Origin of the sequence: Chitinophaga sp., assembly GCF_017745275.1 — a bacterium.
Lineage (GTDB): Bacteria > Bacteroidota > Bacteroidia > Chitinophagales > Chitinophagaceae > Chitinophaga.
Genome location: NZ_JAGHZS010000009.1, coordinates 115,344 through 173,014, shown reverse-complemented (window position 1 = coordinate 173,014; position 57,671 = coordinate 115,344). Strand labels below are relative to the sequence as shown.

The 57,671-nt window shown below is 45.3% G+C and carries 47 protein-coding genes and 1 tRNA gene (1 of these 48 only partly in view); 32 read left to right on the top strand and 16 right to left on the bottom strand.

Annotated features, from left to right (window positions below; genetic code table 11):
* A protein-coding gene (locus J7623_RS25840) for a LysE family translocator (RefSeq protein ID WP_291926218.1) crosses the window boundary here: on the bottom strand, positions 1–267 show its 5' portion. The gene continues 369 nt to the left of window position 1, outside the view; only the first 267 of its 636 coding nucleotides appear in the window; the start codon lies at positions 265–267; its stop codon lies beyond the left edge, outside the window.
* Between the two features lie 88 nt (positions 268–355).
* Here J7623_RS25840 and J7623_RS25835 point away from each other — a divergent pair, with 88 nt between their 5' ends.
* Entirely contained in the window at positions 356–1,282 is a 927-nt protein-coding gene (locus tag J7623_RS25835; protein WP_291926213.1) for an alpha/beta hydrolase, read from the top strand.
* Here J7623_RS25835 and J7623_RS25830 read toward each other — a convergent pair.
* The gene (locus J7623_RS25830) at positions 1,269–3,176 is read right to left on the bottom strand and encodes an AAA domain-containing protein (RefSeq protein WP_291926209.1); all 1,908 of its coding nucleotides are present in this window, start codon (positions 3,174–3,176) and stop codon (positions 1,269–1,271) included. The two genes, J7623_RS25835 and J7623_RS25830, sit on opposite strands and share 14 nt — an antisense overlap.
* A 127-nt stretch (positions 3,177–3,303) precedes the next feature.
* Here J7623_RS25830 and J7623_RS25825 point away from each other — a divergent pair, with 127 nt between their 5' ends.
* The 6 genes from J7623_RS25825 (at position 3,304) to J7623_RS25800 (ending at position 7,246) form a co-directional block, all read left to right on the top strand.
* Positions 3,304–3,708: a DoxX family protein gene (locus tag J7623_RS25825; RefSeq protein WP_291926207.1), complete on the top strand. Its 405-nt coding sequence runs from the start codon at positions 3,304–3,306 to the stop codon at positions 3,706–3,708.
* Positions 3,709–3,943: 235 nt separating this feature from the next.
* A complete protein-coding gene (locus J7623_RS25820; RefSeq protein WP_291926204.1) occupies positions 3,944–4,342 on the top strand; it encodes a hypothetical protein in 399 nt (132 codons plus the stop codon).
* A 2-nt stretch (positions 4,343–4,344) separates the two neighbouring features.
* Positions 4,345–5,526, top strand: a complete 1,182-nt coding sequence (locus J7623_RS25815; protein WP_291926200.1) for a hypothetical protein — start codon at positions 4,345–4,347, stop codon at positions 5,524–5,526.
* A 101-nt stretch (positions 5,527–5,627) separates the two neighbouring features.
* The gene (locus tag J7623_RS25810; RefSeq protein WP_291926197.1) at positions 5,628–6,467 is read left to right on the top strand and encodes an AraC family transcriptional regulator; all 840 of its coding nucleotides are present in this window, start codon (positions 5,628–5,630) and stop codon (positions 6,465–6,467) included.
* A 67-nt stretch (positions 6,468–6,534) separates the two neighbouring features.
* Positions 6,535–6,942: a DinB family protein gene (locus J7623_RS25805; protein WP_291926194.1), complete on the top strand. Its 408-nt coding sequence runs from the start codon at positions 6,535–6,537 to the stop codon at positions 6,940–6,942.
* 10 nt (positions 6,943–6,952) lie between these two features.
* Positions 6,953–7,246, top strand: coding sequence for a DUF1330 domain-containing protein (locus tag J7623_RS25800; RefSeq protein WP_291926191.1), 294 nt, complete (start codon positions 6,953–6,955; stop codon positions 7,244–7,246).
* A 50-nt stretch (positions 7,247–7,296) separates the two neighbouring features.
* Here the strand turns inward: J7623_RS25800 and tsaA are convergent, their stop codons facing one another.
* The 4 genes from tsaA to J7623_RS25780 form a co-directional block, all read right to left on the bottom strand.
* Entirely contained in the window at positions 7,297–7,695 is a 399-nt protein-coding gene (gene tsaA, locus J7623_RS25795; protein ID WP_291926187.1) for a tRNA (N6-threonylcarbamoyladenosine(37)-N6)-methyltransferase TrmO, read from the bottom strand.
* 10 nt (positions 7,696–7,705) lie between these two features.
* On the bottom strand, positions 7,706–8,944 hold the full coding sequence (locus J7623_RS25790) for a DUF6596 domain-containing protein (protein ID WP_291926184.1): 1,239 nt from the start codon (positions 8,942–8,944) through the stop codon (positions 7,706–7,708).
* A 115-nt stretch (positions 8,945–9,059) separates the two neighbouring features.
* Positions 9,060–9,398 (bottom strand): YciI family protein, encoded by a 339-nt coding sequence (locus tag J7623_RS25785; protein WP_291926181.1) that lies wholly within the window; start codon positions 9,396–9,398, stop codon positions 9,060–9,062.
* A gap of 37 nt (positions 9,399–9,435) precedes the next feature.
* Positions 9,436–9,900 carry a carboxymuconolactone decarboxylase family protein gene (locus tag J7623_RS25780; protein WP_291926178.1) on the bottom strand — a complete coding sequence of 155 codons (465 nt, stop codon included), beginning with the start codon at positions 9,898–9,900 and terminating at the stop codon, positions 9,436–9,438.
* A gap of 232 nt (positions 9,901–10,132) precedes the next feature.
* Between J7623_RS25780 and J7623_RS25775 the strand changes: the two genes are divergently transcribed.
* The 3 genes from J7623_RS25775 to J7623_RS25765 are packed head-to-tail and all read left to right on the top strand — an operon-like array spanning position 10,133 to position 13,117.
* Positions 10,133–11,353, top strand: a complete 1,221-nt coding sequence (locus J7623_RS25775; RefSeq protein WP_291926175.1) for an acyltransferase family protein — start codon at positions 10,133–10,135, stop codon at positions 11,351–11,353.
* A 19-nt stretch (positions 11,354–11,372) separates the two neighbouring features.
* Positions 11,373–12,404, top strand: a complete 1,032-nt coding sequence (locus J7623_RS25770) for a sensor histidine kinase (RefSeq protein ID WP_291926173.1) — start codon at positions 11,373–11,375, stop codon at positions 12,402–12,404.
* On the top strand, positions 12,404–13,117 hold the full coding sequence (locus J7623_RS25765) for a LytTR family DNA-binding domain-containing protein (protein ID WP_291926171.1): 714 nt from the start codon (positions 12,404–12,406) through the stop codon (positions 13,115–13,117). The genes J7623_RS25770 and J7623_RS25765 overlap by 1 nt, the downstream gene beginning before the upstream one ends.
* 25 nt (positions 13,118–13,142) lie before the next feature.
* Here the strand turns inward: J7623_RS25765 and J7623_RS25760 are convergent, their stop codons facing one another.
* Complete coding sequence (locus J7623_RS25760) at positions 13,143–14,111, bottom strand: DUF5996 family protein (RefSeq protein WP_291926168.1); 969 nt, start codon at positions 14,109–14,111, stop codon at positions 13,143–13,145.
* A gap of 970 nt (positions 14,112–15,081) precedes the next feature.
* Here J7623_RS25760 and J7623_RS25755 point away from each other — a divergent pair.
* Both J7623_RS25755 and J7623_RS25750 read left to right on the top strand, forming a co-directional pair.
* Complete coding sequence (locus tag J7623_RS25755) at positions 15,082–18,093, top strand: TonB-dependent receptor (protein WP_291926167.1); 3,012 nt, start codon at positions 15,082–15,084, stop codon at positions 18,091–18,093.
* Between the two features lie 27 nt (positions 18,094–18,120).
* Complete coding sequence (locus J7623_RS25750; protein WP_291926163.1) at positions 18,121–19,770, top strand: RagB/SusD family nutrient uptake outer membrane protein; 1,650 nt, start codon at positions 18,121–18,123, stop codon at positions 19,768–19,770.
* A 63-nt stretch (positions 19,771–19,833) separates the two neighbouring features.
* On the opposite strand, the gene J7623_RS25745 is transcribed toward J7623_RS25750, so the two are convergent.
* A complete protein-coding gene (locus J7623_RS25745) occupies positions 19,834–20,385 on the bottom strand; it encodes a YbaK/EbsC family protein (RefSeq protein ID WP_291926160.1) in 552 nt (183 codons plus the stop codon).
* 160 nt (positions 20,386–20,545) lie between these two features.
* On the opposite strand from J7623_RS25745, the gene J7623_RS25740 reads away from it, so the two are divergent.
* The 6 genes from J7623_RS25740 (at position 20,546) to J7623_RS25715 (ending at position 31,604) form a co-directional block, all read left to right on the top strand.
* Entirely contained in the window at positions 20,546–22,813 is a 2,268-nt protein-coding gene (locus tag J7623_RS25740; protein ID WP_291926157.1) for a hypothetical protein, read from the top strand.
* Between the two features lie 218 nt (positions 22,814–23,031).
* The gene (locus J7623_RS25735; RefSeq protein WP_291926154.1) at positions 23,032–26,160 is read left to right on the top strand and encodes a TonB-dependent receptor; all 3,129 of its coding nucleotides are present in this window, start codon (positions 23,032–23,034) and stop codon (positions 26,158–26,160) included.
* A 30-nt stretch (positions 26,161–26,190) separates the two neighbouring features.
* Positions 26,191–27,933 (top strand): RagB/SusD family nutrient uptake outer membrane protein, encoded by a 1,743-nt coding sequence (locus tag J7623_RS25730; RefSeq protein ID WP_291926151.1) that lies wholly within the window; start codon positions 26,191–26,193, stop codon positions 27,931–27,933.
* Positions 27,934–28,040: 107 nt separating this feature from the next.
* On the top strand, positions 28,041–28,847 hold the full coding sequence (locus J7623_RS25725; protein WP_291926148.1) for an AraC family transcriptional regulator: 807 nt from the start codon (positions 28,041–28,043) through the stop codon (positions 28,845–28,847).
* 83 nt (positions 28,848–28,930) lie between these two features.
* A complete protein-coding gene (locus J7623_RS25720; protein WP_291926146.1) occupies positions 28,931–30,715 on the top strand; it encodes a DUF885 family protein in 1,785 nt (594 codons plus the stop codon).
* Positions 30,716–30,803: 88 nt separating this feature from the next.
* Entirely contained in the window at positions 30,804–31,604 is an 801-nt protein-coding gene (locus J7623_RS25715) for a DUF4382 domain-containing protein (RefSeq protein WP_291926143.1), read from the top strand.
* A gap of 84 nt (positions 31,605–31,688) precedes the next feature.
* On the opposite strand, the gene J7623_RS25710 is transcribed toward J7623_RS25715, so the two are convergent.
* Complete coding sequence (locus J7623_RS25710) at positions 31,689–32,717, bottom strand: hypothetical protein (RefSeq protein ID WP_291926137.1); 1,029 nt, start codon at positions 32,715–32,717, stop codon at positions 31,689–31,691.
* A 208-nt stretch (positions 32,718–32,925) separates the two neighbouring features.
* Between J7623_RS25710 and J7623_RS25705 the strand changes: the two genes are divergently transcribed.
* Together J7623_RS25705 and J7623_RS25700 are read left to right on the top strand one after the other, a co-directional pair.
* Positions 32,926–33,225, top strand: a complete 300-nt coding sequence (locus tag J7623_RS25705; protein WP_291926134.1) for a hypothetical protein — start codon at positions 32,926–32,928, stop codon at positions 33,223–33,225.
* A 208-nt stretch (positions 33,226–33,433) separates the two neighbouring features.
* Entirely contained in the window at positions 33,434–33,952 is a 519-nt protein-coding gene (locus J7623_RS25700) for a hypothetical protein (protein WP_291926131.1), read from the top strand.
* 69 nt (positions 33,953–34,021) lie between these two features.
* Here the strand turns inward: J7623_RS25700 and J7623_RS25695 are convergent, their stop codons facing one another.
* Both J7623_RS25695 and J7623_RS25690 read right to left on the bottom strand, forming a co-directional pair.
* Positions 34,022–34,537, bottom strand: coding sequence for a hypothetical protein (locus J7623_RS25695; protein WP_291926128.1), 516 nt, complete (start codon positions 34,535–34,537; stop codon positions 34,022–34,024).
* A gap of 32 nt (positions 34,538–34,569) precedes the next feature.
* Positions 34,570–34,905 carry a hypothetical protein gene (locus tag J7623_RS25690; protein ID WP_291926125.1) on the bottom strand — a complete coding sequence of 112 codons (336 nt, stop codon included), beginning with the start codon at positions 34,903–34,905 and terminating at the stop codon, positions 34,570–34,572.
* Between the two features lie 363 nt (positions 34,906–35,268).
* Between J7623_RS25690 and J7623_RS25685 the strand changes: the two genes are divergently transcribed.
* The 3 genes from J7623_RS25685 (at position 35,269) to J7623_RS25675 (ending at position 37,950) form a co-directional block, all read left to right on the top strand.
* On the top strand, positions 35,269–36,030 hold the full coding sequence (locus J7623_RS25685) for a hypothetical protein (RefSeq protein WP_291926122.1): 762 nt from the start codon (positions 35,269–35,271) through the stop codon (positions 36,028–36,030).
* 124 nt (positions 36,031–36,154) lie between these two features.
* Entirely contained in the window at positions 36,155–37,228 is a 1,074-nt protein-coding gene (locus J7623_RS25680; protein ID WP_291926120.1) for a histidine kinase, read from the top strand.
* Positions 37,225–37,950, top strand: coding sequence for a LytTR family transcriptional regulator DNA-binding domain-containing protein (locus J7623_RS25675; RefSeq protein ID WP_291926118.1), 726 nt, complete (start codon positions 37,225–37,227; stop codon positions 37,948–37,950). The genes J7623_RS25680 and J7623_RS25675 overlap by 4 nt, the downstream gene beginning before the upstream one ends.
* Before the next feature lie 384 nt (positions 37,951–38,334).
* Here the strand turns inward: J7623_RS25675 and J7623_RS25670 are convergent.
* Positions 38,335–38,418, bottom strand: a tRNA-Leu gene (locus tag J7623_RS25670).
* Between the two features lie 131 nt (positions 38,419–38,549).
* On the bottom strand, positions 38,550–39,362 hold the full coding sequence (locus J7623_RS25665; RefSeq protein ID WP_291926116.1) for a 2,3,4,5-tetrahydropyridine-2,6-dicarboxylate N-succinyltransferase: 813 nt from the start codon (positions 39,360–39,362) through the stop codon (positions 38,550–38,552).
* 139 nt (positions 39,363–39,501) lie between these two features.
* On the opposite strand from J7623_RS25665, the gene J7623_RS25660 reads away from it, so the two are divergent.
* The 6 genes from J7623_RS25660 to J7623_RS25635 all read left to right on the top strand — a co-directional run bounded on the left by J7623_RS25660 (position 39,502) and on the right by J7623_RS25635 (position 47,007).
* Positions 39,502–40,632 carry a glycosyltransferase family 1 protein gene (locus tag J7623_RS25660; RefSeq protein WP_291926113.1) on the top strand — a complete coding sequence of 377 codons (1,131 nt, stop codon included), beginning with the start codon at positions 39,502–39,504 and terminating at the stop codon, positions 40,630–40,632.
* A 12-nt stretch (positions 40,633–40,644) separates the two neighbouring features.
* Positions 40,645–41,211, top strand: a complete 567-nt coding sequence (locus tag J7623_RS25655) for an L-threonylcarbamoyladenylate synthase (protein WP_291926111.1) — start codon at positions 40,645–40,647, stop codon at positions 41,209–41,211.
* A 69-nt stretch (positions 41,212–41,280) separates the two neighbouring features.
* Positions 41,281–42,717: an HD domain-containing protein gene (locus J7623_RS25650; protein ID WP_291926109.1), complete on the top strand. Its 1,437-nt coding sequence runs from the start codon at positions 41,281–41,283 to the stop codon at positions 42,715–42,717.
* A 102-nt stretch (positions 42,718–42,819) separates the two neighbouring features.
* Positions 42,820–43,398 carry a hypothetical protein gene (locus J7623_RS25645; protein ID WP_291926106.1) on the top strand — a complete coding sequence of 193 codons (579 nt, stop codon included), beginning with the start codon at positions 42,820–42,822 and terminating at the stop codon, positions 43,396–43,398.
* 131 nt (positions 43,399–43,529) lie between these two features.
* A complete protein-coding gene (gene miaA, locus J7623_RS25640; protein ID WP_291926104.1) occupies positions 43,530–44,450 on the top strand; it encodes a tRNA (adenosine(37)-N6)-dimethylallyltransferase MiaA in 921 nt (306 codons plus the stop codon).
* 187 nt (positions 44,451–44,637) lie between these two features.
* Complete coding sequence (locus J7623_RS25635) at positions 44,638–47,007, top strand: ABC transporter permease (protein ID WP_291926101.1); 2,370 nt, start codon at positions 44,638–44,640, stop codon at positions 47,005–47,007.
* 70 nt (positions 47,008–47,077) lie between these two features.
* Here J7623_RS25635 and J7623_RS25630 read toward each other — a convergent pair whose 3' ends face one another.
* Complete coding sequence (locus tag J7623_RS25630; RefSeq protein ID WP_291926098.1) at positions 47,078–48,643, bottom strand: hypothetical protein; 1,566 nt, start codon at positions 48,641–48,643, stop codon at positions 47,078–47,080.
* A gap of 155 nt (positions 48,644–48,798) precedes the next feature.
* Positions 48,799–49,857, bottom strand: a complete 1,059-nt coding sequence (locus J7623_RS25625) for a hypothetical protein (RefSeq protein ID WP_291926095.1) — start codon at positions 49,855–49,857, stop codon at positions 48,799–48,801.
* Between the two features lie 287 nt (positions 49,858–50,144).
* On the opposite strand from J7623_RS25625, the gene proS reads away from it, so the two are divergent.
* The 3 genes from proS to J7623_RS25610 all read left to right on the top strand — a co-directional run bounded on the left by proS (position 50,145) and on the right by J7623_RS25610 (position 55,462).
* A complete protein-coding gene (gene proS, locus J7623_RS25620) occupies positions 50,145–51,620 on the top strand; it encodes a proline--tRNA ligase (RefSeq protein WP_291926093.1) in 1,476 nt (491 codons plus the stop codon).
* A 153-nt stretch (positions 51,621–51,773) separates the two neighbouring features.
* Complete coding sequence (locus J7623_RS25615; RefSeq protein WP_291926090.1) at positions 51,774–54,704, top strand: two-component regulator propeller domain-containing protein; 2,931 nt, start codon at positions 51,774–51,776, stop codon at positions 54,702–54,704.
* On the top strand, positions 54,701–55,462 hold the full coding sequence (locus J7623_RS25610) for a LytTR family DNA-binding domain-containing protein (protein ID WP_078672331.1): 762 nt from the start codon (positions 54,701–54,703) through the stop codon (positions 55,460–55,462). Before J7623_RS25615 ends, J7623_RS25610 begins: the two co-directional genes overlap by 4 nt.
* Positions 55,463–55,822: 360 nt before the next feature.
* Here J7623_RS25610 and J7623_RS25605 read toward each other — a convergent pair whose 3' ends face one another.
* On the bottom strand, positions 55,823–57,397 hold the full coding sequence (locus J7623_RS25605; RefSeq protein ID WP_291926062.1) for a trypsin-like peptidase domain-containing protein: 1,575 nt from the start codon (positions 57,395–57,397) through the stop codon (positions 55,823–55,825).
* Between the last annotated feature and the right edge of the window lie 274 nt (positions 57,398–57,671).

Genomic DNA, 57,671 nt, shown 5'->3' with positions numbered 1-57,671 from the left:
CCAGGCAAGGTACAGCAGATACGCGCTACCGGTTAATTTGAGCACCGTATAAGCGTAAGGAACGGCCATTAATACCGCCGTTAACCCAAATGATACCAGGGTAATGTGAAACAGGAAGCCACAAGCCACCCCGCAAAGTGAAATAAACCCCGCTTTCCGCCCCTGCGTGACCGAACGGGAAATCAGGTAAATCATATTAGGGCCTGGTACTAACACCATGAGCAAGGCGGTGAAAGCGAAAAGGAGCAACTGGCTGATCGGTATCATATTGTTGGAGGATTAAGCGAAAGAAAACACAAGATACCGTTTTCTGGATTTTTAGTACATTAATAGTAAATTTTTCAACCTGCTTTTTATGAGAATACCCGTGTTGTTAACCATGCTGTTGTTATGCGCATCATACGGCTATAGCCAGCAACTGGACTCTATCAATTATCCCAACGGTTACCTTTATTTTCATACTTATGGTAGTGGTACCCCCGTTATCATATTATCCGGCGGCCCTGGTAATTCCTGCCTGCAACAGGAGGAGGTAGCCCTTACCCTCAGTAAAAAATACCGCAGCATTTTGCTGGAGCAAAGAGGTACAGGGTTATCCATTCCTGTGCCTTTTGATTCTACCACTATCAATCTCGGAGAAGCGATGAAAGATTTGCGCCGCCTCCTGGAACATCTGCACCTGAAGAAGGCCGTGTTTTATGGACATTCCTGGGGTGCTATACTGGCAATGAGTTTTGCTGCTAATTACCCGGATAAGGTAAGCGCACTCGTATTGGTGGATCCTGGATATTATAAATATTCACCGGAATGGATGACTACACATATGAATAACCTGCGTAGCCGTCTTTCCACAGCAGAGGTGAGCTTAACAGATTCGCTCGAAAAAGTGATGAACGCCGGAAAAGCCACAGACGAGCAAATGAAGCGTTATTTCAACACCATACGACTAAGTTATATCTATAACAAATCACAGATTGATAGCATGCTGAAAAAAATAAATGTGGCAAAATCCAACCTGGTAATGCAACAGCTGATGGTCAGTGATCTCAGAAGAATACATTTCGACCTGACTAAAAAGCTGGATCAATATAAAGGCCCTGTTACCATTATTGCCGGCAAACAGGATGCCCTGGCTTTTTATACCTATGAACTGAAAATCCTGCGCCCGGGTATTAAACTACGATGGATAGAAGGCGCCGGCCATTTCCCGATGTTTGAACAAACACCGGAATTTAATAAACAACTATTGGAAGAAATGAGTATCGCTACTACATATCCATAAATTCCCACGCACTCTGGTAAGCGTTTTTATTTTCCGCGTAGCTGATAAACCCGGCGTAAAAGGCCAGCTGGGAGAGGGTACCGCTGTCGCCAATTACTACCAGCTTTTTACGTGCCCTGGTCATCGCCACGTTCATGCGCCGCGTATCAGATAGGAACCCAATCTTGTTTTCGGTATTGCTGCGTGTCATGCTGATATACACAATATCGCGTTCCTGTCCCTGGAAACTATCAATGGTATTTACCGAAATTTTATCTGCATAGGGCTGTAAGGCAGGTGTATGCAGCAGTTGTTCTTTTAAGAGTTGTATTTGTTGTTTATAGGGAGATATAACTGCTACTGTGGGAAAATCTTTCGGCTGGTAATGTGTACTCAGTTCAGTCACCAGCATTGTCAGGTGCCTGAATAAAAACACGGCTTCTTCCGGGTTAGTGGTACTGGTTCCTTCTGATTTCTCATCAAATCCGCAACCGGCGGTATCTACAAAAGATAAAGGATTATCGTTGTTGAATAACAAATGGTGTGCTACAGAAGCATGCGCTTTTAGTTTATCGCCATAAAAAATACCGGAAGAATAACCCATAATGGTTTCGTGCATGCGATATTGTTCTTCCAGTAGCGTCACAGTTTCCGGATATAACAGGGTACACTTTTCCAGCAGGGTAGTGCTGAATCCTTTCCTGGCGGCTTCCTCCGATTTAATAGTGGGCGATAGCTGGCAATGATCTCCCGCCAGCACTACTTTCTGTGCTTTCAGGATAGGGATCCAGCAGGCGGGTTCCAGGGCCTGTCCTGCTTCATCTATCACAACGGTATGGTATTGCAGATTTTTGACGGTGTAATGATTGGCGCCAACAAGCGTAGCAGTGATCACCTGTGCTTTGGCAATGACATCATCTATGATATATTGCTCGGTGTTACCCACTTCTTTCATGATTTTGCGGGCTTCGTCAAACAGCGCTTTGCGTTGTTCTCTTTCTGCTTTACCGAAATTGCGTTTGTACTTATGCGCCATATCGCGGAATTCATTGGCTTGTTTCTTCAGCCGTTTAATTTCTTTGATACTGCTATGTTCTGATACTTTGCTGTCGAGTGTCAGCGCAGTGAGTCGTTCCGAAACGCGTGCCGGGTTCCCTACCCGGAGTACATTTAATCCTTCATCCGACAGCTTTTCACTGAGCAGGTCTACAGCTGTGTTGCTCGGTGCTACCACCAGTATCTGTTGACGATCCTGTTGTATCAACGCTTTAATAGCCTGTACCAGCGTAGTGGTTTTACCGGTGCCGGGAGGACCATGCACAATGGCCAGGTCGTTGGCACGTAGTATATTTGTTACGGCGGCTTGCTGGGAGGCATTTAGCCGGGGATTAACGTAAGGGGCTAGTTCTTCATGAAACGACGGCTTTTGCGTGCCGGTCAGTATTTTAATCAGCTTACCTTCAGGTGATTTATCCTGTAGTGCGTCTGCCTGTTTGAGGGCATTCTGCATTTCATCGTAGCTGTTATCATCAAACAACACATCGATACCGAGCTTGCCGTCATTGGCCCATTCGGGTAGCTCATCGGTGCGCAGGGTTATTTTCAGGCGATTACCACCCTGGTAGGAGATGGTGCCTTCCAGGTGATCTTCTTTGGGATCATGATTGGAAAATAACATGGCGGAGGCGCCAAAGCGCAGCTGATGGGGGATATCCTGGTGCGTGGTACGTTCTACTTCTACGGTCAGATAGTCGCCCCGGCTCATTTCAGAACCCCGGATAGCAATGGGATACCAGGTTAACCCGTTGGCACGGCGCTCTGCCACAGAGGAGGTGGTGGTCATTTGCTGATACGATTGCCGGTCTGTTTCGCGTTCTAATTTGAGTAAATCAAGCTGCTTTTTGAAATAATCCATGGCGCAAAGGTAAGGTGTTCTGCATTTGTCGCAATCGGCCATTAAGAATGTCGTATTCGCCCTCGACCTAAAACCCGGAATCAGCCTAAGTTTGTATCATCAATCACACAAAGAAAAATCACACTTTATGGAAACACAAACAATTTATATGAAGCCCGCAACTCCTTCTAAAAGCGCTAACATCACCGGCTGGGTGATCACTATTCTCTGCTTGCTTTTTCTCCTGGTAGACGGAGGCATGAAAGCAATTAATGCGGAAGTATCTGTAAAAGGTAGTGTAGCATTAGGTTGGCCGGAATCCCAGGTACAAGGATTAGGTATTGTACTGCTGCTTTGCACCCTGTTATATGCCATACCCCGTACGGCCGTGCTGGGCGCTGTTTTCCTGAGCTGTTACCTCGGTGGTGCCGTGGCAATTATGTCACGCGTAAATGCCCCTTATTATTTCCCGATCGTTTTTGGTATCCTCATATGGGTGAGCCTTTATCTGCGTATCCCTGCGTTGCGTGCGGTTTTTCCGCAGAAGGCGTAACGCTGGAAGTGAGCGCAAAAAGCTATTGTAGCGATTGAACATTGCGGACTTATACGCACAACGTTTAATCGCTACAATAGCTTTTTACTTTCTGCTTTGTCCCCTTTTTTATTTGAGTTTCCTTTGTTATTTTGCATCAGCATTAACCTATACTCCCGGCACATATTAACCTATGCGAAATGCCACCGGGCGTATGTCTTACCGGAATTTAAATCATGCTTTAATCAACAATCCTATGACTCACTATGTAGCCGGAAATGGCGATCAGCAGATTAAGCTGATGGTTGATATTACCACAAATGGATTTGCATGGACCAGGGTATTTATGTTACTTCCTGATGGTACCAAATTCCCGGTGCCTGCCGGCGTATCCGATGCTACCGGCGATATCCGTCCCCTGGCATTGGGACAGGCATCTGCATTACAGGGAAAGAGCGTTCATGTAGTCACCAAAATCGAATTATTCTGGGAAGACCTGGCCACCCGAAAAATAGAATTTGGGAAGATAGGCGCCCGCTATGTGTTCGACAACGGTGCAGATGGCCACAAGGAGGTCACCGCCCCGGACCAGGTGATCAATGCCAGCGGCGATTTTACCACCATTTATTTATTGACTACCGTAAAACTGGACTAACCATGCAATCATTGACCCGTTTGTTGTCCCTCCTGTTACTATTGCTGATCAGCCAGCACTTACTGGCACAGGAAGTACCCGCCGAAAAATTAAGTGTGCCTGCCTCCAGCGCCTTCAAGCTGGTGGATATCTCTCCAACGTTGATAGAATCACCCGCTACCCCTAAAGCTTTTGGAATAAGTGTACTGCAAAATTTCAATGGCGATGGCTGGCCACAGAATTATGCTGCGCAGTTTACGCCCTACTGGTGGGCACTCCCAAAGAACCGGGATGTTTTCCGCTTTATCGGGATCACCCGTCAGCAAACAGGTACCACAAAAGAAGTATGGAAAACGCAGCCGTTTTCTGCGCTCAAGTTTTCGTCTGTGTCAGTGGCTTTCATCAAAAAAGATATGATTCCGGATACTATCAGCACATCACAGAAAGTGTTCTCGATAGGTTTCCGTAGTACCGTGCTCCGTGCTTACCGCCGTGGCTACGCTGCCCGCCTCCAGGAAACGGTTGATACCCTCACGCAGCAACAGCAAGCCGATATCCTGAACGCCGTTAACGCAGACCCGGCTTATAACCGCGCCGTACAACAGGAAGATACCGCCACTATTGCCCGCATCTTCAGAGAATACACCGCCCGGAAAAATGAAACTTTATCCGGGCTAATGAGCCGGGTAAAAAATCAACTTACTGAAAAGCCACTTTTTCAATGGGAAGTAGCCGGAGCCTATGCTACCTATGGCATTGGCGATACTACCTGGAAAGCCGGCAGGGCGGGTATCTGGAGTACCGTGGCGCTCAATACACCGCTGAACAGTCATCGTGCAGGGGCTGTCAATACCAATTATTTCAGCATCGCTGCCTATACCCGGTATATGTATGATGCCTATGCCCTGGCCAATGGCAGCATTACGTCCGCAAACAGTGTGGATGTAGGTGGCCGTTTATCTTTCGAATTCGATCCCATAAGTCTCGGCATGGAAGCTATTTACCGTAATTATACGGTAGGCGATCACCTGAAATCCCAGCGCGTAGTAGGCTTTGTGAATTACCGTGTGGCGAAAGACCTGTACATCAACGGCGCATTTGGCAACGACTTTGGGCTTGATAAATCACGTATACTGGCCATGTTCGGGGTAACGTTAGGTTTTGGAAAAGAGAAGATAGACATGAGTAAGTTACCGGCGATGTAGCAGAAAAAAATCAGTTAATGAAGTATCCCTCCTGACATAAGGTTGTCATCACCCCCTGCTAAATTTGGTCTTTATTTAACTACAAATACTACCTTTACATTATGCAGGCGGATATCCAAACCCTCTATCAGTCACCTATCTGCACCGTACATAATTTTTTATGTCAGTGCCGGGAATGCAAGGTTTCTGCAAAAGAATACCAGGCTACTTTTTCTATGGCTTACATCCGCAAAGGCAACTTCCGCTTTAAGGTGTTCCGAAATGATTTAGATGCTTACAGTGGCTTATTCCTGCTTTGTAAACCCGGTTACGAACACCAGGTTGCGCATGTACATGATATCCCGGATCAATGTACCATTTTTTCTTTTGCAGCTGAAAGTGTTGCCAGCCTGATGCCTTATGCCCAAACGTTTTCCTGGTTTTTTGATAACCCCGATCTGCAGTCTATTCTCGTAAAGGCTACGCCGGAAATGGAACTGCTGCATCAGCGTATCTTTACGCTATTACAACAACCCCGTTATAGCCAGTTAAATGCGGAGCAATTAATGACCTCGCTCTTTCTGTCGATATTGAGTGCCGGTAGCCCACTTCAGCCCTTGCCCGTACTGAATGATAAACAAAAACGCAACTACCTGCCGGTGATCGAAGGCGTAAAGGCGTTTATCAATGATCATTATGCGGATGATATCAGCTTATCACAATTGGCAGCTATCGGTCATATGAGTCCCTTTCATTTCAACCGCTTGTTTAAACAGGTCACAGCGGCATCTCCGTATAACTATATGCTTCAGGTGCGACTTAAAGAAGCCCAACTGCAACTTTCCGATACCCGGCTACCGGTGACCGATATTGCTTTCGCTACCGGCTTTAATAGTCTTGAACATTTTTCTGCAGCGTACAAAAAGCAGTTCGGAAAATCGCCTTCTGCCATGCGTTCCTAAAAACAGCAATATTCCTTAAATACAAGGAGAGGAGGCACGTTAATTTTGGCTCATCAAAACAAATCAGATGAAAGCACAATTATTAGCCACCCTGAACAATGCGAAAGACTATACGCTTCGCGTAGCCGCAGCAATGCCGGCAGAAAAATTTGACTTTAAACCTGTTCCGGAAGTATGGACATTCGGTGAGTTATTACACCATATTGGCTATGGTATTGGCTGGTGGGAGGAGAATTATATCCGGCAACAATCGGCCGACTGGAATCCACCTGCACCCACTACTGGTAAAAAGGCCACCATAGCATATGTAGAGCAAGCCTTTGATGCGCTGCAAAAAAGTATCGACGGTATTACCTTGTCTGAACCCGTGATAGCAGGCTTCTACGCCACTATTGATCACGTAACCCATCACCGCGGACAGGCTACGGTATACCTGCGCAGCAATGGAATCACACCACCGGAATACATCTACTAAAAAATAATTTATGCCAGTATATTACGTCAACAGCTACGACATTACAGATATGGAGGCTTATAGTCAGTATGCTCCACCAGTTATTCTCTTACTCAAACAATATGGCGCCGTGGTATTGGCTGCCGACTTGGAAGCCATCCCCGTAGAAGGAGGAATGAAAAGAATGAATGCCATTATTCAATTTCCGTCGGAAGCAGCGGCATTGCAGTGTTACAATGATCCTGCGTATCAACCGTTAAAGGCGATACGATGGGGAAGTACCGATAATTGTACTATGACATTAGTACATGGATTGGAGTTATAAGACTTAGCTACTCCGGTTGTTGCTTTCCAGCAACGACCGGATATTTCATACTACCTTCGGATAACTGGTTTAATATCAATCACAGGTGTTTGATCCAATGCTTCGAGGCCGGATACTGCAATCACACCATCAGGAGAAACGGCCAATACTTTCACTTCATGTATGCCAATAGGATTAGGCCGGTCAGGCGATCTGGTGGCGAATACGCCCGTAAGCGGAGCGGACGGATTATTCCTCGGCTGGCACGCCAATACCGTCCGATTGGCCTTGTGTAGCCAGGTAAATAAAAGCAGATCTGTGCCCTCTGTAATGTGTTGGATACCGGTGATAAATTCAGGAAAAATGGTGATCATGGCAGCTGGTGCATTTTCGCTCTCCTGCAACGGACATTCTTCCAGCGAGGTTAGTATAGAATCTACTTTGCCGATAAATTTTATATTGGTCTCCATCTGTATGTAATTATTTTTCGAGGCTATTCATCTTCTCCCTGATACCTTGTTTTTCTGTGGGCGTTTTTGCCAAATCATACGCTTTTTGCCAATTCATCGACGCTTTTTGGGTATCAATATCTTTATACAGCTCCCCTAAGAGTAAAAAATAAAAGTGGTTATTCTCCAGTTTTAATTTCTCCGCTTCTACCAGCGCTACCTTGGCCCCGTTGGCTTTATAAAGCGCAAAGGTCCTGTTGAGCGCTACACTGGGCGAATAGTTGATCATCAGCAGTTCGTTATATAACTGAAGAATATGTTCCCATTTTTCAGGGGTATCTTCCTTAATGCAATGCCAGTAAGCAATCCGGGCTTCCAGGTGATAAGAACTCACTTCATCTCCCTGTGCAGAAAGTGCCAGGAAATGTTGCCCCTGGTTGATCAATGCCTGATCCCACAAAGCTTCATTTTGTTCTTCATATAGTACAACGGTATCATCCTGCTGTTGCCGGGCATCAAACCGGGAGGCATGGAAACACATCAGGGCAATGAGTGCGTTGGTTTTAGGGAGATTGGTACTGTTATAATCGGTGAGCATCAAACCGAGTCGCAGCGCCTCTACGCAAAGATCTTTCTGTAAGATCTGGTTCTGTGTTTGAGAGTAGTATCCTTCGCTGAAAAGCAGGTAAATGATGTGCAATACATTGTCGAGTCGGTTAACGATTTCGCGTTCGGGTGGTAATTCCATCCGGATATTCTCCGTGCGCAGTTTTTCTTTGGCCCTGAATAATCTTTTATTGATTGTTTCTTTGTTAGACAAAAATGCTTCTGCAATTTCATCGATGCCGAAACCGCAAAGGATGCGCAATGCCAGTCCTATCTGCGCTTCGCTGGCAATGGAAGGATCACAGATAGCGAAAAGCATTTGCAGCTGGCTATCTTTTATTTGCTGTGCAGAAAAGCTGAAGTCATCATTTTCAACCGTGGTTACTTCTTTGGCGGCGATGGCCGGCATCACTTTCTTCTCATAAATTTCATTTCTCCGGAAATGATACAGCGTTTTTTGTTTGGCTACAGTGTAAAGCCATGCGGTAGGATTGGGCGGCATTCCTTTCTGTTCCCAGGTTTCTGTGGCCTGCAAAAAAGTTTCGCTGACAATATCTTCCGCTATTTCAATATGCTGCAGTCCATAGCGACGGCTGATTACTGCCACCATTTTGGAAAATTCCTGCTGAAATAAATGCTTTAGAGAAGTTTGTTGGTTTTCCATATCGATAGCAAAACCCACTCCCGCAAGGGAGTGGATTTTGAGTAATATTGATAGATAAATATTCGCTTAGATCAATCTCCACAATAGCTTTTTGCCTTCTGCTTTATGCTTTCTGCTACCCCATAATAGGCCTGATTTCCACGCTGCCATTGGCATCCAGCGCCGGGCAACCATGTGCCAGGGTGGTTGCTTCGTCCAGTGAATCCGCTTTCACGATGAGGAAGCTACCGAGGCGCTCACGGATTTCAACGAAAGGACCGTCGGTAATAACACCACCTGCTTTCAGCACTTTACCGTTAAAATCCAGCCTGCGACCGGGTGCCGATAATTTCCCCTGTGCGGCAATACCACCTGCCCAGTCGCCCCATTTCTTGGCGAGTGCCTGCATTTCTTCTGGTGTAGCCTGTGAATAGTCGTAGCTCGGTTGGCGAAATATTAACATGAATTCTTTCATGACATTATTTATTTAAAAAGTGAGTGAATGTACGAATTTATTTTGCTTGTTGATTAAACATCCCTGGCTGGTAACCGCCTGCTGTTGGGAGGAAGGCGGCATTCAGGCGATTGTAGCTGTTGATCGCAATCGCTGCCATCGTCAGGTCTACCAGTTCTTCTTCTGAGAAAACTTCCCTGCTGGCAGTATATACTGCTTCCGGAACATGTGCGCTGGTAACGGCTTCTACCCAGGTAAAAGCAGCGCGCTCACGGGCAGTATAAACAGGAGAGTCTCTCCAGCCACTTAACATATAAAGACGCTGTTCTGTTTCCCCGATCGCCCGCAGGTCTTTGGAATGCATGTCCAGGCAAAAAGCACAACCATTGATTTGAGATACCCGGAAATAAATCAGGTGTAATAACGGCTGTTCTATAATAGATTTAGAGAGATAAGCACCTATACCGTTTAATGCTTTGAATGCGCCCTGTCCTTTCTGAAAATAATTAATTCTTGGTTCCATGATACGTTTATTTATTGTTGAATGTTTGCGTTTATACAGGAATAATGACTGACTTAAATCAAATTGGACATCCTACCGGAAAATTTTTTTGAAAAACGGGTATTTTTATGGGAGAAGCCCTGTGGTGGCTGATTTTATTTTTTTTTGTCCTTTCATCACCGGAATCTGCCCAAACGTCAAATATCTTTTAACACCCCGCCTGCCACTAATAAGTTTGTATAAAATCTCCTTTATGCAACCACAATCGCCCGACAGGCAGGCTTATTTAGATTGGCTAAGGGTATTAGCCATCCTTTGTGTATTATTTTTCCATGCTGCTATGCCCTATGTGGCCGAATGGGGCTGGCATCTCAAGAATAAAGAGACCAGTAATATGTTGCTGGAGTTCAATGATTTTACCCACCGCTTCCGGATGCCCCTGCTTTTCTTTATTTCCGGTACCGTCAGTTATTATATGCTGCAGCGCAGATCAGGCGGCGGTTTTATTGGCCTCCGGTTCCGTCGCTTGTTTGTACCATTGCTGATGGGGATGTTGGTCATTGTACCACCGCAGATATATATGGAGCGCCTCACACAGGGTTTTTCAGGCAATTACTGGGATTTCTACAAACATATGTTTACTTCCGGTACTTATCCCCGGGGCAATATCAGCTGGCATCACCTCTGGTTCATCTGTTACCTGCTGATATACGATATTGTATTTGCCCCTGTATTTGCCTGGTTTACCTCCCCAAAAGGAAAGGCCTTGCTTCAGAAGGCCAACTGGATAGGCCATGGTAGATATATTTATTTGCTGATGATCCCCGGCGTACTGGTATATACTTTTATGATATTGCAGTTCCCTGAAACCAATATGTTGGTCAACGACTACGCTTTCCTGCTCTACTGGCTGTTTTTTGTACTTGCCGGCTTTTTCTGTATTGCCAATCCCAGCTGGATGGATAGCCTGGAGCGTAACCGCCGCTTTTCGCTGACAATTGCCTTTACGTTAACGATCGTGATCAATTATCTACGCTGGAATAAGCGGGAACCCTGGATGCTATTCGATGATTACAGGCATGCACCGGCCACCTATATATTTTTTGCTATATCGGCGATTGCTGCGTGGATGTGGGTATTCGCGATTATTGGATACGGTAAGAAGTATCTCAACCGGAAAAGCACCGCATTACTCTATCTCAATGAAGCCGCCTATCCTTTTTATATACTGCATCAAACCATTATTGTGATACTCACCTTTTACATCACGCAAACCCCTGATGAAGTGGCGTTGAAGTACGCCTTCACGGTGATTGTTACCTTCGCACTGAGTATGCTGATTTTCCACCTGTTTATCCGGCCCTTCGGCGTGATGCGGTTCCTGTTTGGCATGAAGCCCCGGCAGCCGCGGGAAAAGAAGGCCCGCGAAGAAGCCATTCCCCTGTCATTACCTGCTGAAGCCATAACCGTATAATTAGTTGTAACTTTCAATCATGATGAAGCGAACATTCTGGAAGTACCTGTTCCCCGCGCTGTATGGACTGCTGGTATATTATACCATCCGTCTGCTGGCAGACAGCAGCTCAGGGACGCGCTTCTGGCACCGGCCTTTGTTGCTCAATACCATTGAAGTGCTATGCAGCATTGTGATGGGCTACATCTTTATATGGATGCTCAACCGGCTGTTTCGCTTCTTTGATGAGAACAGAACCGCCGGGTTGTCCTATCGCAGCATAGTGAATGAGCTGGGATATGTTTGCCTCCTGAACCTGGTGGTACAAAATGCAACGTTACTTCCCATGGCCGCCTTAACAGACAACGGGCTGCAATGGGAAGATGTAGTGGATATCAACGTGATCCCCTTGCTGTATTCGTTGATTTATTACGGTGTGCGGCGGAGTAATATTTTCCTGCAGGCATATGTACAAAACCAGTTGCAGTTGGAGAAAATAGCCAATGATCAACTGCAAACGGAACTGAAATTTTTAAGGGCCCAATATCATCCGCATTTCCTGTTTAATGCCCTGAATACTATTTATTTTCAGATGGATGAAGATGTAGCGGCCGCCAAGAAAACCGTGGAGCGCTTTTCAGAACTGCTGCGGTACCAGTTGTACGATCAGCAGCAAACGGTGAGCATCCGCCAGGAGATACAATATCTGCAAAACTTCATCGACTTACAACGAATACGATCTTCCACAAAGCTGCAGTTGAGCGTACATTTCGATGAGCAGCTGGGAAATGAACAGGTGTATCCTTTGCTCTTTTTGCCGCTGGTGGAAAATGCGTTTAAATATGTAGGAGGCAATTTTCATCTCCGTATGCAGATGACCAAACAAGCCACTGAAATATGTTTTGTAGTTGAAAATGCATTGCCGGAGCACGCCGGTATTGCCCGCAAAGGAGGCATTGGCCTGGATAACCTGAAAAGAAGATTAGAATTACTTTATCCCGGCGCACATACCCTGACCATACAAACTACCCGTGATACTTTTTTAGCCGAATTAAAATTAATATTGAACTGATGGAGCGCTTTCATATAAAATGTATCATTACAGACGATGAACCCATTGCTGCTAAAGGGTTACAGGGCTATGCCGCCAAAACAGGCTTCCTGGAGGTTGTCACTACCTGCGAAAATGCCATTGAGCTGAATGGGGTATTGAAACAACAACCGGCAATAGATCTCCTGTTTTTGGATATTGAAATGCCTTATATGACAGGGATCGAATTCCTGAAAAGCCTTCCTCATCCGCCTAAAGTAATTTTTACGACAGCCTATGAACAATATGCCATACAAGGGTTTGAGCTGGATGTACTGGATTACCTGGTAAAACCTGTTTCGTTTGAGCGGTTTCTGAAAGCGGCTAATAAAGCATATGATTATTTTAGCGTACAGCAGCCCGGAGATCAATCATATATTTTTATTAAGTCAGATACCAAACTCGAGAAACTGTTGTTCAACGATATCCTGTTCGCAGAAGCACTGGGGAATTATGTGGCTTTTTATACAGCAGATAAAAAAATAGTGACGCATGCCACGCTGAAGTCGGTACAGGAAAAGCTGCCATCGCGACAATTCTTCCAGCCGCATAAATCCTACCTGGTCAACATGCAACATATCAGTGCCATCGAAGGTAATATTCTGCACATGGGCACCTATGAAGTACCTATCAGTAAATACCAGAAGGAAGAGGTGCTGGAAAAAATCGTCAACAATAAATTATTAAAGAAATAAATACGTAGGTACGGTACCGTTAGTATCACGTTTCTTCCTTAAAGCAACCAAACGCATTTTCCAGGTGAGATAGGTCGCATTCCAGGGCTGCACGGTCCCATTGGCCGGTATTGGCAGCGGCCTCATAGGTCGACTGCAGGAAGTCCAGCAGTGTTGCTTCCGGATCATCGGCCGTTTGTACGTCGGCGTAATGGAGTAAAAATTCTCCCATTTCAGTGCTGTAAAAAGCAGCAGCAGGTTTCACCGGTTGCTCCGCAAAAGCAGCAGGAGCAGGGTAGCAGTAGGCATAAAATGCTGCATGCGGGTATTGCTCATTGCCGGGCCAGAAGCCACAGGAGCTTACTTCTTTGGAATAGGCTTCCTGCATTACAGCTGCCGGCATATTAGGTGCCTGGCCGGGATGCAGGGGAGCATCTCTGCCAGAAAACCGGGTAACTGCCAGGTCGAAGGCGCCCCAGAAAAAATGTACCGGGCTGCATTTCCCGGTGAAACGGGTTCTGAAGCGCGTGAATACATTATGTATTTTCACAAGTGCCTGCCAGCAGTCTTCCATCTGGCGGGCATCGTAAGACTGGTGTATCGTATCTTCTTCAAAAGGAATGGCATTGGGGATCTCGCTCGGCATGCCATTGATGCTGACATCAATGCCTAATACATCGAGCTTTTCAAAAAGTTCCTGGTAGAAACTGGCGACTGTTCTGGGCTGCAGCGCTAACGTCTCCCGCCTACCCATACTGGTAATAATGATCAGCTGATGCTGCATGAAGTTGAAATCTATCTGGAAAATACCGTCCTGATACGGTACACTTCCTGTGCTCAGGCCATCAGGGGTTACGTACAGTGTTACGTGCCACGAGTGATTCAGCCACGGCATTTTCCGCAAACGGATTTTTCCAACGATCTGTGTCCAGAGATGTACGGTGGCAAGGGTATCTTTCCAATCGTTATAGGAAAGCACCGGCCAGGAAGTATTTGTTACGGCGTTGTTTCGCATATGTAGAGCTGCATATAGCAGTTTAACAAAATGAATGAAGTAAAGTTTAGTGTAGTAAGTTTTCGGAAGATGTTACCCCGCTCAGAAAAGAAGGTAGCGTAGTTATTTTGTGAGGCGGTATCAAAGGTGCTGGTTGAATAAATCAGGGTGAAATTAGGAGATTTAGATAGATGTAGAAAGATGAAATAAATAACTCCACGCACCATCCCCTCCCTTTTAAATTCATGTTGGCACAAGTATTTTTTCACATAGAAAACATCCGCGCAAAACACCCATTCATCCCCGGCATAGCGGCATATTACGAAACCGATTTCGTGAGCCTGCATGGCTCAACGGCATGATGTTTCCTCCTTTTTACCCGATCGGAGAACAAAAATTTTTTTTCTTTCTTCCAAGTGAAATACTAATTTGGTCGTAGTTGGTTCCACGTACCTTTCTCCAAAAAGAAATCACATTTTGCGTTATGAGGAATTAACATCTTTTTGCGGTATTGGTCAACCAATTTCTATATCCGGCATCGTGCATTTGGAATACCCATTTCAGGAAAAAAACAACCAGAAGTTGTACGTGATTTTTTATGCGAAATAAAATTCAATAGCCATTTATTGCGATGAAATCTATTGCTGTGGCGGGATGTAGCAAATCATTCCAGTCCCCGGAATCAGTTGTGCGATATCGTCAGTGAGTACAGGAACGTCCGCATTGCGGCATAGGTTTGTCTGAAAGGCACTACAGGCAAGCCAATTCAACCAGATGACATTAAGATAATAATCTGATAACACGATCTGCTATTAATTCAACAGCATCATATTTAGTTTTATGGCGTAAATACTCCTTATCGATTAAACATGAATGTATTACCAATTGCACTGAATGCTTTACGCCTGGCGGATTTTAAGCTAATGCATCTTCCATTCAAGAACAGCAGCCATTAACATTTAAAACAAACAAGCCACTTAAAGATTGCTTTATGAACAAAATCTATCAATGTAGGTTTTCACTGCGGTTTCCTGTAAAACTGCTGCCAGCTTTCCTGTGCTGGATTGCCTGCCTTTGTCTGGCTTTGCAGCCAGTACAGGCGCAGGATAAATTCAGGATCCAGGGTAAGATCACCGACGACAAAAATCAACCACTTCCCGGTGTGAGCATCTCTGAAGCCGGCACCCGTAGCGGTGTAGTAACAGATGCAGAAGGTAAGTATCGTTTAGACGTTGCCGGTAGTAACAGCACATTGCACATCGCTTTTGTGGGCTACGAAAGCAAAGATGTTTCCGTAAACGGCTCCCACACACTCAATATATCACTGGTGCAGCAGTTGAAACAGCTCAACGACGTAGTTATCACCGGGTATGGTAAAACCAGCAAAAAGAACGTCATCGGCGCTATCAGCTCTGTTAACTCCGGTGAGTTCACACAAGGTGTTATCGCTTCCCCATCTATGCTGCTACAGGGTAAGGTACCCGGCTTGACCATCACCAAAAGTGGTAACCCGAATCAAAACCCAACAGTTATATTAAGAGGTCCTTCTACCTTGCGTAGTGGCGCCCAGGAGCCATTCTATGTAATCGATGGTGTGCCCGGTGCTCCTATCGACATGGTAGCCCCGGATGATATCGCCACTATCGATGTACTCAAAGATGGTGCTTCTACCGCCATCTATGGAGCCAGAGCGGCTAACGGTGTAATCATGGTTACCACCCGCCGCCCTAAGGCTGATCAACTGCGTATTGCGTATAATGCTTACGTAGGACTGGAAAAAGTATCGAAACGCCTGGAAGTACTTACCGGCGATGAGTTACGTAAGTACCTCGCAGATAACGGTCAGGTATTGGCCGCCGCCAACAACGATGTATATCCGGGTACTACTACTCCCGTAAACACCGACTGGCAAAAAGAAGTACAGCAGGACGCCGTTTCCCACAGCCATAACCTGGCGGTGATGGGCGGCGCCAAAAGTACTACCTATGGCTTCAGCGTGAACTACCTGGACAATCCCGGTATCATCAAAACTTCTTCCCTGAAAAGATTAGGTGTACGCGCCAACATCGATCAGCGTGCGTTTGATGATCGCCTGCGCCTCGGTCTGAATATCTTCAATACCGCTACTACCCAGAATAACGTGCCAGATGCGGTATTCGGTAATATGCTCAACTACCTCCCAACCGTACTGCCAAAACGTGCTGATGGCACCTATACAGAAGACTATGCCGGCAACATCCGTGGTAGTAATAACCCGGTGTCGCTGATTGACAACAACAGGGACCAGACTAAAATCAACAAGTTCCTCGCCAACGGACTGGCAGAAGTGAAGATCCTGCCTGGACTCACTTATACACTCAGCCTTTCCACTCAACGGGAACAGGTAACCAGGAATGTATATTACAACAGCCTCTCCGTACTGGCAAAAGGTTTGAATGGTAAAGCCAATCGCCTCACCTGGACCAACGCCCGCAATATCATCGAATCTTATTTTAACTACGATAAAACAGTAGGTAAACATAATTTCAAAGTGCTGGCAGGTTACTCTTGGCAGGAAGACCATAACGGCGACGGCTTCGGCGTTACCACCCAAGGTTTCGGTAGCGACGCACTGTCCTGGAATAACCTGGCCTTGAGCAACCCGCCTCCAGGTACCGTGGTATTTGATAACTCCGGTTCTACCACACTCACCACATTACGTCTCATCTCTTACTACGGCAGGATCAACTACCAGTACGCAGATAAATATTATTTCCAGGCCTCCCTGCGTAATGATGGTTCCTCCGCATTCGGTAAAAATAATCGCTGGGGTTACTTCCCCGCGGTATCAGCCGGCTGGCGTATCAGCCAGGAGCCTTTCATGAAAGCGAATAATATCTTCGACGACCTGAAATTGCGCCTGAGCTACGGTAGCTCCGGTAACTCACTCGGGTTTGATCCACTGGCTGCACAACTGCAATACAGCACCACCGGCCGTTACTACGACAATGGTAACCTGATCAACGCCATCGCACCCGTACAGAATGCCAACCCGGACCTGAAATGGGAACGTACCGGTATGCTGAATGCGGGTATCGACTTCGCCCTCTTCAATGGTCGCCTGAGCGGTGCCATCGACTACTACGATAAACAAACATCCGACCTGATCTGGAACTACCCGGTAACCACTACCCAATACATTACCACTACTTTGCTGGCCAACGTAGGAAAGGTGAGCAATAAAGGAATTGAAGTAGTACTGAACGCAGAACCGGTGCACACCAAAAATTTCTCCTGGAAAACATCGGCCAACGTTTCCCATAACACCAATAGCATCAGCTCTTTGTCTAACGGCCGCTTTACGCTGAAAGACATTCCTACCGCTATCCTCGGCGGTAAAGGTCAATCCGGTAACTGGAGCCAGAAAGTACTGGAAGGCCAGCCTATCGGTACCTTCACCCTGTTCCATTACCTCGGTAAAGATAAAGACGGCGTTTCCACTTATCAGAAAGCTGATGGTACGGTGACTACCTCTCCGGCTATCGGTGACCTGATGCGCGCTGGTAATGCACAACCTTCCATTACTTATGGATGGAGCAATACCTTCACCTGGAAAGGATTTGATCTGAACGTATTTATCCGTGGCGTATCCGGCAACAAAATTCTGAATGCCACCAAAGCTGCATTGAATACACCTACAGATGCTAAAGTGACGAACATCCTGAAGTTTACAGCAGGGGAGTCGTACAACGACAAAAACTCTTTCATGATCTCCGACAGGTTCCTGGAAAACGGTTCCTACCTGCGTATGGATAACCTTACCCTGGGATATACTTTCGGGATCAAAAGTAATTACATCAGCAAACTACGTGTATACGGCAACGTGAATAACGTATTCACGATCACCAAATACACCGGCATAGACCCTGAAATGGACCTCGGTGGCCTTACACCAGGTATCGACGCCAGGAACTATTATCCCAAAACCCGGTCTTTCATCTTTGGTCTGAATGCTATTTTCTAATCAATCTCTTTGTTTAAATATCAAGATATGAGATCAAATAAAATCCTTTACATTTTCCTGCTTGCCGTAACGGCGCTGGCAGCATGCCGCAAGCTGGATGTGGATGTGGAATCAAAATATACGCCATCAAACTTTCCTTCCAATAACGCCTCTTATGCCGCAGCTATTGGCGCGGTATACTCCCAGCTGGCCAACACCAAATCCGGGGATGCTACCTACTGGATGAACGGTACCGGCTTCAGCTACGGCGTGGATTACTGGATGTTGCAGGAGTTTTCTACAGATGAAGCCATCATTCCTGCCCGCGATGGTAACTACGACGATGGCGGTAAATATCGTTTTATGCACCTGCATACCTGGGGTAGCAGCCATCCCTATGTAATCAGTGCCTGGCAGTGGGGATTTGGTGGTATCAATATCTCCAATAACGCCCTCAACTTAGTGAAAGCATTACCAGATGGCGCCTACAAAACCTCTTCTGTAGCGGAATTGAAAGCGATGCGCTCCCTGTTCTATTTCTTTATGATGGACCTGTACGGTAATATCCCCGTACTGGATAGTTTTCCGGCAAGCACACCACCGGCTACCAAACAACGTAAAGAAGTATTCGCCTTTATTGAGAATACGTTGAAGTCAGCATTACCCAACCTGACCACCAAAGTAGATGGAAGCACCTATGGTCGCGCCACCAAATGGCTGGCATTTGCCCTGCTGGAAAAAATGTATCTCAATTCTGAGTATTATACCGGTACACCGCGTTATGCAGACGCTGTTGCAATGGCAGACAGTATCCTCACCAACGCACCCTATTCACTGGAGGCAGACTTCACTTCTATCTTCAAACCGGATAATGGTCCACAGATTAAGGAAACGATCTTCGCTATTCCTTATGATGCCAACCTGATTCCCGGTTGCCACTTTACACGTTTCTGCCTCCATCCTTTCCTGAAAGCACGTTTCGACCTGCCGGATGCATTTGGACCTAGTGTGGCATTAAGCACCATTCCCGATTTCTATGCTTACTTCAACCAGCCGAATGATGTACGTAACAACACCTGGCTGGCTGGTAAACAGTATAACAAAGACAGTACAAAGAACATTGTACATACCACTACCAAAACCCTGGATGCTTCATCCACAGGTCCTGATACACCGATCGACTGGTGGGTGGAAATCTCTCCTGACCTCACGCTGAAACCAGGTGGTGAAGCGAAACTGGATGTTGGGAACGACCTGAAAGGACAATTGAAAGGCGTACGTTCCATCAAGTATTATCCTGACAAAAACGTAAATACTTCCACCCGTTTCCAGAATACTGATTTACCGGTATTCCGTTTGGCAGATGTGATCATGATGAAAGCTGAAGCGATTCTTCGTGGTGCCACACCTACCGTGGTAAAAGGAGAACTGCAAACAGCTGATGTGCTGGTGAACAAAATCCGTTCACGCGCCGGCACTACTCCATGGGTAGGTACTACACTGCCTATGCTGCTGGAAGAACGCGCCCGCGAATTTGCCTGGGAAGCCTGGAGAAGAAATGACCTGATCCGCTTTGGTAAGTTTGAAGGCAAGTGGGGCTTTAAACCGGCCGACAACGATGTTTTCCGTCGGGTGTTCCCTATTCCTGCCATAGAGCTGGCATTGAACCCTAACCTGGTGCCTAATCCGGGATATTAAATAGCTTTTAGCAGTTAGCTTTTAGCTTTTAGTAAATGCGGCGAAGACCACATTGGCTAAAAGCTAACTGCTAAAAGCTATTTCCACCACTTTCGGCGCATGCCCTGCATAATCAAGAAAATGCGGCATGATCCAGTTCATAGGTACCTTCATATAGCCCGTGGTGGTGCCATCACTGCAGCCATACCATTCCTCCGAAAGAATATCTTTGTCGATCACCACCTGTATCTTATTTTCTTTATCCAGCATCACCCCAAAAATAGTAGCGGCTCCTACGGAGGTGCCTAACATGCTGTCCAGCAACTCCACCGGCGCAAAAGACAGCCTGGAAATATTCAATACAGCACTGAGGTCTTTTGTTTTAAAAGGCTTATCCGCTGTGGTAATAAACAGGTAAAAATCAGTTTGCTGACGATTACAGAGAAACAGGGTCTTCACCGTTTTCATATCCAGTTGTTCGTTAATCCGGATACAATCTTCCATGGTAATCGCTTCGTCTGTATCAACACGTTCAAACGGCACTTCCAGCTTTTGTAACGTTTGGTAAACCATTTCCTGCAATCTGGTTTTAAATACCGCCGGTGCCGTGGTGATGGGCTCACTTACATAGATCATCAAAGCATACTTTTAGTTCATGTCACGAAAATAAGGAGGGATATTGATATTTTCCGGAAAGCATTTTAGGGAGATGCTATTGATTTTACCGTATATTTTTTATTTTAACAAACGTGCAGTCGGCTCAAACTCCTGGAAATAGTACCCTAACAGCAGTATCATGAAATACCCGGTATGCCTGGCCCTTATGTTCTGTTTATTTATCAGCCACGTTTTTTCTCAGAACCGCGAGGCAATGGATCAGCTGGCCCGCCAGCTCGATACTGTAAAGCCATCTGCTCAAACGGCGCTGTACCTGAGAACCAGCAAGGATAGATATATTGCAGGAGAAGACCTTTGGTTCAATGCTTTTGTATTAAACGCCGGCGATTATACGCTATCCACATTGGATAATACACTATACCTGCAATTACAGAAAGCAGGAAGCGACAGTGTATTATGGGAAGAAATGTATCCTGTAGGTAATGGCATGTCCTATGGTCATGTATACCTGCCACAAACGCTCACAGATGGTGAATACCTGCTGAAAGGATATACCGCACATTCTTTCTTTGAAGGACAGCCGTATTATTACGCCATGGCCCGTATCAGCGTGTTCAATGATCCCAAAGAAATCAGGGCCAGGCAAATCCGCCTGCAGCAAAGTAAAGCAACATCCGGCGGAGCTGTTCAGTTTCAATTGTTCCCGGAAGGTGGAAACCTGTTAGCAGGCGTACCTAACCGGGTGGCTTTTAAAGCTGTTAATAGCAACGGTCAGCCTGCGGACGTTACCGGAACATTATTGAAAGGAGATATACCGGTGCTGCATTTCAATACAGTACATGCTGGGATGGGCAGCTTCCTGTTTACGCCGGAGAAAAATGTTACCTACCAGGTGAAGCTGGCCAATCACCAGGATAGCGTGTATGCAGTACCCGCAGCGGTAACAGGCGGACTTTGTATGCGGTTATTGAAAACCACACAGGATAGTCTGAGCGTGAAAGTGTTGGCGCACGACGTACCACAGAAAAGTAAATTTTATCTCCGCTTGCAGGTCAGAGGCGCCGTCATGTTTATCGCAGCCGGTGAAGTAGCCGATAGCATGACGGTGAAAATGCCTGTGCAGCAAATACCTGCGGGCATAGGAGAATTAACGCTTTTCGATGAACATTTACGGCCCGTAGCAGAGCGACTGGTATACCTGCACCTGGAACAACAATTCCATATCAGCATCAGCCAGGTGAAAAATGAGTATCACCCCAAAGAAAAGGTGTCTTTAAAAATTAAAACCACCGATGCCAATGGCACGCCCATACCCGCTGTATTTAGTTTGTGTGTATACGATAACTTGTTCCGCAATGCGGAGCAAACGAATAACATCCTGAGTTATTATTATCTTTCTACACAAATACGTGGTAAGATCTGCAACCCCGCTTATTATTTCGATAGTACACATGCTAACCGCCGGGAGGCGCTGGAGCTCCTGCTATTGACGCAGGGCTGGCGTAACTACACCTGGAACGCTGCCACGTTAAGCCAAAGCCATCAACTGACACCAGTAGTATCAGATACCCTGCAGGCATGGGCTACACCGGAAAGAAAAAGCGGTAAAGATAAAAAACCGCTGTCGCTCATGTTTCATAATTATGATAAAACAAGGAGCCAGTTTGTAACGGTAGATAGTGCCGGGAAATTTTATCTCACACCAACCGACCTGGCAACAGGTCCCCGTTTTTTTATTAAATATTTTCCGGAGAAGGAAAAAATATATGGTATCCGGGTGGAAAATCCATTTGACGCGATTCGAAAGGCCGGCAGCATAAATGCTACCACTTATTTACTACCTGATACTTTCCCGGCTCCAGGGAAAAAACAAGTGGACACCACTTATATCCCTTATGGGAAAACGTTAAAAGAAATCACGATTACCGGTAAAGGGCCCGCATATGCAGACCGGTACCTGGGATACCTGGACAGCATCGCAAAATATGAAGGGAATACAGACTATGTAGGGCTTTGTGGTTGGCTGAATTGTCCGGATTGCCGTACTGACATAAAGCCGGTGGAGGGGAAAACGTATAACATGTTTACACAACCAATCACCAGGCATTATAAGGTGCTTTTAACCAGGGATAACCATAAAGAAGTAGTATACCATTATCCAACATACACAGAAGCAGAATTGCTCCGGCTCACTAAAACGGCCATCACAAAAGGTTATTACCAAAGCCGGGAATTTTACGAACCGGATTATGATAAAGAAACGAGTCCGGGCATTGATGCGCGGAACACTTTGTTATGGAAACCGGTAGTGGTCACTGATAAAAATGGAGAAGTCATCGTCCATTTTTTTTGTTCTGATGTAGCCCGCCAGTTTGTTGGCATCGCTGAGGGGGTAACAGGCGAAGGACTGCTAGGCACCGGGCAATTTAATTTTCAGATCAGATAAATGGTAGGGGAGTTATCTATAGTTCTTTTACCATGGCTGATTTCAGAAAGATACTATCTGTTTGTTAATCCTTACCTGCAAAAATAGTATTTGTAATAGTCAAATTATGGGTGGTATTCTGGATAACATAGTAAGACCTTTAATGCAGATTCAGGATATTATCAACCGGAACAATGAATGAGTAATTCCACAAATTAGCTATTTACACAATTTTCACTATGAGCCAATCTAAATCGTTACTGTGGACGATCGCATTGCTATGCTTTGTCCTACAGGGAATGCGTTTGCACGCGCAGGAAAAAATTACCGTCAAAGGTACAGTTACCGATTCTATCGGGTCTCCATTGCTTGGCGCTACAGTGAGCCAGGAAGGAAATATCAGGGTAGGAGTCGTTACTAATGCAACAGGTCACTTTGAATTGGCCGTACCATCCGGCAGCCGTATCAAAGTGACGATGACCGGCTTTCATCCTGCTTTTGTCATGGCAGGTGCCACACCTATCACTGTTGCATTACATCCCGCTGCTACAGACTTAACAGACGTGGTAGTAGTAGGATATGGTACACAGAAGAAAACCAAAATGACGTCGGCGGTGTCTTCTATGAACGCAAAAGACATCGCATTGATTCCCACTACTAATTTATCGAATGCGTTGGCTGGCCGTATGTCAGGCGTTTTCATCAGCTCACCAACAGGTACACCTGGTATTGGATCAAACGTGAAAGTGCGCTCTGCATCTTCCTTTAGCAATAGTGCCGTGGAGCCATTATACGTGATTGATGGAATTGTACGGGACAAAACAAGTTTCGATGCATTGGATCCCAATGAAGTAGCAGATATCACCATTTTAAAAGACGCTTCTTCTGCCGCTATTTATGGCTCCCGTTCTTCCAATGGCGCCATCCTGGTAACCACTAAAACCGGTAAAAGTGGATTGGCAGTGATCAATTTCAATGCTACCTATAATACACAGCGGGTAGGTGCCCTGCCTAAATATATGCCGGTGAAAGATGGACTGAATTTAAGTAAATCAGTTAACGGCGGCTTAAGCGATGAAGAAATCAACTGGGTATTGAAAAATAATCCCAATGGGGACAACTACTACAAGGCAGCCTATACCAATCCTAACAGTCAGCGTTATGCCCTGAGCGTGTCCGGAGGTAGTGAAAAAATAAAAGCTTATGTAGGTGGTTCTTATGTGAGTGAAAATGGATTCCTGCCACAGGTAAATTATAAAAAATACAACCTGCGCGGTAATGTAGAAGCCAACCTGGTAAAAAACCTGACACTCGGTCTAAACCTGAGCACCAGCTATGGTACCCGTAGCCGTTTCAACTTCACTTATGATTATGGTTCTGATGATCTGAATAATCTCTGGGGTAAACTGCTGTACTGGGATGTGTTTGCCTCTCCTTATATCAATGGTAAACCAAATAACCCGGGTTGGTTGGGAAATCCTATTGAGATGATGAGAAATGGAGGATACTGGCGTAACAACAATCAACAGCTGGATGCATTGGTGACCGCTGAATACAAAATACCCGGCGTAAAAGGACTGAGTATTAAAGGTACTTACAGTAAGAACTATGATAACAGCTTTGTAAAAACATTCGCTAAAAAACAAACACTCTATAATTTCAAAAAGACAGGTCCTAATGGCTTGATCTATACCGACACACTGGTGGGCTCCGTGATGAGCGGCGATCCGGGTACGCCATATTTAGGCAACATCTACGAGCGGACTAATAACTATCAGCTAAACGCCCAGGTGAACTATGACCGCACATTTGGTAAGCACACAATAGGTGGCTTGCTGGTGTATGAGCAATTTGAAGGTTACTGGAACAGGTTTGGCTTAACGAAAAATAATTTTCCGCTGGCAGCTAAAGACCAGTTCTTATATACCAGTGCAAATAACGCAGATTGGGCTGCAGGAGGTAGCGAAAGCGAAAGTGGAAGGCTGTCTTATATCGGAAGGATCAACTATGATTATGACTCCAAATACCTTTTTACAGCATCCGTTCGTAGAGATGGATCTACCAACTTTGCACCGGATAAGCGTTGGGGATGGTTCCCTTCCGTATCAGCCGGTTGGGTAATTTCAAAGGAACAATTTTTTAGTTCATCCGCAGTGGGGCACGCCGTTGACTTTTTAAAACTGAGAGGATCTTATGCTACTACCGGTAATGATGTGTTGGATAAAGATGATCCCAATAGCAGATGGAGATGGATGGAACAATATATTATCTCAGGTAATGCCTACTTCCTTGGTAGTAACGGCGGCTCTGTACCAGGTTTAACTTATGGTGGGCTTCCCAATAATAACCTGACCTGGGAAAAGTCAAATTCCGCCGGTGTAGGGATCGATGCAACGATATACAAGAATATCAGGTTCAGCTTTGATTACTGGAAACGCCGTTCTTATGACATTTTAGGTACCAGGATCCTGGCTGTTCCTTCTGAGTTTGGTGGTACTTTACCGCCGGAGAATTATGGTAAAGTAAATTCCAATGGTATTGAAATTGAACTGGGCTATGATAATCATATCGGCAGCAATTTCAACTATCATGTAAAAGGAGTATTTACCTATGCTGCCAATAAAGTTGTCAGGAAAGATGTAGCAGCCAATACGCAGGATTATGCTAATCCAAATGGGAAAACACTTTCATATGGAACCGGCTACCAGGCGTTAGGTATTATACGTACACAACAAGACCTGGATAAATTACCGGCGGGTTATACCATCAATGGCGTTGCTCCGGCGCTGGGTGATATGCTGTTCGCTGACTTAAGCGGACCAAATGGAAAACCAGATAATAAAGTGGATAGTTATGATAAGGTGGTATTAGGTAATTATTTTGGAGCAGACAATGCACCTATTTCTTACGGCCTGAACGTAGCGGTATCGTATAAGGGCTTTGCAGTAGAGGCACTCGTTTCCGGCTTAACCGGATATAAAGTTTCATACAATGACCCCTGGGGCAGAAACTTTGGCGGCGGCGGAAAAGTACCTGCTTACCATGCTGATTCCTGGACTACAGATAACCCCAACGGTAGTACGCCAAAGATATATCCATGGGGTGATCCGCATTCAGCCAGTTATACATGGACGTCCAGTCTCAATGTATTCAACGGTGGATTTTTACGGATGAAGTATTTGAATATTAACTATAACCTTCCTGGAACTGTGTTAAACAAGCTGGGCTTTAAAGATGTGAAAATATTTTTAGCAGGTTCCAACCTCTTTAATATCACCAAATTTAAGCTGTATGATCCTGAGATAAAGGGATTCATGAGCTACCCAACCACGAAAACTTTCACCGCTGGTATTGATATCAGGTTGTAGAAAGGTGTGTTTATTTTAAAAGCTAAAAAAATGAGAACTAAGTTTAATATAGCCAAACTAACCTTGTTTGTACCCTTCCTGATGATGGGATGCAGTAAGGTCCTTGATAAAACAAACCTTTCTGCTGTCGGGCCCGACCAGGTATGGACAGACGTAAACATGTCTACTGCCTACTTAAATGCGATTTATTCGAACCTGATGCCCGGTAATACCAGTGGTAGTGGCAACGAAACAGATGAGGGCGTACCTTACCAAAAACAAACCAATGATTGGTTCCGTGGCACCGCTACCTTTGACTCAAAGGATAATTTCGATATGTATTTCAGGATACGTAATATTAATATTTTGCTGGGAAATATTGAGAAAGCAACCTTTAGCCAGGATGATAAAAATAAAATAAAAGGACAGGCGCTTTTTTGGAGAGCATGGGCTTATCACAAACTGGTGAGTACCTACGGTGGTGTACCGCTGATACTGGAAGCGCAAACGCCTACATCGGATTTGACAACACTGCAGCATCCGCGTAATAAAACGTCAGAATGTGTGACTCAGATTTTGAAAGACCTGGATGATGCCATTGCTTTGTTGCCGGATGCCTTTACAGACAATGACATGGGCAGAATAGACAAAGGTGCTGCGATGGCTTTTAAAGGAAGGGTACTGCTGTTTTTTGCCAGCCCTTTGTTTAACGGCTTAGGTGGCGTGGCTTCCTGGCAGAAAGCCTACGATGCCAACAAAGCAGCCAAAGAATTTTTAGACGCCCGTGGGAAAGGATTGTACAGCCCTTACAGCAAAATATGGGACGACGAGTTGAATAAAGAAGTAGTGATGGTACGCCGCTTTAACTATCCACAATCAACCTATTTTCAGGGAGGTTTAATCCCACTGGATTGGTCTAAAGATGATGTGGGCTACGACCGGCCTTCTCTTGAACTGGTAGATGCTTTCCCTATGAAAGACGGCTCCGGCTGGTCATCGCAGGCAAGAAGCTATGATACCTTGTTTAGAAACAGGGATGACCGCTTCTATGCAAATATCTACTATAACGGCGCACCTAATCAATATCTGAAGGGAATGCGTGATGATAAAACCTATCTGTGGACTTACTTTACCAACATTACCAATTACAGCGGTACTACAGGATTAGAGGGCGTGCACAATTCTATTACACAGGACCCGCTTTGGTCTAATTCCAGTTTTTATCGCATCAAAGCCATTGATAAAAACATTGATAAAGGTACTGTCTATAATGCTGCCGTCGACTGGATTGAAATTCGTTATGCAGAAGTATTAATGAACTATGCCGAATGTGCTAACGAAGTAAATAACACGGCTGCTGCTTTGGACGCATTAAAGCAAATCAGAAGCCGTGCAGGAATTTTACCAGGAGCTGGTGGCAACTACGGTATTGCAGCCACCACTCAACCAGAGGTTCGCAGCGCGCTTCAACAGGAACGCTTTGTGGAGTTCTGCTTTGAAGGTAAGCGCATGGACGATTTACGTCGCTGGAAAAAGTTCGATTACCTGAGAGGCTTGCCTCAGCGTCATGGTATCGCGGTATTGCTGAAAGCCGGTCAGCCGGATGTAAGCCCGCTGTCGGATATCAACACCGTATGGAATAGGTTTACTACCACGGTAATTACTACCGATGCCACCAATATCGCTATTAAAGACCAGTACTATATTTACGGTATACCCAAGATTAATTTAGACAGGAACCCGTTATTAAAGCAGAATAATAACTGGGGAGGCGATTTTGATCCTTTACAATAATTTGATGGACGGATTTGTTAAGAGCAGGGGCTGACCAATACGGTCGGCCCCTTTCCTTTGCGGTAAATGTGCAGGAATATTTTATTTTTAAGACTTAATCCATAGATATGTCAGGGTTTATTCCGGTACAGCTTGCAGCAGGCACCTACGTTGGCACTAAGGTGAAAGAACGTACGTTTGGTGCGGTCATCACCAGTGAAACTAACTTTGCGCCCAATATGGCGTCAGCCTGGCACTTTCATGTAAACCCGCATTATTCACACATCCTGGAAGGCGGAAGCAAAGAACTGAGAAAAGAAGGAACAGACAGGCAATATGCAGGCACTGGTCTTTATTACCATCCTGGTATAGCACATCAAAATGTGAACTATCTCCCGGGTACCCGTATATTCAATATAGAACTGACTCCTGATTTCTTTGCAACCTATGGATTGTCGTATCCGCCACCATCGCTGATGTGGGGAGAAATGATGCAATTGAATACCGATGGCCTGGTTCGGATCATGAAAGAACACTATCTCAATGATGCTGCATCTGTCATTGCCATGGACCAACTGTGTGTTGACCTGGTAGCTCCTTGCCAGCAGGACTTCCGATGCTTCCCCGAATGGACGAGGAAAATCCGGGAGATCATGCACGATCACTGGGATACACCGTTGTCACTGTGCTTCCTTTCAACACAACTGGATTTGCATCCGGTGACCATCTCCCGCTATTTCTCCCGTTACTTTGGCTGCTCTGCAGGTGAATATCTCCGGAAAATAAAAGTAGAACGCGCCATTCCCCTGATAAAAAAGCGACAGGCTTCTCTTACCCGCATTGCCTATGAATGCGGGTTTACCGACCAGGCCCACTTCACTAAAACTTTTCTCCGTATTACTGGTCTGCGCCCCAACCAATACAGGAGGATCTGACCGGCAGGTTAATCCCATACAATTTTAGCGATCAGCCGTGCATTAGTTTTGTGCCAGGAAAGTAGGTTTAAAGATGAATAGCTATGATTAAAAAATTATTGATTAGTGGGTTGATAACAGTCGGGGTATTAAGCACAACCACCATCAAGGCACAGGAAAATAACCCACAGCTGCGCCAGCTTTTTGACGACTACTATGCAGCGCGGATGAAACTGTTCCCCCTGGAAGCTACAGCCGCCGGCTTGCACCAATACGATGATCTCTTGCCTGTAGAAGGAGGAATACCTTATCTGGAAGATACAGAGCTATTTTACCGGACTTATCTCCGTAAGCTGAAAAAGTTCGATCACGTTAAGTTGAATACGGGCGACCGTATTTCGGCAGACATCCTCGCTTATACATTGCGCACAGGTTTGGAGGGTATACCCCTCCACCTGGAGTACCTGCCTATGAACCAGTTTGTATCTACACCACTGGAATTGGCGTCATTAGGTTCCGGTGATGGCGATCAACCCTTTAATACCGTGAAGGATTATGAGAACTGGGCCAAACGTATGGCGGCATTTATGGAATGGTCAGATACCTGTATCGCCAATTTCGACAAAGGAATAAGGGAGGGTATAGTGTTGCCAAAGGCACTGGTCCGGTTGATGATTCCTCAAATGGAATCACTGGCAGAAAAAGATACCACCAAAAATATTTTCTACAAGCCATTGTCGAAAATGCCGCCTTCCTTTACAGCTGCCGAAAAAGACAGGATCACAAAGCTATATCAACGGGTGATTGCCAGCAGGCTGCGTCCGGCGTATCAGCAATTAGCCCGCTACCTGAAGCAAATCTACCTGCCGGCGGCGCAGGAAAAGGCCGGACTTTCCGCCCTGCCATTGGGAAAACAGATATACCGGTATTATGTACGTTCGTTTACCACTACCAGTCTTGCCCCGGACACAATTTATCAGATAGGGTTGTCAGAGGTAGCAAGAATCCATGCAGAGATGGAACGGATAAAAACACAAACAGGGTTTACCGGTACATTACCGGAGTATTTTACCTGGCTGAAGACTAACCCTCAACTCATGCCATTTAAGACGCCGGAAGCCGTGCTGGATGCTTACAGGGCCATCTATCAGAAAGTGCTGCCACATATACCGGCCTTATTTGGTCATGAGCCCCAAACACCTATGGAAGTACGGAGAGTGGAAGCATACCGGGAAGCCGCCAGCGGCGGGCCTTTCTACATCAAAGGAAATATCGCGGAAAAACGCGCCGCTATTTTATACGTACCGGTACCGGATGCTACGAAGGTGAATGTTACCTTCTACGGAATGGAAGCTACTTTTATTCATGAAGGCATCCCCGGGCATCATTTTCAGATTGCATTGCAACAGGAAAACAAAGAAATTCCTGCCTTCCGGCGGCAACCGTCTTTCAGCGCCTATTTTGAAGGTTGGGCGTTATATGTAGAGTCGTTGGGGGAGAAGATGGGCTGCTACACCGATGCTTATCAGCAAATGGGGGCCCTGAACAATGAAATTCACCGGGCAATCCGCCTGGTCTTGGATGTAGCCATCCATACCGGTAAAATGACCCGCGAAGAAGCCATTGATTACATGATGGCCAATGAATCCGTTAGTAAAGCAATTGCCACCGCAGAAGTGGAACGCTATATGGCGATGCCCGGACAGGCGCTGTCTTACAAAATCGGTGAAATAAGCATCAGGACGCTGAGAGATAAACTAAGCGCACAGCTAGGCACACGCTTTAACCTGCGCGATTTTCATGATGCCCTGCTGGCTTATGGGGACATGCCATTACAAGTATTGGAAAAATATATGGACAACTGGGCTGCCAATTATCAGCAGCAATAAAGAACCTGTTGGCGCCATACCAGCCGGCCTCTGTCATATGGCATAAATCTTGATAAGTAGGGTTTGTATCGAATAAAAACCTACAATCATGAAAAACCAGATCACACTTGGCTTAGTAGCTTTGTCTATGGCTACTGCTTTTCTTTCCTCATGTTCGAAGGATGACTCAAATTCCAATGGAGGAAATGCACGCATGACCGTTTATCTTACCGACGCACCCGCTCCCTATGACGCTGTATTGGTAGACATACAGGATGTACAAGTGAATGTTTCAGCAGATGCCAACACTACTACCGGATGGCAATCATTGCATGTATTGCGTCCCGGAGTTTATGACCTTTTGAAATTCAGAAATGGATTGGATACGGCAATAGCTTCACAGGAATTACCTGCCGGTAAAATTTCACAGATCCGGCTGGTACTGGGCAGCAACAACAGTGTAGTGATAGGCGGTGTGGCACATCCACTGGAAACACCATCTGCACAGCAATCAGGCCTGAAGCTCAATGTAAACGCCAGCCTGGTATCCGGGGTAGAATACCGCTTATGGCTCGACTTTGATGCAAATCGTTCCATCGTTGTAACCGGCAACAATAAATATATCCTCAAGCCGGTGATTCGCACTTATACCCAGGCAATGGGTGGTTCTATTAAAGGAATTGTGCTTCCTCCTTTAGCAGTGAAAGGGGTATTCGCAATCCAGGGTAGTGATACCATTGCTTCTGCTATTCCCGATGTAACCACAGGCGCATTCCTGATGGCCGGTTTAAATGCAGGGGCTTACAATGTAGCAATTGCTGGTAATGGTATTTTGAAAGATACCGTAGTCGCCAATGTAAACGTTACAGTAGGACAGGCTATCAGCATCGGTAGTATTACTCTTCATTAATCAAAAGATACCAGCATTATTTAATTGCCGGCATCTGAATCTGACATATCAGGTTCTGGTGCCGGCAAAATTTTTTCCTTAATGTCAGGGAATGCTCATTTTCCGGATCTTAGCTCCAAGATTGTCTGTGATATTCCCTTCAGCAATATACAAGCAGTTCTTCTTCTTCTTTATAAAATGTATATGATTAAATGATGCTTTAGTACCAATCCCATCTATAGAAGGATGAGGCTCATTGGTATGTGAATTGTTTAATTGCCCGGCAATAAGGGAATCTGTTTCAGTAGCTAAAGACATTCTGTCAATAACACATTTGTCCAGTCTGGGCTTATATACAACACTATCTGCTTCCCCAAGTACAAAGTTGACAAACTGGTTGTCATAATATTGGGCCGTCGTTACTATTGTTGTTGCTAAATCCAGTTTATAAATTCCAAACATGTTGCCCCAATAAAGAAATTTTTCATTTGCGGTGATATCCAAACTTCTAAAGGAATTGTTATATAACCTAAATCCCCTGGATAAATAGTTACTGCTATCTAAACGACACTGAACAGCATTGTAATCAACTAAAGCATCCACTATAATATGCCCTGTGTAACTGGCAATATACAGGTGTTTACCTTTTACGTTCAAATCAGCTATGTCTTTGAGATCACTAATGGTATCGGGTATCACTTGTATTTGTCCGGATGGGTCACGAAAAGAGCGGGAATAGGAGAACACCATAGATGACACGTTACCGTATTTAGTAATCTTTCTGATCCGGTGATTATTTTTATCCACTACATACAAATTATTATCTGCGTCAATAGCCATTCTTCCAAGGTCATTAAACCGGGCTGATACACCGGAACCATCATTGAAGCCAGCTTCTCCTCCGGCAAATAGTGATTTATGTCGCCCCTTTATCTTATAAATTTTATTATTTACGTTGTAGAAAATACTGCCATCATCAGCAATGGCCATTCCTCCTGTAACGCCTTCTATATCCATCACAGTAGTAACTTTGTATAAAGTATCCCGATCACAATCAATAGGAGGGCCATCATTTTTATGGCAGGCCACAATAGATGCTAGTATCAGCATGGAGACGAATAAGGTTTTTCGCATGGTTTATAAGGTTTTTCAAGTGACCCAAAATACTAATTTTCCGATGCAAATGTAAACCAGTCACAACCACTTCCCTGTTTCGTTTGTTTAAAGATGATAAAGGCTCCAAAAAGATAGGTTTTGCTGTAACAAATAATGGATGAAACAATGCGTCTGTAATTCCCTCCCGCATGTTGAAAACTTGTTTACCTCTTAAAAAACATTTGCAATGCGTACTTTATTAAAAGTAACCTGCCCGGTGGAAGCCTCTAACAAAGCCGTGGCAGATGGTACAATGGTGAAAATTGTTAAGTCAGTAACAGAAAAATTCCATCCGGAAGCCACGTATTTTCTTCCTTTGGATGGTTGCAGAACAATGTTGTTCGTCTTTGATCTTAAAGATTCATCAGACCTGCCAGTCATCGCTGAGCCTTTCTTTTCATCACTTAATGCCAAACTGGAGTTTACTCCCGTTATGAATGCGGAAGACCTGCAAAAAGGACTCGCCAATGCAGGAGTGGTGAAATAGAAATTCGTATCCTGAATGTTGTTAACTTGAATTGTTGGTATATTCTCGGGCAATGGTTTTGCCTGAAAATGGAAAACGGGTGTCCTGGTATTTTTGAGACACCCGTTTTTCTGTACATGCCTAAAGCCTGGTTTATCTCTCTTTACATTTATTTGTATGATTTGTAATCGGTTTACTGTTCTTTTGCATAAAGTAATCGTTTTAGAGAATGCCAGTTATTTTTCATGCCGTACAGAAACTGTTGAATACTTCAAGAATACAAGCCGTGAAATATGTTTCGGAGCCGGCGTTGGGGCAGCAATTGCATAGCTGGTATGCCAAATTGTTAAGTACCGGCTTTCCCGGAAAGTTGCTCGTTATGTATGTACACGAGCCATCTTTGCTGGCTGTTATATGCCGCGGAAAAACAGTCGCAGGCACCTGGAATGAATTTCAACGCCGACTACCAGTTTTATTACAAAAGGTAGGATTTAAAGAAGAACAAATCCGGTCAGAGATGAGCCAGATGGAGAGCTATGTGGTAGCCAAAACAAATAGCAGGTCCATGATTTCTTATATGAACCAAATGGCACCAAATTTAGAATGGCATGACTATCCTTCTTATAATGATATCATTTTAGATGAAATGGAAGAGCGGATGCTCCTTTATCTATATGATGCACATACTAAGCCTCAGTCCTATACCAGTTCCCTCGAGTACTGGCATAAAGCATTAAATCAGGAGTAAAAAACTATGCCCTGCCACGGGAACCGTATGGTTGGCGGCTAACAGCTAGCAGCCGTTAGCCGCTGATTGTTAACTCATTTGTTTTATAGCTTCCGGGAACTGTGCCGGGTTTCTGCCATAAAGCTTTTTTCGTTCATAGGAGAATCCGAGTACAGCCCCTGGGAATACTTCCACCAGTGCATTCACCAGCGGATCTTCCCCATTCTTTCGTTTCAATGGTAGCTGGTATATTTTCCCGGTATGGTCTCCCACCATCATGCTTTCCTGTGGCACACCATTTATTTTCAGGATATGCGGGTATATCCATACCACATTGGATGGTGTTTCCACAAGTTCCAGTAAACGGCTGTCATGGCGTGTTTTAAAAGAGGTAGCCAGCAGGGTGATGGCAATGATCACCAGTGCAACACTAACGGCGGTAGCCCATCCCGGTGGCAGGATGCCGGTCTGCGTATAACGGAGGTAGCTTCCTCCGCCTACAAGGATTCCCAGGAGAAATGTACCGGGCACCCAGTACCGGATAGTCATTTTAGTAGCGGATAGTTTTTTCCGGATGCGTTCAAGAACAATTGTTTTGCTGTCCATAGCAGTTGAGATGAATATGAAGGATTTATTTTTTACTTAAAATAAATTACCAGTCCTGCTATTACGGCTATGATCAATAACCAAGCGCCATAGCGTTGTATAAAGGTGAGGCCCACCGCTGTCCGCTCTGCCTGTGCCTGGGTCAGCAGGGCGGCCGGCCAGTATTTCTTTTTTACATACTTGCTGCAGGAACTGCAATACACACGCGCCCGTGTACTGTGTGTTTTTAATATCTGCCATCCCAATATTCCTGTGCCACTGATAATATGGTCAATGTATAATGTTCCGTTAGTGGCCTGGCAATGAGGACAACCCTTTATGATAACGGGGAGGTGCTTCACGGGTTCTGTAGTCTCTATGCTTCGCATGCAGTTCTATTTTTTATTGGTCCTGTAATTTCTTTTGCGCCGTGCTGTTTGATATGGGCAATGCTCAAAGATAGCCGTGATCTTCGTATTATAGTATTTCAAGGCATCTACATAACATCTACAAGTAAATTTTTTATGTATCTACAACTGATCTATTGTAAGATTCATTGTTTTGATAATCAGGTATTTAGATAGTAGAACAACGGAAAAGTTGCTGTTATATCTTTATCCGGTTATCACTTTATGACGACGCATCTTCATTGCCCTACCATTTGTCACTCATCTCCCCTAAATGTAGTTCGTCGGAAAACGGCTGATGTTCATTCCTGCCAGTGCTATTTTCGTCAGATAATTTTTTATCAAATGAAAAAGCACTTATTGTTTGTACAACTGTTGGCGGTTACCCTCTCAGCGATCTCCTGTAAAAAGAATACCGACCACAACTCCAATACCAACATACCAGAAAAGAATGTGGTAAAAGGAAAAGTAACTGATACACAGGGCAGGCCGTTGAAAGGGGTATCTATCCTGATTGACAATACCATTATCTACAACAGTTATATTTCAGGTACTACGGGAGATGATGGTACCTATAAAGTTGAATTGATAACCGGCGCCTGGCAGGCATATGCCAGTATGAAAGTGCCCTATAACGGAAAAACATATACCATTGATCTCCATCCGGATAATAACAGTGGTTTCGGAGGAGATGGCGCAGTGCGTAACTTCTCCTGGAAGCTCACCGGCGCCAAAGCGGAGCCCATGACCGGTGTTTATGGCGGTATCATACTGGTAGATAAGCACGGAATAGGTGATATCTATGATACAGAAAATATTGAATTCACGTTAACACCAGTAGGGAATCTGATAGACGGAACTGCAGGACAGGTGATCAAACGAAGCCTGGGCGCATCCGGGTCAGACCTGGAGCATAAATTATATGATCTGCCCATGGGCAGGTATACCGTTTCAGCTGTGTATCATGGTGCTGCCGGAAGCCAGCCCATAAAGCTGAGAGACCGGATCAACAATACCAACGGCGCTTTTGCGTCCAGTCTGCAACTGAACTTTGAACCTTCTACCAGCGAGGGCTACAACATGGCCATGATTGAATGGGAAGGCTGATAAAGAGGTTGGGAGCGGGCGCTTAAGGTGATGGAAGGTAATGGACCGTTAAATAATGTTTGTACCTTTAAGCAACTGATACACGGTCCCCAAACCTTCCATTAACTTATTGCTGTAGCACTCCATGAAAGATATTCTTCAAAAAAGAATTTTTCCCGGTTTTAGAATTATAGAAGCCATCGCCTGGTTGCTATTCCATATCAGTTGGCCTTTGCTATTGGCGATAATTTTTAAGCTGGCCGGCCGGTTTAATGACCCCACCTTTATGACCGCGGGCACCTTTCTCCGTATTCAGGGAGTAGTGATTACGGTAAAGGCAGTTTATCTGCTGCCATTTTGGTGGCTATTCTTTATTAAACTAAAGGAGGTGAGTCTCCGGAAAAAAATAATCCTGCATATTCCCTGTGCAGGATTATACACGGGGGTGGCATTGGGTTCCATTTATTACCTGCTCACCGCAGGCTTGCACAGAACCTATACCGGTAGCGCTATGACAGGTGATATCTACAACCTGATGCTGGCCTATTTTTCGTACTTCACCCTCTTTCATGCCTATAACTTTTACCTGCATATTAAAGAACAGGCAAAGAAAGAAAGCGAACTTCGCGAGTTAGCCTATCAAAGCGAAATTACCGCGTTGAAAGCACAGATTGAACCTCATTTTTTGTTTAATACACTGAACTCTATCAGCGCATCGGTACCTGCTTCTATGGAGAAAACCCGGGTACTGATAGCACAACTGGCCGATACCTTTCGATATGCACTCCGGGTGAGTGAAAGGCAAACGGTGGCACTAGAAGAAGAAATTGCTTTCGTGAAAACCTGGTTGGCATTAGAGCAACATCGCTTTGGTAAACGCTTATCTGTTCATTACGATATCGACAGTGCCGCACTGAACACACAAGTCCCTTCTCTTATTTTACAACCTTTGGTAGAAAATGCCATTAAACATGGCATCTCTCCCCTGGTGAGCGGCGGAACGGTAACACTTTCCTGTAAAGTCGAAAACGACTTTGTACAGCTGTCTGTCAACGACACTGGTATAGGATATACGGGTGATCTGAAAGCAATATTTGACAAAGGAGTAGGGTTAAAGAATACGGCCAGGCGATTGGAATATTTTTATAACCAGCAGTTATGGATAGATAGAAATAGTAACGGGTTATCTTTCTCATTTAAAATCCCCCTGGCAGTATGAGAAAAATATTGATTATAGATGATGAACAAGATGCGCGCTCGCTGATCAGGGAATACCTGGAGGCATTTTCAGCCTTTGAAATAATTGGGGAATGTGAAAACGGTTTTGATGCGATTAAGAAAATAAATCAACTGGAACCCGATATCGTTTTCCTGGATATCAAGATGCCGGGACTGAGTGGTTTCCAGGTAGTACAGCAATTGATTCACATGCCCCAGGTTATTTTTACCACCGCATACGATCAATACGCCTTAAAAGCATTTGAAGCCAATGCCATTGATTATCTGCTGAAACCATATACAGCAGATCGTTTTGGCCGGGCAATGCAGAAAGTTTCGGTACACTATCCCGGTGACTTTTTAAAAACGCAACGCGTGGCCAACGAGTATACCGGTCAGGCACCTACGCGTATATTGGTAGAAAATGGGAACAAATTTATCGCCCTCAATGTGGAGCATATCATTTTTTTCGAAGCCGAAAAAGATTATACACACATTCACACTGAAGATAAAACTTACCTGAGCAATTTTGGTATCGGCGTACTGGAACAACGTATGAGCCCCGCACTATTCCTGCGGATTCACCGGTCGTACATCATAAATATTCACTGTATAAAAGAAGTGACCCGGGAAGGATATAGCGTCCAGGTAACGATGAAAAATAATAAGGTATTGAATGTATCAAGAAAATATATGGACGAGTTGAAGAAACTGCTGTATTAGTTACACATGGCATCGTTCCTCATAAGTAATTTGCCGGATACTTGTAATTTAACGTGTACCCGTTCCCGTTAGCTCAAGCCCGGAATATTTATTTAAAAAGAAACTTCGTAGCGTTGCTGCGATCACCAGTGGACTTTCACGGTTAAGAGATAAAGGAGTGGAGCCTGAATTATTTTGGTCGCTTGCTTTCGGACCATTAAATGCATTGATTAAGTTTCATTGAGAGAAGGAAAATGTGTATACCCATGAAAAGTTTGAAATCACCAGCGATAATTTAAAGCGGTTATTTGAAATGATAGTGATTGGATTCCAAAAAAAGAAATGAGTTGGAAAAATACATCGCTATAAATAGAAAAAGGACAAACCGAAGTTTGTCCTTTCTAGTGCCCAGAACTGGATTCGAACCAGCACACCCTTGCAGGCGCTGCGACCTGAACACAGTGCGTCTACCAATTTCGCCATCTGGGCATCGCAGTGTCCCCGTTAAGGGATTGCAAAAGTACGCGTTTTTTTAAATTCACCAAATTTTTTTCGCTTCTCACAAAAAAAAATCGCGCCACACATCACATGCATGGCGCGATTGTTAAAGAAAAATGTATTTATACGGCTACATTAAACTCACGCAGCGTATCGTTCAGGCTTGTTTTCAGGTCGGTAGACGCTTTACGCTGACCAATGATCAGTGCGCAGGATACCTGGTATTCGCCGGCAGGGAATTTCTTGGTATAAGTACCAGGAATTACCACGCTGCGGGCTGGTACACGGCCTTTGTATTCGATAGGCTCGCTGCCGCTTACGTCAATAATTTTGGTAGATTGAGTCAGTACTACGTTAGCACCCAATACCGCTTCTTTTTCTACCACTACACCTTCTACTACGATGCAACGGGAACCGATGAAGCAACCATCTTCAATGATTACCGGGCTGGCCTGTAAAGGTTCCAGTACACCACCGATACCCACACCACCGCTCAGGTGCACGTGTTTACCGATTTGTGCGCAGGAGCCTACTGTAGCCCAGGTATCTACCATGGTACCCTCGTCAACAAATGCACCGATGTTTACATAAGAAGGCATCAGGATACAACCTTTGGCGATATAGGCACCATAGCGGGCAACCGCATGTGGTACTACTCTTACGCCGAGGTCTTTATAGTTCGACTTCAATTTCATTTTATCATAGAACTCAAAAGGAGGGAGCTCCATTGTTTCCATAGGTTGTATGGAGAAATACAGCAGGATAGCTTGTTTCACCCATTCATTCACCTGCCAGCCATTTTCTGTTGGCGTTGCAACTCTCAGATGTCCTTTGTCTACTGCTTCTATCACCGCTTTTACTGCATCTGTGTACTGTGTCTCCTGTAAGAGGCTGCGATCAGCCCAGGCAGCCAGTATTTGTTGTTGTAAATCCATTGTCGTTTTTTTTGCAAACATAATATCTGAAACGGATAAATTCGAATAACAGACCACCGAATTCCGGAAATCTTCTCAGATATACGTAAATCGCCATTCGTAATTCGTAATTTTGTCCCTCGTCTGAAGAAGGAGCATTATGAAAATAGGATTCGACGCCAAGCGCGCGTTCCAGAATAATACCGGTTTAGGAAATTACAGCCGTACACTCATCTCTTCCCTGGTAAAGGACTTCCCGGGGGAGGAGTACTACCTGTTTGCCCCTAAACAAACGGTCATGTACGATGCTCCGCCGGGGGTAAAAGTGGTATTGCCGGAAAAACAACTACATCGCTGGTTTAAGTCGGCCTGGCGGAGCCGCTTTGTGGTAAAGGATTTATTACGCCATGGAATCGATATCTATCATGGACTCAGCCATGAGCTGCCTTTTGGCATCCATAAAAGCGGTGTCCGTTCCGTAGTGACTATGCACGATCTTATTTTTGAAAGATATCCGGAGCAATATAACCCTATCGATGTGATCACCTACCGGCGAAAAGCCCGCTATGCCTGCCAGCAGGCGGACAGGGTGGTAGCTATCAGCGAACAAACCAAACAAGACCTCATTACTTATTATCATACGCCGGCGCATAAAATAGAGGTGGTATACCAAAGTTGTGATCCCGCGTTCAGTATCACCTGGCAGGATGATGATATCGCCGCCCTGGGCGTGAAATACCAGTTGCCTTCCCAGTATTTTCTTTATGTAGGCTCACTGATTGAGCGTAAGAACCTGTTGGGCATAGTAACGGCCATGAATACACTAAAAGGTACTGTCGATATACCACTCGTGGTGTTGGGCAATGGCAGCGGGTATAAGAAGAAAGTAAAAGCTTACCTGGAAGCAAATGGACTTACTCAACAGGTCATTTTCCTGAATGAGCAGGTACGTCTTGAAAATAGTGAGTTGCCGGGACTGTACCAGGGCGCGTTAGCACTGATTTATCCTTCCATTTTCGAAGGCTTTGGCATTCCGATACTGGAAGCCCTGTGGAGTCGTACACCGGTGATTACATCCCGGGGATCTTGTTTTGCAGAAACTGCGGGAGATGGAGCACTGTACGTGGACCCACTGGATCCGGCCACCATTGCCGATGCTATGAAACGGATCATCGACCAGCCTTCACTGGTAAGGCAGTTGCAGGAAAAAGGAATACAGCATGCGCAGCATTTTACGCCGGAAAAGTGTGCCGCCGCCATGATGAAAGTTTATCAATCCATTACCAAATAATAAACTACTGAAATGTTTGAAGATGATATCAGTGCGGCCATGCCGGTACTGCGTAACGGAGGACTGATCCTTTATCCTACAGATACCATCTGGGGAATAGGTTGCGATGCTACCGATGAAGCGGCAGTTCAGAAAGTATATGCACTGAAAAAGCGCAGTGAAAGCAAAAGCCTGGTAATATTATTGGCAGATGTGAAAGATCTGCTGCACTTTATTGCCAATCCCCGCCCGGATATCGCGGACATTATTGATGGTTTCACACGCCCCACCACTGTTATTTATGAAGGCGCCCTGGGACTGGCTCCCAACGTGATCAACGAAGATGGTAGCATCGCCATCCGTATTGTGAAAGATCCTTTCTGCCGTCATTTGATAAAAAGACTACGGAAACCATTGGTGTCTACCTCCGCCAATATCAGCGGCGAGCCTTCTCCTGCCTGCTTTGCAGAGGTAAGCCCCGCTATCCGCAATGGCGTGGATTATATCGTTAAACACCGCCAGGAAGAGACCACTGCCAGCATCGCCTCCAGGATTATCAGGATAAACAAAGACGGTTCAATCGCGATAATCCGGGATTAAAAACGTTTATTTATTACATTTGCGCCCTGATTTCAGCGAAAGGAATACATTTAACAGGAATATTTTTATATGATCAGCAGTAAGCCGTTGGACATACCCTGCTCCCTGCAGGAAAGAAAAGTGCTGGAGAAGATAGCATTGGCAGCCCATGAATTAAGGGTGCCCGCTTATCTGATCGGTGGCTTTGTGCGTGATAAACTGTTGGGACGGAAAACAAAAGATATGGACATTGTGTGCGTGGGCGATGGTATCACCCTCGCACATAAAGTGGCGGAAAGCTTAGGCGATAAAGTACCCGTAAGTTTCTTCAAAACCTACGGTACTGCCCAGGTAAAATGGAATGAACTGGAAATTGAATTTGTTGGCGCCCGCAAAGAAAGCTATCGCCAGGAATCCCGCAATCCGGAAGTCTCTGCAGGCACGCTGCAGGACGACCAGAATCGCCGCGATTTCACAATTAATGCCATGGCTATCAGCCTGAGAGAAGAAGATTATGGTTCCCTCCTCGATCCATTCGAAGGACTGGCCGATCTCGATAAGCAAATTATTCGTACGCCCCTGGCGCCGGCGCAAACTTTCAGTGATGATCCACTGCGCATGATGCGGGCCATTCGCTTCGCCTCACAACTGCAGTTCACCATTGAAGCAACTGCCTTCACCGCCATCCAGGAAAATGCAGAACGTATCCGTATTATTTCCCAGGAAAGAATTACCGATGAGTTTAATAAAATCATGCTCTCTGCCAAACCTTCTGTAGGATTGGATCTCCTGTATAAAGCGGGCCTGCTGAAAATCATTTTCCCACAAATGGTGGATATGGTGGGAGTGGAGATGTATGAAGGTAAAGGGCACAAAGATAATTTTTATCATACCTTGCAGGTAGTAGATAATATTGCCGTCAATACAAAAGATCTTTGGCTGCGCTGGGCTGCACTGCTACACGATATTGGCAAGCCTGCCACCAAAAAATTCGAGCCCGGCCATGGCTGGACTTTTCACGGCCATGATGCGGTGGGAGGTAAAATGGTGCAGCGTATTTTTACCAAAATGAAATTGCCCCTGAGCGATAAAATGAAATTGGTAAAAAAATTGGTGGAATTACACTTGCGGCCCATCAGTCTCACTAAAGAAAATATAACAGACTCGGCTATCCGCAGATTACTGTTCGACGCCGGAGACGACATAGAAGGACTCATGATGCTCTGTGAAGCGGATATTACCTCAAAAAATAAAGCCAAGGTAAAACGTTACCTGGAAAATTTTGAACTGGTCCGCAGACGATTGAAAGAAGTAGAAGAAAGCGACCGGATCCGCAACTGGCAACCCCCCGTAACCGGCGAAATGATCATGGAAACATTTGGGCTCAAACCCGGCAGGATAGTAGGTGATTTGAAAAGCGCCATCAGGGAAGCCATCCTGGACGGCGAAATCCCTAATACCTTCGATGCCGCATACGCTTTTTTATTGGAAAAAGCCAGCGCTTTGAACCTGCACCCGGTTAAATAAAATTGGTAATTTTACATCACCATAGTACATATTCACTAGCATAAAAAACCTACCGCCTACAGCGGCCTGTTTAAACATTACATAACTTATAACCTTTTTGTCATGCCGGTTTTAAAATTCAGAGTTTACTGGGAAGAAGATGAAAGTGTCTACAGAGACATTGCCATTAAGCCGAATCAGACGTTTTTAGTATTTCACCAGGCGATCTTGCAGGCATTCGAATTTGATTCAAAACATAAGGCTACTTTTTTCCGTAGCAATGATAACTGGCAACGCGGCCGGGAAATTATCCTGGAAGCCGACAACCAGCCACGTAAAGCAGAACCCCTGCTCATGGCTGACACCGCGATTGGCGCGGCCGTAAAAGATCCTAATCAGAAATTTATCTACCTGTATGACTTCGCCAAAAACTGGTCTTTCCTGGTAGAACTGATCGGGGTATCAAAAGATGAAAACAGTAAAATCGTATATCCCGCCTGCGTACGTAAAGAAGGACTCGCTCCCAGCCAATACGGTACCAAAGGCCTCGTGGGCGACAAACTCGTGGAAATGGAAGAGAAATACGATCTCAATAAAGAAGGCATGGATGCCGACGGATTCGGAGAAGAAGGCGAAGAAAGCGACGCACTCGGCAGCGATGGCGGCGAAGACTTCGGCGGAGAAGATGATAACAGCTTTTAATAAATTACGAATTACGAATTACGAATTACGGATTTGTTGGTAGATAGTAAACGCGAAGATCAGCTTCGCTTATATCTACTCACAAATCCGTAATTCGTAATTCATCCTTCGTAATTCTTAATTTAAGAATTATGCAAAAAACGGTCATTGTGATTGCAGGGCCAACAGCTTCGGGTAAAACAGCTTTGTCTGTCCAGATGGCGCAACTGTTTAATACCGCTGTTATCTCCGCAGATTCAAGGCAATGCTACCGGGAAATCAGTATCGGTACCGCAAAACCTTCCGCAGAAGAACTGGCGGCCGTACCTCACTATTTCATCAACTCACATAGCATCCGGGAAGAAGTAAATGCCGGCATTTACGAAAAACTCGCTCTCGGATATACCAACCACATCTTTCAAAACAACAACATCGCCATTATGTGCGGCGGTACTGGTCTTTATATCAGGGCCTTTGCCGATGGCATCGATGATATGCCGGATATCCCCGCCGGCATTCGTACGCAGCTCAACGAACAATATGCCCTCCATGGCCTTGCCTGGCTTCAGCAACAGTTGCAGGAACGGGATCCGGGGTTCTATGCCACGGCAGAAACCCAGAATCCCATGCGTCTCATCCGCGCGCTGGAAGTACTGGAAGCTACCGGGCAGTCCATCACCACTTTCCGCAGCGCTACCCGCGCCCAACGCAATTTCCGGATCATCAAAATAGGGATCACTCCTCCTAAAGAAATCCTGCACCAACGCATCCATCAACGGGTAGATCAAATGATCCACGCCGGCCTTGTGGAGGAAGTGAGAGAAGTGCTGCCCTACCGGGAGCATAACGCCCTGCGGACAGTCGGCTACCAGGAAATCTTCAGCTTCCTCGATGGACATATCTCCCTCGATCAGGCCATTGAAGAAGTGAAAATACATACCCGGCAATATGCCAAACGCCAGTTGACCTGGTTTCGCAAAGACCCCGCTTTCCAGTGGTTCGATTCCCGCGATCCGGCACCTATCCTGGAATATGTACAGCAGCAGCTATCAGCAGCCTCCGCGCATGGATGAAGCAACAGCATGCCCAATGCGTTAGCTATCTCCCGAAAAACAAATACGAACAAGTACTGTACTAAAACCGAACATATATATTGTATGTGACATGTATATATAGTTTGTTTTTAGGGAGATATTATCATGGCACTTTCTTCGCTGCTCCAGGTTTTTCACAGCCGTTCGCCCTGGCAAACATCCGCTTATGATTAAAAACAACCTGAAAATCGCCTGGCGCCAGCTTATAAAAAACAGGCGCTTTACTATCCTGAACCTCATCGGCCTTTCTACCGGTTTGGCCTGTACGTTACTCATTTATGGCTGGGCCCGGGATGAACGTGCATTTGATCATTTCCACCAGCACGATGCCCACCTGTTCCAGGTAATGGAGAATAAACCACACGAAAAAGGAATTGTTACCTCCGCAGAAACGCCGGCCATGCTTGCGGAAACACTTGCCGCCACCATGCCCGAAGTAGAATACGCAGTGGCCAGTACACCTCCTGCCTGGTTTCCGAAAGTGGCACTGTCCGCCGGCGAACAACACAGCAAGACAGGCGGCATCTTCGCGGGAAAAGACTATCTCCGCGTATTCTCCTATCCGTTACTGCAAGGAAACGTGGACCAGGTACTCCACGATAAAAACGGCATTGTTATTTCCGAAAAATTGGCGCAAACGCTTTTTCACAATGTGTCCGGCGCAGTAGGGAAAACCGTCACCTGGCAGTTTGATGCTATTAAAAAGACCAGTATCGTGACCGGCGTTTTGGAAAATACCCCCGCAAACTCTTCTACACAATTCGATTTTATATTGCCCTTCGATGCTTTCAAAGACATCATGAATATCACAGGAATGGACCCACAGGGGCCTTTCCTTACGTATCTCGTGTTGAAAAAGGAGGCCAGCGTACCGGCATTTAATGCAAAGCTGAGCAGCTTTATGACCAGCATTACCAAAGGAGCAGGCAGCAGCCGGACTATGTTCCTGCAACGCTACAGTGATAACTACCTGTATGGCACCTACGAAAATGGCGTAGTAGTAGGCGGCCGTATCAGTTACGTAAAATTGTTTTCACTGATCGCCCTGTTTATTATCCTGATTGCCGCCATCAATTTCGTGAATCTCTCCACTGCCAGGGCTTCCGGAAGAATGAAGGAAATGGGTATCCGCAAAGCAATTGGTGCCAATCGCCTGACGCTGATTGGCCAATACCTCAGTGAATCAATGCTGCTGACATTTGTGGCACTACTCTTCGCATTAGCAATGGTAGCCGTACTGCTGCCATATTTCAATGATATTACCGGCAAAACATTGCACATCGGTTTGCAGCCACGCATGATTTTATCTATCCTGGGAATCACCCTGTTCACCGGCCTGTTGGCAGGCAGTTACCCGGCCTTGTACCTCTCTGGCTTTAACCCGCTGACGGTACTGAAAGGACGAATACAAACCGGTGTAGGACAACTCCTGGCCCGCAAAGGACTGGTGGTATTTCAGTTTACACTGTCTGTATTATTCATGGTAGCAGTGATTACCATCTATCGACAAATCGCTTATGTACAGGAAAAGAAAACCGGTTACGATAAAGACAACGTAGTCTATTTCGATGCAGAAGGAAAGGTCTCTAAGGAAGGGATGCCCGCCTTTTTAGCGGCGGTAAAGAAAATCCCCGGGGTAGTGAATGCCTCTGGTATGGTGGGGAACCTCCTCGGCGCACCTACAATGGGCTACAACTGGAAAGGGAATGGTACAGACGAAACAATCCTCTGTCGTCCGCTAATGGTCAATTTTGATATGCTGGAAACACTGGGCCTGGAAATGGCGGCAGGGCGGCCCTTCTCCCGTGATTTCGCGACTGATAGCACCAGCATTGTCTTTAATGAAGCCGCTATCAAAGCCATGGGCATTACCGATCCAATCGGAAAGGTGATCACATTTAACGGCACTACCACCACTATCATAGGGGTGGTGAAAAATTTCCATTTCCAGTCGTTGCATGAAATCATCAAGCCACAGTTTTTCATGATGGATTTTCACAACAGCACAGTAATGGTGAAAATAAAAGCCGGCCAAACGAAAGCGGTGTTAGATCGACTGGCATCCTTTTATAATACCTACAATCCCGGTTTTACCTTCGACTATAAATTCCTGGACGATGATTTTCAGGCGCAATACGTAGCAGAGAAAAGAGTAGGAGCATTGTCCAAATACTTTACAGGACTGGCGTTGCTCATTTCCTGCCTCGGATTATTTGGCCTGGCAGCCTTTACCGCCGAAAGCAAACGCAAGGAAATCAGTATCCGTAAAACGTTAGGCGCTACGGTGACCAATGTAGTAATGATGTTATCGAAAGAATTCTTCCGCGCAGTGGCTATCGCTATCATCATTGGGTTGCCACTGGCGTGGTATTGCATGGATCGTTGGTTGCAGAGTTTTGCCTATCATATTCGTTTAGGCGTAGGCGTATTTATCGGCGTGGGGGGCGCCATGTTGCTGATTACCTTACTTACCGTGAGTATTCAATCTGTCAGGGCAGCATTGGAAAATCCTGTGAAGAGCCTGCGGATGGAGTAGGGGAAAGATATTTTATAAAAGAAAGGCCCCTGCATCCGCAGGGGCCTTTCTTTTATAAAAACGTGTAGTCTTAGAATTTAAATCCAATGGTCAGCAATATATTACTCCTGTTATACGCCAGGGTAGCTGCTTTCGGGCTCAGGTTAGGCTGGCCGGCCGCCTGATATATGGTATATGGCTGGTATCTGTCATCACCCTGTGTGTAGCTATAGGTAAGATCTGCATAGAAACCTTTGTTGCGGAAACCTAACCCACCACTGTATACTTTACGGGAGGCATCTATACCTGCGTTGTACGCATCATTAGTATATGGATTGCCATAGGCAGCAAAGCCAAGTCTGACAGCGTACATGGCCTGGAATCTAACTTCGGCGCCTGCACGAATATTGGAAGTAGCTTTATAGATAGCACTAATATTATCATTCACGCCGGTTGCCGCCTTGCCGTTATTATATTTGAATTTGCCGGAAGATTGATTCACATATTCGTAATCTGCTGTAATGAATCCTTGTGTTGTTTTAGGCTCCGCCAGGTTGCCGAAAAAGTAGGAAGCACCTGCTCCTGCGCGTAAAGGAGCCGTATAGTGATAATCATTTTCTGTAGGAAATCCTTGTGCCAGGTCAACGGAGTAAGCAGAAACTTCTCCCTGATTATTTTCGATGTCGGAGTGGAATTCAGCAGTGTAGCTGTCGTGAATAGAATACCAGGTAGGTGTTGCGAAAGTACCACCCAATCTGAAGTGATCAGATACTTTATACAGGATACCCAGTTTGGCGCCAAATCCTAATCCGGTACGTTTCAGGCGTTTGGTATAATCGAAATAGGCAAATCCGTTGTTTTTATCAGAGCTGGCATCATCTTCTGACCAGTTAAGTGTTTCTTTATAATTGATGCTGGGCAAATTAAGACTGGCACCTATGTACAGGCGATCGCCATAATTACCGCCAATTGCAAATGAGTATTCATTCAAACCACCTTCTGTCTCGATAGTCCCTCTTTGTTGTATGCCTGGCAGGCCACCACCGGGTCTGAGGGGAGATGCCTGGGAAATAATAGATGTATCACCAGGGGCATTGGCATGTTTATGTATCATGCCGGTATAATAGCCAAGATCAAAACCGAGTCCCAATGTGGCATCACTAACGCTTTGATCAAAGAAATCATCCACCCACGCATCAGAAAGAGAGGTTTGATTATTGCGTCCTGCGATGGCCATTTTATTATTGTAGTTCGCTAAACGCTCCATGCCCAATGAGAAGGTAATATTGTTCCAGGTGCTGCTGCCACTGTTTTTATTAGTTGCCATTATCACACCAATAGAAGGCATTTGGAAATTAGAACGGTTGCCTTTATTATCAAGTTGGCCGTTGCCAAGGTAATTAGAGGTAAACTGGGAAATACCTACTCCTGCGGAAATATGGAATTCGCCGGTTTTAAAAATGGCAATACCTGCCGGGTTAAGATGTGCGGATGAATAATCTCCTCCAAGACCTATACCGGCTCCACCCAATGCTTGTGTTCTGGCAGTACCATGCGGTTGATTGGGAGAATAAAGCAATGCGTCGTTGGAGCTTTGGGCCATGGCTGTTGCAGATAAAAACAAGCCGCCTAAAAGAGGATAAAGTCTTTTAATCATGATCTGAAAACTTAATAAATGAGATTTGCTTTGCAGGCTATTCTACTGATGCTAACGTGTGCTGCAATGAGTATAACGGTTATATGGGCAAAACCTTGTATGAAGATAAAAAATAAGCGTAGGTTTTTAGGCTACGCTTATCTTGTAATGTTTTATTAACGGCCTCCCCTGGATGGGCGACTGTATCCGCCGCCGCCGCCACCGCCGCTGTTACCTCCACCGATACGGCCACCGCCGCCTGATGGTGGTGAGTAGCTAGGTGCCGGAGAAGGAGTTGGCCTGCTATATTCTACACGTTGCGGACGGGAATAACCACCGTTATTGCCGCTATTGCTATTATCGTAAGAAGGTCTGGTCACTGGTCTTTCTGAACTGGACTGCTGGAATATCCGGCGTGGTCTGTCAACGGTACCACCACCTGGATTTACACTGCCACTACCACCATTAGCTGGCTGGAAAGTACCGGTTCTGTTAGGACGGGTATATCCACCGCCACCACTCACGTTACCACCGTTGGTATAGTTAGGTCTTGAAATTCTTTCACCACTGGAGTTAACCGTACCGTAAGAATTAGATGGACGGGTACGGTAGTATCCTCCACCATAGTATCCGCCATGACCATAATAGCCGCCATGTCCGTAATAGCCACCGCCATACCATCCACCACCATAGTAAGGGTAGTAGTAAGAAGGCCAGTAGCTGCCGATGTATGGATAACCAAATCCGCCATAGTAGCCCATGCTCCATGGGCTATAGTAGCCACCCATTCCCCAGCCAAGGCCGAAGCTGAAAGACGGACCATAGAAGCTGCTGTATGGGCTGTAACCCAATCCAAAGCCGCTGCCATATCCGTAGCCAAGACCATAACTGTTCATCATATACATGTTGGCAGCATCGTTATAACCATCCCAGTAACTACCGGAATAGCTGCTTCCATTGGAACCAAATCTGTTCAAACGACGTTGATAATCTCCCTGGTCTTCATCCTGGTATGTCACATAGTTACCACCATCGTCCTGGGTGCCCTGTACGTAGTTCGCATCATTTTCATCCTGACGGCTATTGCCATTCGAACCGTTGTTAGAGGCATAGGTACGCTGCTGTTGACGCGGAGAATAGTAGACATCATCCGGTGTCTGAGCCGTTTTATAGGTACTGGAACAAGCGCCCAATGCGAGCGATGCAGCCAGTCCGATGTATAATATAGGCTTCATTTGAAATATGTTTTAAGCGTGATTCGTGTAGTAAATTTACTTCTTTTTAACGGATTTCTGTGGAAGAAAGTTACAATAACATAGTCTAGGTGATATTATTTTCTGATAACTATTTGCACAGTTATGTTTTTCATCTATGTTTGTGGAATTTTCCTCTTTCATAATTAAAGTGACAAAAACTAAGCCAATCCAGCCTTTTTCGACTGTAGGGCAGATTTAATTTTGACACGACAAATTGAGTTGAAAAGGTCTTAAAAATAACGAAATATAAATAAGTTATAATTTTTATGAGTAAAGAGATTACAGCCCGTTCGGAAGATTATTCAAAGTGGTATAACGACCTGGTATTGAAAGGCGGCCTGGCAGATTATTCCGCAGTAAAAGGCTGTATGGTAATTAAACCATATGGATTTGCTTTGTGGGAAGCCATGCGCGATATACTGGACCGTAAATTTAAGGAAACTGGCCACCAGAATGCTTACTTCCCGCTGTTCATCCCTAAAAGCTTCCTGAGTAAAGAAGCAGCCCACGTAGAAGGATTCGCTAAAGAATGCGCTGTTGTAACCCACTATCGCCTGAAAAACGACCCCGACGGTGGCGGCGTTATCGTGGATCCGGAAGCCCGGCTGACCGAAGAACTGATCGTTCGCCCTACTTCTGAAACAATTATCTGGAATACATATAAAGACTGGATTCAATCTTACCGCGACCTGCCATTGCTCATTAACCAATGGGCAAACGTAGTACGCTGGGAAATGCGTACCCGCCTTTTCCTCCGTACCACCGAATTCCTCTGGCAGGAAGGACATACCGCACACGCTACCGCTGAAGAAGCGATCGCTGAAACAGAACAGATGTTGAACATCTACGCTGATTTTGCCGAAAACTATATGGCTGTACCTGTTGTGCGTGGTATCAAATCTCCCAGCGAAAGATTTGCCGGTGCAGTAGAAACCTATTGCGTGGAAGCTATGATGCAGGACGGTAAAGCCCTACAGGCCGGTACCTCTCACTTCCTCGGCCAGAACTTTGCCAAAGCATTTGAAGTACAGTTCTCCAACAAGGAAAATAAACTCGACTATGTTTGGGCTACCTCCTGGGGTGTATCCACCCGCCTCATCGGAGCGCTCATCATGGTACACAGCGACGACCAGGGACTGGTACTGCCTCCTAGAATTGCACCTACACAGGTAGTGATTGTGCCAATCTATAAAGGCCCGGATCAGAAAGCTGGTCTCGATGAAAAAGTAAATGTCATCGTAAAAGAACTGAGGAAAGCCGGTATCAGCGTGAAATACGACGACTCCGACAACAACCGCCCGGGATGGAAATTCGCAGAGTACGAAATGAAAGGCGTACCTGTTCGTATAGCCATCGGCGCGAGAGATCTCGAAAATAACGTGGCCGAAGTAACCCGCCGCGATACCAAAGAAAAAATGAGCCTGTCGCTGGATGGCTTACCAGACCGCATACAGGAACTGCTGGAAGAAATTCAGCTCAACCTCTTTAATAAAGCGAAAGCGTACCGCGACAGCCACATCACCCGCGTAGATACTTTCGAAGAGTTTGAGAAAGTATTGGACGAGAAAGGAGGCTTCATCTCTGCTCACTGGGATGGTACTGCTGAAACAGAAGAACAGATAAAGGAACGTACCAAAGCTACGATCCGCTGCATTCCGCTCAACAACCCGCAGGAAGCAGGCACTTGTATTCTGACCGGCAAACCGTCCAAAGAAAGGGTGCTGTTCGCAAGAGCGTACTAGAAGAAATTACGAATTACAAATTAGGAATTACGGATTTGTGGGAAGATTAGATAAGGAGATCATTCGCTATCTTTTGCTCACAAATCCGTAATTCGTAATTTGTAATTCGTAATTTTTTCCGCTGCAATAAATTATTAAAACGATCCGATGCCCTTGAGCCGTTACATAATGTTATGGGCGCTGGCCTTCTTTTGCACCGTTACCAATACGCTGGCCCAGGGGCTGATGATCCGTAACTACAATGTAAAGGACGGACTGGCCAACGCCACTGTTTATGCTGCTGTGCAGGATAAAGACGGTTTCATATGGTTTGCTACTCCCACGGGCGTAAGTAAATTCGACGGAAAACGCTTTCGTAACTACGCTAAAAAAGACGGGCTCACAGATAACGACGTCGTCAAACTGGCCGCCGATTCACAGGGACGGGTTTGGTTTTTTACCCTCAACGGAAAACCCTCTTTTTACAAGAAATCAGTTATTCACAGCGAAGAAAATGATAGCTCCCTCATCTTCAACAGCCGCAGCCATTATATGCAATACGCTTTTGAAGGCAAAGGAGGTGGATTGATCTGGTTCCTGAACACCAACAACCGCATTGTACAATACAACGGTAAGGAAACCACCTACGATAAATTTGGAAAATCGGGTGCCGACCTGCTTTTCATGATGAGGAATTATAACATCTTCCATCCGTTAGATGCCTTTTTTCACCTGGAAAGTTTAAGTGATCCCGCTAATCCGAATCAGAAAATAGATCCCGTATGTCCGTATCCGTTAGATGCACCTGAATTACGCACCCGCCTCCAGGACAGCGCCATCGTTATCATGCGGAATACCATCTGGTCCTATACCGCCTCGCATGCCCTGTGCTTTTTCAACGGCGCAGAATGGGGTATCCATGATGATATCAGCCACCTGTGTGTGGATAATGACAACCTCTGGGTAGGCACCCAGCGTGCATTGTTTTTCCTGAAAGGATACTTCAAAAACGAGAAAAAGAAGATCAAATTACTCGATAACCACTACATCACCTCCCTGTTGAAAGACCGGGACGGTAACATCTGGATTACCACTTTCGGCGATGGCGTGTATAATATCCCCTACAAAAATTTTTATTTCAGCTATCTCGATAATACCAACGGTCTTTACTCGCATTCCATTTTCAGCGTGAGCAAAGACAAAAAAAATAACCTGTTGCTGATCGGGCAAAGTGCCGGTGTACTCAATACAATGGATGGCGAAGGACACATCAGCAGCCAGTTTACCGTGGATACCAGTTCCGGACGTAACAGCCTGTTAACGATACTGCCACATAAAGACGATCACGCACTCATAGGCACCGATAACGGACTGTATGATTTTAATACGCTGACGCATAAAACATCTCTCCTGAAAACTATCAGGATGCTAAAGGATGTGGATGTATCGCCTGGCGGGAAAATCAGGGTAGCAGCGAAAAACCAGGTGATCGCACTGGATGATTACACCATCGGCGACCTGGATATGCTTGTAACTTCCATTGCCTGTGTCAATGATTCTGAATATTATGTAGGGACTAACAGCGGACTTTATTTTTGCACGGACCGGAAAAAACAACTGCTGCCTGCCGGCCCGGATACCCTGCGTAAGGTGAATATCAAAGACCTGAAATGGATTGACGGCTCCCTGTGGATTGGTACCAGCGATCAGGGAATTTATGAGATGCAGCATGACGCGATTGTAAAACACCTCGCATCTGCCAACAACCTGGCCAGCGATATTTGTCAGCAGCTTTACTACGATGGCATAGGCCGCCTGTATGTTGCTACTAACCGTGGTGTGTCCGTGATTGATGTGAAAACACAATCCATTACACGCAATATCACTTCCAACGATGGCCTGATGTCTGACGATATCCGTGGGGTATATTCGGATCATGATAAGCTGTATATCGCCACCTCCAACGGCCTGTGCTATTTTAATGGCGATCATATCCCGGTAGACACGGTGCCGCCGGTCATCTACCTGAATAATATCCGCTATGGTGACAGTACTTTCCTGGCCGCCAATGCGTTTGTTCACCTGTACAAAAGAAAGGCTTCTTTTGAAGCAGAATTTGGTACCATCGTTTTTGACCTGCCGGATCTGGTAGAATACCAGTATAATTTTTCGGGAGATACGACTAACGGTTGGGTAACTACCATGTCGAACATTATCCCGTTCCCTGATTTACAACCAGGGAGTTATAAATTGATGGTGAGGGCCCGCAAATATAAAAGCAACTGGTCCAACACCCTGAATATAGATGTGAACATACTGCCGAGGTGGTATCAGCAATGGTGGGCAAGAGGTATTCTCTTACTGGCAGGGTTGTTGTTGGTATTGGTGGGATTGCGTTACATCATCAGGCGTATCAAGCAGGCAGAAAAGCGAAAAACCGAATACAACCGGCGCATTGCTGAGTTGGAAGCCAAAGCGCTGACCAACCAGATGAATCCGCATTTTATTTTTAACTCCCTGAATTCCGTACAGCATCTCATCCTGGAGAAAGAGGAAAAACAAGCCCTCAATTTCCTGGCAGATTTTGCTACGCTGATGCGGCAGATGCTCAACAACTCCCGTAAGTCTTACATTTCGCTGGAAGAGGAAATTGCCTTCCTGACCCGGTACCTGGAGCTGGAAAAAATACGGTTTGCACATTCCTTCAAGTATCAATTCATCCTGGAAGAAGCCCTGAAGGAGTATACCATTTACATTCCGCCGATGATTATTCAGCCTATCGTGGAAAATGCCATTAAACACGGGCTGGCACCAAAGAATATAAGTGGTTACCTGGAAATCAGGCTGGAAATTGTAGATGATCTCTTATATTGTTCTGTAGATGATGACGGAATAGGCTGGGATAAGTCAAATAGCATTAAAAGTTCGAGGCTCATTAAACACGAGTCTACTGCACTTAGCGTGATTAAGGAGCGGTTGCAGATTATAAAATCTTTTAATGGAAGTGTTGGAAAGTTAGAAATTATTGATAAATTTAAATCTGGTTTCGGCAATAAGGAAGGTACCTTAGTTGAAATACTGATTCCCATTGTTAAGATGTTATGAGTAATATAAAAGCTGCCATTGTAGACGATGAAGTCCGCAACATTCATATTTTGCGCAATATACTGGAGAACTACTGCAAGGATGTAACGGTTGTCGGTGAAGCGCAAAATATCAATGAGGCGGCAGAAATGATTAAGAATAACCCCATTGATGTACTGTTTCTTGATATTGAGATGCCACCACACAATGGGTTTCAGCTATTGGAGATGTTTCCTGTACTGAATTTTGAAGTCATTTTTATCACCGCGTTTCAGGAATATGCACTGCAAGCCATTAAGTTTGCGGCGTTAGACTATTTATTGAAACCCATTAAGGTGAGTGAGGTGGAAGATGCCCTGGAAAAGGTAAAGAAGAGCAAGAAGGGCCGGCTCAATGAATTGGCGTCTATCCTGAAGGATTACGTCAAAAATAATGATAATGCTTTCTCCAAGATCGTTATCCCCGTTAATGACGGGTATAATGTGATTGACCTGAAAGATATCATTTATTGTGAAGCATTTGATAGTTATACGAAGATTCAGCTCATCAATAATGTGTCTCATCTCATTTCAAAATCATTGAAGGAATATGAGGAAATGCTGTCTGATAAAGGATTTTATCGGGTGCATAAGTCTTTCCTTATCAATATTCACCACATCGTGAAAATTATCAAAGGCCTCGGCACAGCCGTGGTGATGAGCGATCAAAAGAATATCCCGATTTCTTCCCGTAAAAAAGATGAATTCTTTACACAGCTTAAAGGTGTGATTAATCTATAGAGGTCAGCCTTCGGTTGGAGGAACGATATTAAACAGGCCTGCGCATTGCGTGGGTCTGTTCGTTTTATATGGCTAAATGCTACCTGTTTAGGGGTGTTTTTGCCATTTCAGGCGGCCAATACGCCACTTTTTTCTGCACTTAACATGCATTTTCTATCATTCGCTGGTTCATTCATTGCTTTCACGGAATAATGGAAAGTAATGTCATATACTTACATTATTTTCATAATGGGTTTTCATAGATTGGCTGATTACATGCTACGTTTTTCCAGGCAATGCATGTATGACTTAATGGAAAAGTCCCGTCCCGGTTAATCCGGGAACGGGACTTTTTAGTTTTTGAAGACCTATAAAACGAGTTTAGAGATTTTCGCTACCGGCACCGGTAGTAATATTATAGTAATAGATGCTGCTACCTTTTTCAGGATAGAAACCAATCAATTTGAGTGATTTTTGTTTTTCCACCGCTGTGCTCAGGGCATCTACAGAAGTAACGGGTACATTTCCAGCTTTCAGGATCACGAAGCCGGGTGCCATGGTAGTTTGTTTTTTCAGGATACCGTTGCCGATATCATTTACCACCACACCGCCGTTTACGCCGAGTTGGGCAGCCTGTTCTTTATCCAGTTCGGATAAATCGGCACCGAGGCGATCGAGCGCGGTTACTTTCACCAGGTCTGTATTGCCTTTCAGGTTTCTCAGGATCACATTTTCTGCGGTGACTTCTTTGTTATCGCGCAGCCAGGTGATGGAAATTTTATCGCCTGGTTTGTAGCGGGCTACCTGTTCGCTGAGCTGGGAAGTGGTCGGGATTTTTACGCCATTAATAGCGGTAATTACATCTCCGGTACGAAGACCAGCCGCAGCTGCGGAGCTGTTAGGCATTACTTCGGTTACCTGAACACCATTTACATCTCTTCTGATGCCTGCATCTTTCAGTTGCTCGTCGCTCATATTAGCGATGAGGGAAGAAGGCGCATATTTTACACCGAGGTAAGCTCTTTGCACGTTACCATATTTCAGGATATCGTTCACCACTTTCTTGATGAGGTTTACCGGAATGGCATAGGAATAACCTGCGTAAGATCCGGTAGGTGAGGCGATGGCAGAGTTAATACCTACCAGTTCACCGGCAGTATTTACCAATGCACCACCACTGTTACCCTGGTTCACAGCAGCATCGGTTTGTATAAATGATTCGATGGCGCTGTTTACTTTACCACCGCTTTTATTAATGCCAATAGAACGGGATTTGGCGCTTACGATACCTGCAGTAACAGTAGCATCCAGGTTTAACGGATAACCTACTGCCAGTACCCATTGACCAATTTCCACGTTATCGGAATTCCCATAAATCAGGTAAGGCAGGCCGGAAGCTTCTATTTTTACTACTGCCAGGTCAGTGCTTGGATCAGTACCTACCAGTTTGGCTTTGAAAGTTTTAGTAGAGTTACTGAGGGTAACGCTGATTTCGTCGGCATCTGCAATCACGTGGTTATTGGTAACGATATAACCGTCGGAAGAAATCAGGACACCAGAGCCGGAGGCCATTTGGCCGGGAATGTAATACCTGCGTCCATCGCCGCCGCCATTGAATTCATCTCCAAAAAATTCATCTCCGAAAAGGTCTTGTAAGATACTGCGTCTTCTCTGGAGGTTATTGCCATTAGTAACTTGTCTCGGGTTGATTTTTGTTTTGATATGTACTACACCCGGAACTACTGCTTTGGCCGCGGTGGTGAAATCAGAGGGTGGAGTAGCGTTTGCGTTGCCTTCTGTACCAGGCATGTAGCGCGTGTAATTTACGGGGATATTTGTGCCATCCTGGAAAACCATAGGTTGCCTCTGCTGGATATATTTGCCATACACAAATATGGAGGCAGCGGCAGTTACAGCACTGATGAGGACAGTTGTAACAATTTGCTTGAATTTCATATTATAGTGTGTTTGCGTGAAAATTAATGAGATAATAACGCCGGCATATGATCAATTTGCATGCCTTTACCACAAATTTAATCTGCAGGAAGAATGAAACGATATTCCCGTGATTTGTTTTAACACATTTTTATCGTAATCGTTAAACACGGCTTAATATCCCACTGACAACTCTGTCAGGATGTATGTCAAGATAACAAATAAATGTGTCAATTTGTTAGGGAGCGGAAAGCAAAAGGCAGAAAGCAAAAAGCTATTGCAGCGAATGATTAAA

What these genes read in the sequence shown, in the direction of transcription:
- J7623_RS25835 (WP_291926213.1), top strand. Translation starts at nt 356, where the DNA reads ATGAGAATACCCGTGTTGTTAACCATGCTGTTGTTATGCGCATCATAC.
- J7623_RS25830 (WP_291926209.1), bottom strand. Translation starts at nt 3,176, where the DNA reads ATGGATTATTTCAAAAAGCAGCTTGATTTACTCAAATTAGAACGCGAA.
- J7623_RS25825 (WP_291926207.1), top strand. Translation starts at nt 3,304, where the DNA reads ATGGAAACACAAACAATTTATATGAAGCCCGCAACTCCTTCTAAAAGC.
- J7623_RS25820 (WP_291926204.1), top strand. Translation starts at nt 3,944, where the DNA reads ATGACTCACTATGTAGCCGGAAATGGCGATCAGCAGATTAAGCTGATG.
- J7623_RS25815 (WP_291926200.1), top strand. Translation starts at nt 4,345, where the DNA reads ATGCAATCATTGACCCGTTTGTTGTCCCTCCTGTTACTATTGCTGATC.
- J7623_RS25810 (WP_291926197.1), top strand. Translation starts at nt 5,628, where the DNA reads ATGCAGGCGGATATCCAAACCCTCTATCAGTCACCTATCTGCACCGTA.
- J7623_RS25805 (WP_291926194.1), top strand. Translation starts at nt 6,535, where the DNA reads ATGAAAGCACAATTATTAGCCACCCTGAACAATGCGAAAGACTATACG.
- J7623_RS25800 (WP_291926191.1), top strand. Translation starts at nt 6,953, where the DNA reads ATGCCAGTATATTACGTCAACAGCTACGACATTACAGATATGGAGGCT.
- tsaA (WP_291926187.1), bottom strand. Translation starts at nt 7,695, where the DNA reads ATGGAGACCAATATAAAATTTATCGGCAAAGTAGATTCTATACTAACC.
- J7623_RS25790 (WP_291926184.1), bottom strand. Translation starts at nt 8,944, where the DNA reads ATGGAAAACCAACAAACTTCTCTAAAGCATTTATTTCAGCAGGAATTT.
- J7623_RS25785 (WP_291926181.1), bottom strand. Translation starts at nt 9,398, where the DNA reads ATGAAAGAATTCATGTTAATATTTCGCCAACCGAGCTACGACTATTCA.
- J7623_RS25780 (WP_291926178.1), bottom strand. Translation starts at nt 9,900, where the DNA reads ATGGAACCAAGAATTAATTATTTTCAGAAAGGACAGGGCGCATTCAAA.
- J7623_RS25775 (WP_291926175.1), top strand. Translation starts at nt 10,133, where the DNA reads ATGCAACCACAATCGCCCGACAGGCAGGCTTATTTAGATTGGCTAAGG.
- J7623_RS25770 (WP_291926173.1), top strand. Translation starts at nt 11,373, where the DNA reads ATGATGAAGCGAACATTCTGGAAGTACCTGTTCCCCGCGCTGTATGGA.
- J7623_RS25765 (WP_291926171.1), top strand. Translation starts at nt 12,404, where the DNA reads ATGGAGCGCTTTCATATAAAATGTATCATTACAGACGATGAACCCATT.
- J7623_RS25760 (WP_291926168.1), bottom strand. Translation starts at nt 14,111, where the DNA reads ATGCGAAACAACGCCGTAACAAATACTTCCTGGCCGGTGCTTTCCTAT.
- J7623_RS25755 (WP_291926167.1), top strand. Translation starts at nt 15,082, where the DNA reads ATGAACAAAATCTATCAATGTAGGTTTTCACTGCGGTTTCCTGTAAAA.
- J7623_RS25750 (WP_291926163.1), top strand. Translation starts at nt 18,121, where the DNA reads ATGAGATCAAATAAAATCCTTTACATTTTCCTGCTTGCCGTAACGGCG.
- J7623_RS25745 (WP_291926160.1), bottom strand. Translation starts at nt 20,385, where the DNA reads ATGATCTATGTAAGTGAGCCCATCACCACGGCACCGGCGGTATTTAAA.
- J7623_RS25740 (WP_291926157.1), top strand. Translation starts at nt 20,546, where the DNA reads ATGAAATACCCGGTATGCCTGGCCCTTATGTTCTGTTTATTTATCAGC.
- J7623_RS25735 (WP_291926154.1), top strand. Translation starts at nt 23,032, where the DNA reads ATGAGCCAATCTAAATCGTTACTGTGGACGATCGCATTGCTATGCTTT.
- J7623_RS25730 (WP_291926151.1), top strand. Translation starts at nt 26,191, where the DNA reads ATGAGAACTAAGTTTAATATAGCCAAACTAACCTTGTTTGTACCCTTC.
- J7623_RS25725 (WP_291926148.1), top strand. Translation starts at nt 28,041, where the DNA reads ATGTCAGGGTTTATTCCGGTACAGCTTGCAGCAGGCACCTACGTTGGC.
- J7623_RS25720 (WP_291926146.1), top strand. Translation starts at nt 28,931, where the DNA reads ATGATTAAAAAATTATTGATTAGTGGGTTGATAACAGTCGGGGTATTA.
- J7623_RS25715 (WP_291926143.1), top strand. Translation starts at nt 30,804, where the DNA reads ATGAAAAACCAGATCACACTTGGCTTAGTAGCTTTGTCTATGGCTACT.
- J7623_RS25710 (WP_291926137.1), bottom strand. Translation starts at nt 32,717, where the DNA reads ATGCGAAAAACCTTATTCGTCTCCATGCTGATACTAGCATCTATTGTG.
- J7623_RS25705 (WP_291926134.1), top strand. Translation starts at nt 32,926, where the DNA reads ATGCGTACTTTATTAAAAGTAACCTGCCCGGTGGAAGCCTCTAACAAA.
- J7623_RS25700 (WP_291926131.1), top strand. Translation starts at nt 33,434, where the DNA reads ATGCCAGTTATTTTTCATGCCGTACAGAAACTGTTGAATACTTCAAGA.
- J7623_RS25695 (WP_291926128.1), bottom strand. Translation starts at nt 34,537, where the DNA reads ATGGACAGCAAAACAATTGTTCTTGAACGCATCCGGAAAAAACTATCC.
- J7623_RS25690 (WP_291926125.1), bottom strand. Translation starts at nt 34,905, where the DNA reads ATGCGAAGCATAGAGACTACAGAACCCGTGAAGCACCTCCCCGTTATC.
- J7623_RS25685 (WP_291926122.1), top strand. Translation starts at nt 35,269, where the DNA reads ATGAAAAAGCACTTATTGTTTGTACAACTGTTGGCGGTTACCCTCTCA.
- J7623_RS25680 (WP_291926120.1), top strand. Translation starts at nt 36,155, where the DNA reads ATGAAAGATATTCTTCAAAAAAGAATTTTTCCCGGTTTTAGAATTATA.
- J7623_RS25675 (WP_291926118.1), top strand. Translation starts at nt 37,225, where the DNA reads ATGAGAAAAATATTGATTATAGATGATGAACAAGATGCGCGCTCGCTG.
- J7623_RS25665 (WP_291926116.1), bottom strand. Translation starts at nt 39,362, where the DNA reads ATGGATTTACAACAACAAATACTGGCTGCCTGGGCTGATCGCAGCCTC.
- J7623_RS25660 (WP_291926113.1), top strand. Translation starts at nt 39,502, where the DNA reads ATGAAAATAGGATTCGACGCCAAGCGCGCGTTCCAGAATAATACCGGT.
- J7623_RS25655 (WP_291926111.1), top strand. Translation starts at nt 40,645, where the DNA reads ATGTTTGAAGATGATATCAGTGCGGCCATGCCGGTACTGCGTAACGGA.
- J7623_RS25650 (WP_291926109.1), top strand. Translation starts at nt 41,281, where the DNA reads ATGATCAGCAGTAAGCCGTTGGACATACCCTGCTCCCTGCAGGAAAGA.
- J7623_RS25645 (WP_291926106.1), top strand. Translation starts at nt 42,820, where the DNA reads ATGCCGGTTTTAAAATTCAGAGTTTACTGGGAAGAAGATGAAAGTGTC.
- miaA (WP_291926104.1), top strand. Translation starts at nt 43,530, where the DNA reads ATGCAAAAAACGGTCATTGTGATTGCAGGGCCAACAGCTTCGGGTAAA.
- J7623_RS25635 (WP_291926101.1), top strand. Translation starts at nt 44,638, where the DNA reads ATGATTAAAAACAACCTGAAAATCGCCTGGCGCCAGCTTATAAAAAAC.
- J7623_RS25630 (WP_291926098.1), bottom strand. Translation starts at nt 48,643, where the DNA reads ATGATTAAAAGACTTTATCCTCTTTTAGGCGGCTTGTTTTTATCTGCA.
- J7623_RS25625 (WP_291926095.1), bottom strand. Translation starts at nt 49,857, where the DNA reads ATGAAGCCTATATTATACATCGGACTGGCTGCATCGCTCGCATTGGGC.
- proS (WP_291926093.1), top strand. Translation starts at nt 50,145, where the DNA reads ATGAGTAAAGAGATTACAGCCCGTTCGGAAGATTATTCAAAGTGGTAT.
- J7623_RS25610 (WP_078672331.1), top strand. Translation starts at nt 54,701, where the DNA reads ATGAGTAATATAAAAGCTGCCATTGTAGACGATGAAGTCCGCAACATT.
- J7623_RS25605 (WP_291926062.1), bottom strand. Translation starts at nt 57,397, where the DNA reads ATGAAATTCAAGCAAATTGTTACAACTGTCCTCATCAGTGCTGTAACT.